The sequence below is a fragment of the Streptomyces sp. Z423-1 genome, from assembly GCF_013009255.1.
GTDB classification, from domain to species: domain Bacteria; phylum Actinomycetota; class Actinomycetes; order Streptomycetales; family Streptomycetaceae; genus Streptomyces; species Streptomyces gossypiisoli.
This window is the reverse complement of sequence record NZ_CP053109.1, coordinates 6,353,414-6,410,788: the sequence shown is the minus strand read 5'-3', so window position 1 is coordinate 6,410,788 and position 57,375 is coordinate 6,353,414. Positions and strand designations below refer to the sequence as shown.

Annotated in this window: 47 protein-coding genes and 5 pseudogenes (2 of these 52 only partly in view); 30 read left to right on the top strand and 22 right to left on the bottom strand. The window is 70.0% G+C overall.

What is annotated here, in order from left to right; genetic code table 11:
• The 3 genes from HJD23_RS28755 to HJD23_RS28745 form a co-directional block, all read left to right on the top strand.
• Positions 1-292, top strand: partial view of an alkaline phosphatase PhoX gene (locus HJD23_RS28755; protein ID WP_171112273.1) — the final stretch only. 869 nt of this gene lie to the left of the window's left edge; only the last 292 of its 1,161 coding nucleotides appear in the window; the start codon falls outside the window, past its left edge; the stop codon is at positions 290-292.
• Between the two features lie 184 nt (positions 293-476).
• On the top strand, positions 477-1,421 hold the full coding sequence (locus HJD23_RS28750; protein ID WP_171112274.1) for a superoxide dismutase: 945 nt from the start codon (positions 477-479) through the stop codon (positions 1,419-1,421).
• 47 nt (positions 1,422-1,468) lie between these two features.
• On the top strand, positions 1,469-1,885 hold the full coding sequence (locus HJD23_RS28745; protein ID WP_171112275.1) for a TIGR03668 family PPOX class F420-dependent oxidoreductase: 417 nt from the start codon (positions 1,469-1,471) through the stop codon (positions 1,883-1,885).
• 23 nt (positions 1,886-1,908) lie between these two features.
• Here HJD23_RS28745 and HJD23_RS28740 read toward each other — a convergent pair whose 3' ends face one another.
• Entirely contained in the window at positions 1,909-2,832 is a 924-nt protein-coding gene (locus HJD23_RS28740; RefSeq protein ID WP_171112276.1) for a hypothetical protein, read from the bottom strand.
• A gap of 172 nt (positions 2,833-3,004) precedes the next feature.
• On the opposite strand from HJD23_RS28740, the gene HJD23_RS28735 reads away from it, so the two are divergent.
• On the top strand, positions 3,005-3,472 hold the full coding sequence (locus HJD23_RS28735) for an excalibur calcium-binding domain-containing protein (RefSeq protein WP_171112277.1): 468 nt from the start codon (positions 3,005-3,007) through the stop codon (positions 3,470-3,472).
• A 16-nt stretch (positions 3,473-3,488) separates the two neighbouring features.
• Here the strand turns inward: HJD23_RS28735 and HJD23_RS28730 are convergent.
• Positions 3,489-3,683, bottom strand: a pseudogene (locus HJD23_RS28730) (GNAT family N-acetyltransferase); the annotation flags it as partial.
• Positions 3,684-3,983: 300 nt separating this feature from the next.
• Here HJD23_RS28730 and HJD23_RS28725 point away from each other — a divergent pair.
• From HJD23_RS28725 to HJD23_RS28715, 4 genes and pseudogenes are all read left to right on the top strand, one after another.
• Entirely contained in the window at positions 3,984-4,478 is a 495-nt protein-coding gene (locus HJD23_RS28725) for a hypothetical protein (protein ID WP_197973505.1), read from the top strand.
• A 96-nt stretch (positions 4,479-4,574) separates the two neighbouring features.
• Positions 4,575-4,861 (top strand): annotated as a pseudogene (locus HJD23_RS44170) (transposase); the annotation flags it as partial.
• Between the two features lie 222 nt (positions 4,862-5,083).
• A complete protein-coding gene (locus HJD23_RS28720; RefSeq protein ID WP_171112278.1) occupies positions 5,084-5,788 on the top strand; it encodes a hypothetical protein in 705 nt (234 codons plus the stop codon).
• A gap of 295 nt (positions 5,789-6,083) precedes the next feature.
• Entirely contained in the window at positions 6,084-6,986 is a 903-nt protein-coding gene (locus HJD23_RS28715; RefSeq protein WP_171112279.1) for a UTP--glucose-1-phosphate uridylyltransferase, read from the top strand.
• 119 nt (positions 6,987-7,105) lie between these two features.
• On the opposite strand, the gene ppdK is transcribed toward HJD23_RS28715, so the two are convergent.
• A complete protein-coding gene (gene ppdK / locus HJD23_RS28710) occupies positions 7,106-9,853 on the bottom strand; it encodes a pyruvate, phosphate dikinase (RefSeq protein WP_171112280.1) in 2,748 nt (915 codons plus the stop codon).
• 440 nt (positions 9,854-10,293) lie between these two features.
• Positions 10,294-11,502, bottom strand: coding sequence for an ROK family protein (locus HJD23_RS28705; protein WP_171112281.1), 1,209 nt, complete (start codon positions 11,500-11,502; stop codon positions 10,294-10,296).
• A 120-nt stretch (positions 11,503-11,622) separates the two neighbouring features.
• On the opposite strand from HJD23_RS28705, the gene HJD23_RS28700 reads away from it, so the two are divergent.
• Together HJD23_RS28700 and HJD23_RS28695 are read left to right on the top strand one after the other, a co-directional pair.
• A complete protein-coding gene (locus HJD23_RS28700; RefSeq protein ID WP_171112282.1) occupies positions 11,623-13,029 on the top strand; it encodes a trehalase family glycosidase in 1,407 nt (468 codons plus the stop codon).
• Positions 13,026-14,963 (top strand): glycogen debranching N-terminal domain-containing protein, encoded by a 1,938-nt coding sequence (locus HJD23_RS28695; RefSeq protein WP_171112283.1) that lies wholly within the window; start codon positions 13,026-13,028, stop codon positions 14,961-14,963. Before HJD23_RS28700 ends, HJD23_RS28695 begins: the two co-directional genes overlap by 4 nt.
• Before the next feature lie 14 nt (positions 14,964-14,977).
• On the opposite strand, the gene HJD23_RS28690 is transcribed toward HJD23_RS28695, so the two are convergent.
• On the bottom strand, positions 14,978-15,475 hold the full coding sequence (locus HJD23_RS28690; RefSeq protein WP_171112284.1) for a hypothetical protein: 498 nt from the start codon (positions 15,473-15,475) through the stop codon (positions 14,978-14,980).
• Positions 15,476-15,711: 236 nt separating this feature from the next.
• On the opposite strand from HJD23_RS28690, the gene HJD23_RS28685 reads away from it, so the two are divergent.
• A complete protein-coding gene (locus tag HJD23_RS28685; RefSeq protein ID WP_171112285.1) occupies positions 15,712-17,466 on the top strand; it encodes a CDP-alcohol phosphatidyltransferase in 1,755 nt (584 codons plus the stop codon).
• On the opposite strand, the gene dusB is transcribed toward HJD23_RS28685, so the two are convergent.
• Positions 17,467-18,600, bottom strand: coding sequence for a tRNA dihydrouridine synthase DusB (gene dusB / locus HJD23_RS28680; RefSeq protein ID WP_171112286.1), 1,134 nt, complete (start codon positions 18,598-18,600; stop codon positions 17,467-17,469).
• A gap of 78 nt (positions 18,601-18,678) precedes the next feature.
• Between dusB and HJD23_RS28675 the strand changes: the two genes are divergently transcribed.
• The 3 genes from HJD23_RS28675 (at position 18,679) to cyaB (ending at position 21,551) form a co-directional block, all read left to right on the top strand.
• Positions 18,679-20,130 carry an MFS transporter gene (locus tag HJD23_RS28675; RefSeq protein ID WP_171112287.1) on the top strand — a complete coding sequence of 484 codons (1,452 nt, stop codon included), beginning with the start codon at positions 18,679-18,681 and terminating at the stop codon, positions 20,128-20,130.
• A gap of 414 nt (positions 20,131-20,544) precedes the next feature.
• Positions 20,545-20,976 carry a hypothetical protein gene (locus tag HJD23_RS28670; protein ID WP_232108176.1) on the top strand — a complete coding sequence of 144 codons (432 nt, stop codon included), beginning with the start codon at positions 20,545-20,547 and terminating at the stop codon, positions 20,974-20,976.
• Between the two features lie 17 nt (positions 20,977-20,993).
• The gene (gene cyaB, locus HJD23_RS28665; RefSeq protein WP_171118560.1) at positions 20,994-21,551 is read left to right on the top strand and encodes a class IV adenylate cyclase; all 558 of its coding nucleotides are present in this window, start codon (positions 20,994-20,996) and stop codon (positions 21,549-21,551) included.
• A gap of 523 nt (positions 21,552-22,074) precedes the next feature.
• On the opposite strand, the gene HJD23_RS28660 is transcribed toward cyaB, so the two are convergent.
• Positions 22,075-23,226: a helix-turn-helix transcriptional regulator gene (locus tag HJD23_RS28660; RefSeq protein ID WP_171112288.1), complete on the bottom strand. Its 1,152-nt coding sequence runs from the start codon at positions 23,224-23,226 to the stop codon at positions 22,075-22,077.
• A gap of 614 nt (positions 23,227-23,840) precedes the next feature.
• On the opposite strand from HJD23_RS28660, the gene HJD23_RS28655 reads away from it, so the two are divergent.
• From HJD23_RS28655 to HJD23_RS28645, 3 genes are all read left to right on the top strand, one after another.
• Positions 23,841-24,080 (top strand): hypothetical protein, encoded by a 240-nt coding sequence (locus HJD23_RS28655; RefSeq protein WP_171112289.1) that lies wholly within the window; start codon positions 23,841-23,843, stop codon positions 24,078-24,080.
• Between the two features lie 339 nt (positions 24,081-24,419).
• Complete coding sequence (locus HJD23_RS28650; RefSeq protein ID WP_171112290.1) at positions 24,420-24,629, top strand: DUF397 domain-containing protein; 210 nt, start codon at positions 24,420-24,422, stop codon at positions 24,627-24,629.
• A gap of 9 nt (positions 24,630-24,638) precedes the next feature.
• Positions 24,639-24,821, top strand: a complete 183-nt coding sequence (locus tag HJD23_RS28645) for a hypothetical protein (protein WP_171112291.1) — start codon at positions 24,639-24,641, stop codon at positions 24,819-24,821.
• Between the two features lie 88 nt (positions 24,822-24,909).
• Here HJD23_RS28645 and HJD23_RS44165 read toward each other — a convergent pair.
• Positions 24,910-25,082: pseudogene (locus HJD23_RS44165) on the bottom strand (XRE family transcriptional regulator); the annotation flags it as partial.
• 33 nt (positions 25,083-25,115) lie between these two features.
• On the opposite strand from HJD23_RS44165, the pseudogene HJD23_RS28640 reads away from it, so the two are divergent.
• A pseudogene (locus HJD23_RS28640) lies at positions 25,116-25,265 on the top strand (MFS transporter); the annotation flags it as partial.
• A gap of 394 nt (positions 25,266-25,659) precedes the next feature.
• Here HJD23_RS28640 and HJD23_RS28635 read toward each other — a convergent pair.
• From HJD23_RS28635 to HJD23_RS28625, 3 genes are all read right to left on the bottom strand, one after another.
• Positions 25,660-32,109, bottom strand: coding sequence for an RHS repeat-associated core domain-containing protein (locus tag HJD23_RS28635; protein WP_240980838.1), 6,450 nt, complete (start codon positions 32,107-32,109; stop codon positions 25,660-25,662).
• Positions 32,110-32,257: 148 nt separating this feature from the next.
• Positions 32,258-35,932 carry a laminin G domain-containing protein gene (locus HJD23_RS28630; RefSeq protein WP_240980999.1) on the bottom strand — a complete coding sequence of 1,225 codons (3,675 nt, stop codon included), beginning with the start codon at positions 35,930-35,932 and terminating at the stop codon, positions 32,258-32,260.
• A gap of 689 nt (positions 35,933-36,621) precedes the next feature.
• Positions 36,622-37,506, bottom strand: coding sequence for a helix-turn-helix transcriptional regulator (locus HJD23_RS28625; protein ID WP_171112293.1), 885 nt, complete (start codon positions 37,504-37,506; stop codon positions 36,622-36,624).
• A 102-nt stretch (positions 37,507-37,608) separates the two neighbouring features.
• On the opposite strand from HJD23_RS28625, the gene HJD23_RS28620 reads away from it, so the two are divergent.
• Positions 37,609-39,042: an MFS transporter gene (locus tag HJD23_RS28620; RefSeq protein WP_171112294.1), complete on the top strand. Its 1,434-nt coding sequence runs from the start codon at positions 37,609-37,611 to the stop codon at positions 39,040-39,042.
• 150 nt (positions 39,043-39,192) lie between these two features.
• The gene (locus HJD23_RS28615) at positions 39,193-39,399 is read left to right on the top strand and encodes a hypothetical protein (protein WP_171112295.1); all 207 of its coding nucleotides are present in this window, start codon (positions 39,193-39,195) and stop codon (positions 39,397-39,399) included.
• Positions 39,400-39,419: 20 nt separating this feature from the next.
• Here HJD23_RS28615 and HJD23_RS28610 read toward each other — a convergent pair whose 3' ends face one another.
• The 4 genes from HJD23_RS28610 to HJD23_RS28595 form a co-directional block, all read right to left on the bottom strand.
• Entirely contained in the window at positions 39,420-40,007 is a 588-nt protein-coding gene (locus HJD23_RS28610) for a TetR family transcriptional regulator (protein WP_171112296.1), read from the bottom strand.
• A gap of 25 nt (positions 40,008-40,032) precedes the next feature.
• A complete protein-coding gene (locus HJD23_RS28605) occupies positions 40,033-41,055 on the bottom strand; it encodes an aldo/keto reductase (protein ID WP_171112297.1) in 1,023 nt (340 codons plus the stop codon).
• 91 nt (positions 41,056-41,146) lie between these two features.
• On the bottom strand, positions 41,147-41,761 hold the full coding sequence (locus HJD23_RS28600; RefSeq protein ID WP_171112298.1) for a LysE family translocator: 615 nt from the start codon (positions 41,759-41,761) through the stop codon (positions 41,147-41,149).
• 89 nt (positions 41,762-41,850) lie between these two features.
• A complete protein-coding gene (locus HJD23_RS28595; RefSeq protein ID WP_171112299.1) occupies positions 41,851-43,233 on the bottom strand; it encodes a glycine--tRNA ligase in 1,383 nt (460 codons plus the stop codon).
• A gap of 184 nt (positions 43,234-43,417) precedes the next feature.
• Between HJD23_RS28595 and HJD23_RS28590 the strand changes: the two genes are divergently transcribed.
• Genes HJD23_RS28590 through HJD23_RS28575 form a run of 4 tightly spaced genes read left to right on the top strand, consistent with a single transcriptional unit; the run spans position 43,418 to position 46,581 of the window.
• Positions 43,418-44,398, top strand: coding sequence for a zinc ABC transporter substrate-binding protein (locus HJD23_RS28590; RefSeq protein WP_171112300.1), 981 nt, complete (start codon positions 43,418-43,420; stop codon positions 44,396-44,398).
• A 53-nt stretch (positions 44,399-44,451) separates the two neighbouring features.
• Complete coding sequence (locus HJD23_RS28585; protein WP_171118562.1) at positions 44,452-45,198, top strand: metal ABC transporter ATP-binding protein; 747 nt, start codon at positions 44,452-44,454, stop codon at positions 45,196-45,198.
• Entirely contained in the window at positions 45,198-46,100 is a 903-nt protein-coding gene (locus HJD23_RS28580) for a metal ABC transporter permease (RefSeq protein ID WP_171112301.1), read from the top strand. Before HJD23_RS28585 ends, HJD23_RS28580 begins: the two co-directional genes overlap by 1 nt.
• A 58-nt stretch (positions 46,101-46,158) precedes the next feature.
• Entirely contained in the window at positions 46,159-46,581 is a 423-nt protein-coding gene (locus HJD23_RS28575; RefSeq protein ID WP_171112302.1) for a Fur family transcriptional regulator, read from the top strand.
• Positions 46,582-46,591: 10 nt separating this feature from the next.
• Here the strand turns inward: HJD23_RS28575 and HJD23_RS28570 are convergent, their stop codons facing one another.
• From HJD23_RS28570 to HJD23_RS28545, 6 genes are all read right to left on the bottom strand, one after another.
• Positions 46,592-47,122, bottom strand: a complete 531-nt coding sequence (locus tag HJD23_RS28570; protein WP_171112303.1) for a YcxB family protein — start codon at positions 47,120-47,122, stop codon at positions 46,592-46,594.
• Between the two features lie 30 nt (positions 47,123-47,152).
• Positions 47,153-47,992 (bottom strand): isoprenyl transferase, encoded by an 840-nt coding sequence (locus HJD23_RS28565; protein WP_171112306.1) that lies wholly within the window; start codon positions 47,990-47,992, stop codon positions 47,153-47,155.
• 21 nt (positions 47,993-48,013) lie between these two features.
• Entirely contained in the window at positions 48,014-48,760 is a 747-nt protein-coding gene (recO, locus tag HJD23_RS28560; protein WP_171112308.1) for a DNA repair protein RecO, read from the bottom strand.
• Between the two features lie 134 nt (positions 48,761-48,894).
• Positions 48,895-49,128: a hypothetical protein gene (locus HJD23_RS28555; RefSeq protein WP_141310573.1), complete on the bottom strand. Its 234-nt coding sequence runs from the start codon at positions 49,126-49,128 to the stop codon at positions 48,895-48,897.
• A 139-nt stretch (positions 49,129-49,267) separates the two neighbouring features.
• Positions 49,268-49,705, bottom strand: a complete 438-nt coding sequence (locus HJD23_RS28550) for a VOC family protein (RefSeq protein WP_171112309.1) — start codon at positions 49,703-49,705, stop codon at positions 49,268-49,270.
• 96 nt (positions 49,706-49,801) lie between these two features.
• Positions 49,802-50,245, bottom strand: coding sequence for a protein phosphatase (locus tag HJD23_RS28545; RefSeq protein ID WP_171112310.1), 444 nt, complete (start codon positions 50,243-50,245; stop codon positions 49,802-49,804).
• A gap of 79 nt (positions 50,246-50,324) precedes the next feature.
• On the opposite strand from HJD23_RS28545, the gene HJD23_RS28540 reads away from it, so the two are divergent.
• Positions 50,325-50,873, top strand: coding sequence for a SigE family RNA polymerase sigma factor (locus HJD23_RS28540; RefSeq protein WP_171112311.1), 549 nt, complete (start codon positions 50,325-50,327; stop codon positions 50,871-50,873).
• Entirely contained in the window at positions 50,870-51,790 is a 921-nt protein-coding gene (locus HJD23_RS28535; protein WP_171112312.1) for a hypothetical protein, read from the top strand. The genes HJD23_RS28540 and HJD23_RS28535 overlap by 4 nt, the downstream gene beginning before the upstream one ends.
• Before the next feature lie 18 nt (positions 51,791-51,808).
• Here the strand turns inward: HJD23_RS28535 and HJD23_RS44160 are convergent.
• Positions 51,809-51,953: pseudogene (locus tag HJD23_RS44160) on the bottom strand (GntR family transcriptional regulator); the annotation flags it as partial.
• Positions 51,954-52,188: 235 nt separating this feature from the next.
• Here HJD23_RS44160 and HJD23_RS28530 point away from each other — a divergent pair.
• The 4 genes in view from HJD23_RS28530 to HJD23_RS28515 are tightly spaced (at most 3 nt apart) and all read left to right on the top strand, a layout consistent with a single transcriptional unit that may run on beyond the window.
• Positions 52,189-53,820 carry an ABC transporter substrate-binding protein gene (locus tag HJD23_RS28530; RefSeq protein WP_171112313.1) on the top strand — a complete coding sequence of 544 codons (1,632 nt, stop codon included), beginning with the start codon at positions 52,189-52,191 and terminating at the stop codon, positions 53,818-53,820.
• Between the two features lie 3 nt (positions 53,821-53,823).
• Positions 53,824-54,783 (top strand): ABC transporter permease, encoded by a 960-nt coding sequence (locus tag HJD23_RS28525; RefSeq protein WP_171112315.1) that lies wholly within the window; start codon positions 53,824-53,826, stop codon positions 54,781-54,783.
• Positions 54,783-56,774 (top strand): dipeptide/oligopeptide/nickel ABC transporter permease/ATP-binding protein, encoded by a 1,992-nt coding sequence (locus HJD23_RS28520; protein ID WP_240980837.1) that lies wholly within the window; start codon positions 54,783-54,785, stop codon positions 56,772-56,774. The genes HJD23_RS28525 and HJD23_RS28520 overlap by 1 nt, the downstream gene beginning before the upstream one ends.
• Positions 56,771-57,375, top strand: partial view of an ABC transporter ATP-binding protein gene (locus HJD23_RS28515; protein ID WP_171112317.1) — the 5' portion only. It continues 421 nt past the right edge of the window; only the first 605 of its 1,026 coding nucleotides appear in the window; its start codon is at positions 56,771-56,773; the stop codon falls past the right edge of the window. The genes HJD23_RS28520 and HJD23_RS28515 overlap by 4 nt, the downstream gene beginning before the upstream one ends.

The following is a 57,375-nucleotide window of genomic DNA, read 5'->3' as shown; positions in this document are numbered from 1 at the left end:
CTCCCTCGTCACCTCCGGCACGGCCCCTCTCACCGGCGTCGACAACATCACCGGCTCCTCCTCCGGCGACCTGTTCGTCGCGGAGGACGGCGGCAACATGGAAATCTGCGTGATCACCCCGGACGACGTGATCGCTCCCTTCCTGCGCATCGACGGCCAGTCCGGCTCGGAGATCACGGGACCGGCGTTCTCCCCCGACGGCCGGCGCCTGTATTTCTCCAGCCAGCGCGGTACGAGCGGCAGCTCGTCCGGCGGCATCACCTACGAGGTGACGGGCCCCTTCCGCTCGTAGGACCCCCTAGGGGACTACTGGTTTGAGATGTCGGTGGGACACGAGGACGCTGGAAGGCAGCGGCCCCACCCGGTCGCTGTCGAGTTCCTGTCGAGTTCGCCGAGCCGGTCGAGCCCGCCCGGGAACGTGGAGTTTCATCGAGTCCCACCGACCTTTCATGCCCCACCCTCACGGAGGCGCGAACATGACTCGGAACCACCCCCAGCCGTCCCGGCGCGCCGTGCTCGGCGGTGCGGCCGTCGCCGCGCTCACGGTGGCCGCCGGAACCGGCACGGCACAGGCCGGCACGAAGACCACCTGGCCGACGGAGTTCCCGCTCCCCGACGGTTTCCTCCCCGAGGGCATCACGATCGGCAGCAGGCCGTACGCCTACATGGGCTCCCGTGCCAACGGCGCCATCCTCCGCACGGACCTGCGCACGGGCGAGTACGAGACCGTCCACCCCGGCGCGACCGGCACGGCGTCGATCGGCCTGAAGCTGGACCGCGACGGCCTGCTGTACGTGGCCGGGGGCGGCGGAGGCACGGCTCGCGTGATCAGTTCCCGCACGGGGCGCCTGATACGGACGTACCAACTGACCGCCGGCTCCGGTCAGTTCATCAACGACGTCATCCTGACGGGCGACCGCGCCTGGTTCACGGACTCCCGCGCGGCGATCCTCTACGGCGTTCCGCGCGACGGCGACGGCAAGGTGCGCTCCCTGCCCCTCACGGGCGACTGGACCCAGACGCCCGACGTCATCAACGCCAACGGCATCGTGGCGACCCCCGACGGCCGCGGCCTGATCGTCGTGAAGAGCACGCCGGGCGAGCTGTACCACGTATCCCTCAGGACCGGGTCCGCCACGAAGATCACCCTCAAGGGCGCGGACTCGGTCGTGAACGGTGACGGCCTGGTCCGCATCGGCCGCACGCTGTACGTCGTCCAGAACCGCCTCAACCTGATCAGCGTCTGGTCCCTTTCCCGCGACCTCCGCACGGCCACCCTGACCCGCACGATCACCGACCCCCGCTTCGACGTCCCCTCCACCGCGGCCCGCTACGGCAACCGCCTCTATCTGGTCAACGCCCGCTTCACCAGCCCGCAGACGCCGGAGACGACGTTCAACGGGGTGGCGGTTTCGCTCTGACGCGCGCACGCACGCTGGCGGGGGCGGCACCTGACTACGGTGGACGTATGAAGCTGTCGCCCCTCGACGCCAGGCAACGTTTCGTCACCTCGCCCGTCGCACGGCTGGCGACAGCCGACGCCCACGGGGTGCCCCACGCCGTACCGGTGACCTTCGCCGTCCTCGACGACGTCCTGTACTTCGCCGTGGACGACAAGCCCAAGAGCACCTGGGACCTGCGGCGGTTGCGGAACATCCGGGAGAACCCCTCCGTGGCGGTGCTGGTCGACCACTACGACGAGGACTGGTCGGCACTGTGGTGGGTCCGTGCCGACGGACGAGGGGAAGTCCTGGAGGACGGGGAGGAACGCCGTCACGCCGTCGAGCTGTTGTGCGGCAAGTATCAGCAGTACAAGGACTCCCCTCCCCAGGGCCCCGCGGTCGCGGTTCGGGTCGACCGGTGGACCGGCTGGGCGTACGCATGACCTGCGATGTGCTCGTTGGGTGCTCATCGCCGCATCGGCAGTTCCCGCAGCCCGTCGAGCTCGCCGTCGGTCGCCGGTCTGAGCGTCGCCAGGATGTGCCGGGCCGCGGTGAGGTCGTTGTCGGTGCCTTGCAGGGTCACGGTGTACGTCAGGCCGTCACGGCGCAGGCGCAGTTCCTGGTGCTCGTACCCGCCCTCGTAGGTGACGAGTTGGCGGCCTTCGCCGTCGTCCGTGCAGTGGATCGGTTCACCGGAGGGGACGGGGCAGCCGCGGGCGTCGGCGCGCCGGGTGTCGTGTCCCTGGCGTGCCACGGCGAGGTGGAGTCCGTCCGAGTGGGGCCGCTCGTAGTCGGCGCCGAAGCCGTCCTCGCTCGCGCCCAGGACGCGCAGGGTGTAACCCGGCGGCGGGTCGCCGATCCGTAGCAGGGCGCGGTCCACGTCGTTGGCGGTGAGCCATTCGTCGAGGGTGGGGGGCCGCGTGGCGTCCCAGGCGGCGTACGACCCGCCGACGGCGAGGACGGCCGCCGCGCCGAGAGCGCCCAGCCTGACGCGGGTGTCCGGGAGGAAGAGCGCGGCGGCGAGGGCGTAGCAAATGCCTCCGGCCGGGTAGAGCAGAAGGCCGTTCTCCAGGCGGTTGACCTGGAAGTTCACGACGGCGACCCCGAACGCGCCGATCGTGCCGAGTACGTAGACGCTCACGGCCCAGGCCCACAGGCCGCGCCTCCGGCGCGTGAGCGGCGCGATCGTGCGGGCGGCGGTCCCGAGACCGGCGAGCGCGGGCACCGCAAGGGCGGCAACGACGGCGACGGCGCCGACGAGCAGAACCGTCCCACCGGCGAAGAGGGCGACGAGCACCGCCTGCGACTGCACCCCGGTCAGGACGCACCCGAACAGCCAGACGACCGCCAGATGGGCGATCGCGGGCCCTGCTTCCTTCGTCTGCGTCATTCTCGTGATCACGCCAGGTCGGCGGGCCGCGGTTCCGTGACCGATGCACGGACCGGCACCACGACCCGCACCTTTCCCACACAGAAAGGTCACAGAATGGCCACATCGCCCATGTGCCATCCGGCCCGGGCAATACGTTCATCCCCTCACGCAACGCGTCTGGGGGGACGACATGACCAACCCGTACATCCCGCCGCCACCGCCACCGCCACCGCACACCGTTCGACCCGCCCCCAGGTGGGCTCGCAAACGGTACGTACTCCCCGCACTCGGCCTGGCCTTCCTCCTCGGCATAGGTGCCGGCGCGGGCAGCGGCGGCGGCGAGAAGCCGACCGACGCGAAACCGGCGTCCGCCCGACCCACCCCGACGGAGACGGTCACCGCGACGGCGACGGTGACGCAGACCCCGGAGGCGGAACCGGCCCCCACGGTGACCGTCACGAAGACGGTCACCGCGACCGAGACGGTCACCGCCCAACCCGAAGCCGGAACCGGCTCCGACGACTCGTCCGACGCCGACGTCTACTACGCCAACTGCAGCGAGGCCCGCGCAGCCGGCGCCGCCCCCCTCTTCCGCGGCGAACCCGGCTACGCCTCCCACCTGGACCGTGACAACGACGGCGTGGCTTGTGAGACCTGAGACGACCAGCAGTGGTTCACGCGCGCCGAGCGGTCCACTCCCGGTCAAGGATCGCGTGGACGACGGAGTCACGCCATGCGCCGCCCTTGCGGACGTGTTCCTCGAAGCCCAGCGCGAGCAGTAGCCGTCCGGTCTCGACTCCGTAGCCGTGCCCCCAGGAGACGGGTCGCGGTGCGAAACCCATCGTGGCTCCGCCGGGCTGGTGGGGGTCATGTTGCCGATGCCCTCCTGCTCGGCGTGGGTACCCACAAGGACGTCCACGCGGCAGCTGTGGTCACCGTGCGAAGCACCCGCCAAGGCTGGCTGACCGCTGCAGGCTCCAGCTTGACGGTCCTGCGCCCTGCCGTCGCCGACACTCTCACCGACCTCGCTCCTCTGCATCCCCCGTGCCCACGACCAGTGGGCCTGCTCCTTACCTTGGCGCTGAGCGGCTGGCCGCTGTTTGACGACTGTTTTGGCGGCGGCGGGCGGCTGTGCGGCCGTGTCAGTGGGTTCCTCTACGGTGCCCGGTATGACGAATTGGATACACGGCCCGCTTCCGCACCACGAGGAGACCAACGTCGTCTTCTTCCGGGGGTTGTCCCTGGACGCGCTTACGCGAGGACTCCTCGGCCTGCGGCGAATGCCACTCGCGTACGGCAAGGGAACCGAGTGGGGGTTGATGATGCACGACATGCTCAGCTGGGACAGCGGCGACTATGACCTTGCCAACTATCGGCGGCTGTGCCCGGACGGCGGCGAACTCGTTGTCTTTGTGACCGAGCCTTGCTGGGCGAAGGCCCACCGTCCCTGGTTCGAGTACTACCGCGATGGGAGCCTGATCACCGGCTTCAGCTTCGAGAACCTGAACGACCGGGTGGGTGAGGACCCTGATCTACTGCTCCCCGTCCTCACGGCGGCGAATCTGATCGGGCCGCAAGCGGATCTTGACAGAGATGACAACGAGGAGCGGACGGTGCAGGCGATCACTGGTTTCTTCTCCTTGCCCGAACTCGAAATGCCTTGACCGAGGGCACTGAGCGGTCTCGTTGACGTGGGGCTGCGATTCGGGCATGAGGCAAGTAGACCCGCGTTGCAGCGCAGGTCGGGAGTCACGGCGCCCGTGCTCAGCGGAGTCACGTCCGACGGTTCCACCGAGTCCGGCTCCCTGATCGACGAAATCGTCCGTGAGGGCGCCGGCCGGATGCTTGCCGCCTCGCTGGAGGCGGAAGTCAATCAGTACATAGCCGAGTTGGCTGCTGAGCGGGACGAGCGCGGGCACCGCATGGTGGTCCGCAACGGCCACCACCGACCCGGACCGTGGTCACTGCGGCGGGGTCGGTCGAAGTCACCGCGCCGCGTGTGGACGACCGCCGCGTCGACGAGGCAACCGGCGGACGCAAGCGCTTCTACTGTCGCTCACCTCCGCGATCGACTCGACGGGTGAAGGTACCGCGAGATCAGCAGCGAAATTCATAAAAGCTGCTCAGCGAGGTCGGCCACGCTGGACGCGGTACGCCGGAGAGCGATACGGCTCAGACCCGTGGCCTCGCAGATGCGGCCTCGTGGCGCAACCGTGAGCGGCGTTCGCGCGTCGTGATCATCGATCAGTGACCCATGAGGAGGGCATTCGTGCGCGCAGACAGACGCTGGGCCAGACACGCCGTGGCCACGGCAGGGGCGGTGGTCCTCTTCGCCACCGGCTGCGAGGGGCCGTCAGCCCTGGCGGACGGCGACAAGGGCGGGTCCTCGCCCGGTGCTTCGGCGCAGGCAAAGGGGACGGCAAGCGGCTCGGCCGCCGTGAAGAGCGCACCGAATCCCGGCCTCGCGGCCTTCCGAGCCAAGCCCTGCCCCAGGCCCAGCGAAGCCGACAAGACCAACGGCCACCTGATCACCACGGTCGCCGACCCACGCGAAGGCGTCACCGTCCACCCGGGTGGCGAACCACAGACCGTGCTCGTCAAACTCTGCAACACCGCCGACAAGCCACTCCGCGAGATCGCCCTCTCCGCCCAGGTCGAGCTGAACTACGCACGCGAGCAGCCGCCCAAGCTGACGGTGGAACGGCGCGAGGCACCCGACGGCGACTGGCAGACCGTCGAGCTGGTCGTGGCCAACGACTACCAGCCGTTGACCGGCGCCTCCGGCGCACAGGACCTGCCCGCCCACGGCACGCGCATCGTGGAGTACCGGATCAGCGCCGCCGAGGACGCCCCCGAGGGACAGGGATGGCTCGGTATCCATGCCGTACGGGCCGACGCGGACCCGTTCGACGCGCAGGGCATGCGAGGCGGCGGCAGCGGGGGATTCCCGCTCAGCACCGAGCCTCGCGCCTGAGAGGTCCGGCGACATCCCGGCCCTGGCCCGGGGCGCCTCGCCACCGGGAACGTTGTCGTCGGGCCGCCCGCTTCTCCCGTGGGCCTGCGATGAGCGGCCCGCCCGCGTGGTGAGGAGGGGAAGGAACGTGGGTGTTGTGTGCACGTCCGGGGGCTGCAAAAGGCCAAGCGAAAGACCCCGCCCCTCCACACCACCGGCATGCCCAGTCCCTCGCCGGTACACGTCCGGATGGGACACTCACCGTCACCACGTCGACATCCACGTCCGCGACACCGACCTCACCTCAGGGGGCTCCATGGCCACGACCATCCGCAGGGCAGTCATTCCCGCCGCCGGCCTCGGTTCCAGGCTTCTGCCGCTGACCAAGGCCACGCCGAAGGAAATGCTGCCCGTCGGTGACAAACCCGTCATCGAGCACACCGTCCGGGAACTCGTGGCCTCCGGCATCACCGACATCACCATCGTCGTCTCGGGCGGGAAGGGGCTCATCCAGGACCACTTCCGGCCCAACCCCGCGCTCGTCGAGCAACTGCGGGCCGACGGCAAGGCGGCGTACGCGGACGCCGTGGAGGAGGTCGGCGAGCTGTCCCGGCTCGGGCACATCACCTACCTCGACCAGCACGGCCCGTACGGCAACGGCACCCCCGTCCTCAACGCCGCCCGCAACTTCGGTGACGAGCCGATGCTCGTGCTGTGGCCGGACGACGTGTTCGTCGCCGAGGTGCCGCGTGCCCAGCAGCTGATCCGGGCCTACGAGGCCACCAGCTGCCCGGTCCTCGCGCTGATGCCGATGGACCCGGCCGACTCCCAGCGGTACGGCGTACCCGTCGTCAAGGAAGACCTCGGCGACGGCCTGCTGCGCATCACCGGCCTGGTGGAGAAGCCCAAGCCGCAGGACGCGCCCTCCGCGTACGCGGCCATCGGCGGGTACGTCATCACCCCGGGCATCGTCGACGAGCTGCGGGAACAGACCAAGCGCTGGTACGAGCACCAGACCGGCGAGATCTACCTGACCGACGCGATCAACGCCTACGCCGGCAACCGGGCCGTGTACGGGCAGGTCATCCAGGGGCGTTGGTACGACACCGGCAACCCGCTCGCCTACCTCACCGCCCAGTTCGCCGCCGCCCTGGCCGACCCGGAGTACGGCCCGCATCTGCGCCGGCTCGCGGCGGAACTCGATCAGCCCGCGGAGTAATACGAAGAGGGCGGCACCCCCGCACAGGGTGCCGCCCTCCCCTCGTGCGCCGGAACCGCCGCCGGATCGTGAGGGTCGGGGATCAACGGCGGTTCCGGGGTCCTGGGGTCAAGCCGCGGTCAGCGGTGGTCGCTTCCCGCCGACTGTGACGCCGCCCGGCCCGCCTCCAGTCGCGCCACCGGGATCCGGAACGGCGAGCAGGAGACGTAGTCCAGGCCCACCTCGTGGAAGAAGTGGACGGACTCCGGGTCACCGCCGTGCTCGCCGCAGACGCCGAGCTTCAGGTCGGGGCGGGTCTCCCGGCCCGCCTTCGCCGCCGCGGCGACCAGCGAGCCCACGCCGTCCTTGTCGATCGTCTCGAAGGGCGAGACGCCGAAGATGCCCTTCTCCAGGTACGCCGTGAAGAACGAGGCCTCCACGTCGTCCCGGCTGAAGCCCCACACCGTCTGCGTGAGGTCGTTCGTGCCGAAGCTGAAGAACTCCGCCGCCTCCGCGATCTGACCGGCGGTCAGTGCGGCCCGCGGGAGTTCGATCATCGTGCCGATCGCCAGCTTCAGCTCCGTACCGCTCGCCGCCTCGACCTCCGCGATGACCGTGTCGGCCTCGTCGCGGACGATCTCCAGCTCCTGGACCGTGCCGACCAGCGGGATCATGATCTCGGCGCGTGGGTCGCCCTTCGCCGCCTTGCGCTCGGCCGCGGCCTCGGCGATGGCCCGTACCTGCATCGTGAACAGGCCGGGGATGACCAGGCCCAGCCGGACGCCGCGCAGGCCCAGCATCGGGTTCTGCTCGTGCAGGCGGTGGACCGCCTGGAGCAGGCGCAGTTCGTTCTCGTGCGGCTCCTGGCGGGACTCCGCCAGCGCCACGCGGACCGACAGCTCCGTGATGTCGGGGAGGAACTCGTGCAGCGGGGGGTCCAGGAGACGGATGGTGACCGGGAGGCCGTCCATCGCCTCGAAGAGTTCTACGAAGTCCTGCTTCTGGAGCGGGAGCAGCTCCTTCAGGGACTCCTCGCGTTCCGCCTGCGTGTCCGCGAGGATCAGGCGTTCCACCAGCTCGCGGCGGTCGCCGAGGAACATGTGCTCCGTACGGCACAGGCCGATGCCCTGCGCGCCGAAGCGGCGGGCTCGCAGCGCGTCCTCGGCGTTGTCCGCGTTGGCGCGTACGCGCAGCCGGCGCTTGCGGTCGGCGAACGCCATGATGCGGTGGACGGCCTCGACCAGTTCGTCGGCGTCGTCCGCACCCGCGTGCATCCGGCCCTCGAAGTACTCGACGACCGGGGACGGGACCACCGGCACCTCACCGAGGTACACCTTGCCCGTCGAGCCGTCGATGGAGATGAGGTCGCCCTCCTCGACGACGTGGCCGCCCGGCACCGTCATCCGGCGGCGCTTGGTGTCGACCTCCAGCTCCTCCGCGCCGCAGACACAGGTCTTGCCCATGCCGCGCGCGACCACGGCGGCGTGGGAGGTCTTGCCGCCCCGCGAGGTGAGGATGCCCTCCGCCGCGATCATGCCGTCCAGGTCGTCGGGGTTGGTCTCCCGGCGGATGAGGATGACCTGCTCGCCGGAGCGCGACCACTTCACCGCGGTGTACGAGTCGAAGACCGCCTTGCCGACCGCCGCACCCGGCGACGCCGCGATGCCCCGGCCCACCTGCTCGACCTTGGCACTCTCGTCGAAGCGGGGGAACATCAGCTGGGCGAGCTGGGCGCCGGTGACGCGCTGCAGGGCCTCGGCCTCGTCGATCAGGCCCTGGTCGACGAGCTGCGTGGCGATACGGAAGGCCGCGCCCGCCGTGCGCTTGCCGACGCGCGTCTGGAGCATCCACAGCTGACCGCGCTCGATCGTGAACTCGATGTCGCACAGGTCCTTGTAGTGGTTCTCCAGCGTCTCCATGATCTGCATCAGCTGGTCGTACGACTTCTTGTCGATCCGTTCCAGCTCCGCGAGCGGGACCGTGTTGCGGATGCCCGCCACGACGTCCTCGCCCTGGGCGTTCTGCAGGTAGTCGCCGTAGACGCCCTGGTGGCCGGAGGCGGGGTCGCGGGTGAAGGCGACGCCCGTGCCCGAGTCGGGGCCGAGGTTGCCGAAGACCATCGAGCAGACGTTCACGGCCGTGCCGAGGTCGTGCGGGATGCGCTCCTGACGGCGGTACAGCTTGGCCCGGTCGCCGTTCCAGGAGTCGAAGACCGCCTTGATGGCGAGGTCCATCTGCTCGCGCGGGTCCTGCGGGAAGTCCCGGCCGGCCTCCTTCTTGACGATCTTCTTGAAGGAGGTGACGAGCTTCTTCAGGTCCGCGGCCTCCAGCTCGGTGTCGACCGCGACCTTCTTGGCCTCCTTGGCCTTCTCCAGCGCCTCCTCGAAGAGGTCGCCGTCGACGCCGAGGACGGTCTTGCCGAACATCTGGATGAGGCGGCGGTAGGAGTCCCAGGCGAACCGCTCGTCGCCGGCCTGCTTGGCCAGGCCCTGCACGGACTTGTCCGACAGGCCGATGTTGAGGACGGTGTCCATCATGCCGGGCATGGAGAACTTGGCACCCGAGCGGACCGACACGAGGAGGGGGTTGTCGGCCTGACCGAGCTTCTTGCCCATCTTCTGCTCCAGCGCGTCGAGGTGCGCACTCACCTCGTCACGCAGTGCCGCGGGCGCCTCGCCGCTGTCCAGGTAGACCTTGCAGGCCTCGGTGGTGATGGTGAAGCCCGGAGGGACGGGGAGGCCCAGGTTGGTCATCTCGGCGAGGTTCGCGCCCTTGCCGCCGAGGAGGTCCTTGAGGTCCTTGTTGCCCTCGGTGAAGTCGTAAACGAACTTCACGCCCTCAACGCTCTTGCCGGATCCGGCTACCTGGGGATCTTTGTTTTCCGACACGGGTCTCGACTCCTCGAGGACGCGGTGGCTGCCCTGACGGCGAGGAACATACCCAGATCAAAGGCGCCTGGGTACGTCCACTTGTGCGTCATGCGCCTGTAACCAGTCGTCCGCCACCGGATCGAAAGTCAAGGCTTGGTAAGCGGTGACGGGCGGATGTTTTCACTTCTTGAACGCAACCTCACCCCCAGGCCGGGCATTGTGCTCGTATGAGCGGGTTCCAGCACGTCTGATTTCGATCGATGAACGATCAAGGGGTGGCACTGAGTGCCACCCCTTGGAAAAGTGCAGTCGCCCAAGATCCGCTCATCTGAGCGCAACCCTTATCAAGGGTGGCGAGAATCACGCTGCCACAGGCGACGGGATTTCACCATGCGGACGTCATGCGGACGCCGTAGGGAGACGGAAACGCGCGCGTCACACGCCCCGCGCTCGCGCCGTCACACCCCCAGCGCCCGCAACCGCTCCTCCACCCGCTCCGGCGCGTACAGGTGCTCCACGACCAGCGCACCGGCCCCCACCAGCCCCGCCCGCTCCCCCAGCCACGAGGTCACGATGTCCAGCCGGGCCGTGGAGCGCGGCAGCGCCCGCTGGTACAGCAGTTCCCGCACGCCGGTCAGGAAGGGCGTTCCGGCCAGATCGCCCGCGATCATCAGCACACCGGGGTTCAGCAGGGTGACGACCGTCGCCAGTACGTCCCCGACCCGGCGCCCGGCCTCCCGTGCCAGGCCCACCGCCTCCGGATGCCCGGCCGCCAGCAGCTCCCGTACGTCCGAACCGGAGGCCGCCGGCACCCCGGCCTCGGCCAGCCGCCGGGCCACGGCGCCCCCGCTGGCGACGGCGGCCAGACAGCCGTACGAACCGCACCGGCACAGCGCGTCGGCGCCCTCCGGCACCCGGATGTGGCCGATGTCCCCGGCGCCGCCGTCGATGCCCCGGTAGACCGAGCCGTCGACCACGACGCCCGCGCCGATGCCGGTGGAGACCTTGACGAGGACGAACGCCGAGCAGTCGGGGTGGCCGGTGCGCTGTTCGCCGTACGCCATCAGGTTCGCGTCGTTGTCGACGAGGACGGGGACGGGCGCGGCGCCGGTGTGGTCGGTGAACGACCTGGCCAGCCGGCTGCGTATGTCGTAGCCGTCCCAGCCCGGCATGATCGGGGGCTGGACGACCCGGCCGGAGTCGGTGTCGACCGGGCCGGGGACGGCGAGTCCGATGCCGCAGACCTCGTCGGCGTCGTGGCCGCACTTCTGCAGCAACTCCGCGAACCACCGCCCGAGTTCGCCGAGCACCGGCTCCGGGCCGTCCTCGACGACCAGGGTGCCGCCGTGTTCGGCGAGGATCTCGCCGGTCAGGGTGAGGACGGCCGCGCGGGCGTGGCGGGTGTCGAGGTCGGCGGCGAGGACGACGGCGTGTTCGTCGTCGAACTCCAGGGTGATGGCGGGGCGGCCGCCGAGCGGGGAGTCCACCGGGCCGCCGGCGCCCTCGCGCAGCCAGCCCGCGCGGAAGAGGCGGTCGAGGCGCTGGCCGACGGTGGCCCGGGACAGGCCGGTGACCTGCTGGAGGGCGCCACGGGTGGTGGCGCGGCCACTGCGCACGAGTTCGAGCAGCTCGCCGGCGCTGGCCTGGGTCGTGTTCCGTCCGGGCATGCGCACCCCCTTGTGTTTCCCAACCCTGCATTACATAGTGGGTTTTGCGTGTTAAATAGACGTAACTCTACGGTAGCCGAGGCCGAACCGGCCGACCGGACGTCTTTCGGGGAGCCCCGAGTGGATCGCATCGCCCACGTCACCGACCGCCCGGCACAGCGCGCGATCGCATACGATCCCGGCGCCGAGGCGCGGTCAGCGCACCTCAGGGCCGAGCGGGTGCTGGCGGGCAACTGGACCGGAACGTCGACCGTGCCCTCGCGCGGGCTGTATCCGCACCAGTGGTCCTGGGACTCGGGGTTCATCGCGATCGGGCTGCGGCATGTGTCGCCGTTACGGGCGCAGACGGAGCTGGAGACGCTGCTGGCCGCGCAGTGGGGCGACGGGCGGATCCCGCACATCGTCTTCAACGCCTCCGTGCCGCTGGACGCCTATTTCCCGAGCCCCGACTTCTGGCGCTCCTCGACCGCGGGGCGCGCTGCGGGCGCCCCGCGCACCGTACAGACCTCCGGCATCGTGCAGCCACCGGTGCACGCGCTGGCGGCATGGCTGGTGCACTGCGCCGACCCGGGGCTGTCGCGGGCGCGCGGCTTTCTCGCCGGGGTGTATCCGCGGCTGGCGGCCTGGCACCGCTATCTGCTGCACCGGCGTGACCTGGGCGGCGCGGGGCTCGCGTCGGTGGTCCACCCCTGGGAGCAGGGCATGGACAACAGCCCCTGCTGGGACGCCCCGCTCGCTCGCATCACCCCGGCCCCGGCCCGCTCCTTCCGCCGCGCGGACCTCGACCACGGCGCACCCGAGGACCGGCCGACGGATCTGGACTACGGGCGGTACGTGCGGCTGGCGACGGACTACCGGGGGCGCGGATACAGGGACGGGCCGGGCGGGGGACGGTGCGCCGGAGTGAGCGACTTCGCGGTGGAGGACCCGGCGTTCAACGCACTGCTGATCGCCTCGGAGCACGCGCTGGCCCGGATCGCACGGGAGCTGGGCGCGACGGGCACGGCCCGGCACGCCCGGGCGGAGCGGCTGACGGGGGTGCTGATCGAGCGGCTGTGGGATGCGGGGGCGGGGATGTTCTTCTGCCGGGACCTGCGCAGCGGCGAACCGGTCGCCGAACGCAGCGTCTCCGGCCTCATCCCCCTCCTCCTCCCCACCCTCCCCCGGGACATCGCCGCCACCCTCGTGCGCACGCTCGACGGGCCGCACTTCGGGGCACGGCTGGTGCCCAGTTACGACCTGCTCGGCGAGGCCTTCGACCCGCACCGGTACTGGCGAGGGCCCGCGTGGTTCAACACGAACTGGCTGCTGGAGCGAGGGCTCAGGGTGCACGGCGACACCGAGCGGGCCGACGTCCTGCGCGACGCGATGATCGACACCGCCGACGCCTCCGGGTTCGCGGAGTACGTGGACCCGCACACCGGCGAGGCCTGCGGGGCGACCGGCTTCAGCTGGACCGCCGCGCTCACGCTCGACCTACTGGAAGCCAAGGGTGCCAACGGAGCCAAGGGAGGGGACCGGGGATGACGGACCGGCATCATCTGCTCGTGCACGGCGGGACGTTCGCCGCCGTCGGCAACGGCGGGAACATCAGCGGCGTACGGGGCGGCAGCTCACCGGACGGCCTGTTCGTCCGCGACGCCCGGCATCTGAGCCGCTGGCAGCTCACCGTCGACGGGGCCGTGCCCGAGGCCCTCAGTCCCGTCGCCGGAGGGGACACCGCCCGCTGTGTCCTCGTCCCGCGCGGCGGCCGGCAGGAGCCGTCGGCGTACGCGGTCTTCCGGGAACAGGCCGTCGGGGACAGCTCGTTCGTGGAGCTGCTGCGCGTCACCAGCAACCGCCCGGTACCGGTCACGGTCCGCCTCGCGCTCACCGTCGACGCCGACTTCACCGACCAGTTCGAGCTGCGCTCCGACCACCGTACGTACGCCAAGACCGGCGCCGTCCGCTCCCGCCGGGTCGTCGAGGACGGCGTGGAGTTCACCTACCAGCGGGGTGAGTGGCGATCCCGTACGACGGTGACCGCCGACCCCGCCCCGGACGCCGTGGAGGAGACCGGCACCGGCGCCCGGCGCCTCGTATGGACCCTCGATCTGGAACCGCACGGCACGGCCGGACTGACACTCCGTGTCATCGCCCGCCCGCACGGCGAGAAGCGCGCGCTGCGCGTACCCCTCTCCCCCGGCGCCGTCAACGAGCAACTCCTCGCGATGGAAGGCCGGTTCATCGAGGGCGTCGCCTTCCCCACCGGCTGGCCGGAGCTGGCGGCGGCCTGCGCGCGGGGCCTCGCCGACCTCGCCGCGCTCCAGGTCCCGGCCACCGGCCCGGACGGCGAGGAGCTGCGCGTCCCGGCCGCCGGAGCCCCCTGGTTCCTGACCCTGCTGGGCCGCGACGCCCTCCTGACCTCCCTCTTCGCCCTCCCCTACCGCCCGCAGCTGGCCGCCGCCACCCTGCCCGCCCTCGCCGCCACCCAGGCGACCGGGACGGACCCCGGTTCGGTCGCCCAGCCCGGCAAGATCGTGCACGAGGTGCGGCACGGCGAGCTGGCGCACTTCGGGCAGGTGCCGTACGGGCGTTACTACGGCTCGGTGGACGCCACCCCGCTGTTCCTGGTGCTGCTCGGGGCGTACGTCGAACAGACCGGGGACACCGTCCTCGCCCGCCGGCTGGAGCCGCACGCCCGCGCGGCCGTCGGCTGGATGCTGGACCACGGCGGGCTGACCTCGCGCGGCTACCTCGTCTACCGCGCCGACCAGGGCGGCCTGGCCAACCAGAACTGGAAGGACTCCCCCGGCGCCATCTGCTCCGCCGACGGCACCCGGCCCACCGGCCCGGTGATGGCGGCGGGCGCGCAGGGCTACGCGTACGACGCGCTGCGCCGCACGGCGTGGCTGGCCCGCACGGTGTGGGACGACCAGACGTACGCGGCGCTGCTGGAGCAGGCGGCCGGTGATCTGCGCGACCGTTTCCAGCGGGACTTCTGGATGCCGGACCGGTCCTTCCCCGCCCTCGCCCTGGACGGCGACGGCCGCCAGGTGGACGCGCTGGCCTCGGACGCCGGGCATCTGCTGTGGTCCGGGCTGCTCGACAAGGAGTACGGCGAGGTCGTCGGCCGGCGGCTCGTCGAACCGGACTTCTTCTCCGGCTGGGGGGTGCGCACGCTGGCCGCCGGGCAGGCGGCGTACCACCCGCTGTCGTACCACCGGGGCTCGGTCTGGCCGCACGACAACGCGCTGATCACCCTCGGTCTCGCCCGCTACGGCCTGCACGACGAGGCCCGCACGGTCGCCCACGCGCTGGTCGACGCGGCGACCGCGACCGGGCACCGGCTGCCGGAGGTGCTCGCCGGGTACGGCCGGGACACACACGCCGAGCCGGTGCCGTATCCGCACGCGTGCGTACGGGAGTCGCGGTCGGCGGCGGCGCCGCTCGCCTTGCTGACGGCGGTGGGCGGCGCCTAGGACGGAGGCCGGGATCACTTGACGATGGGGCCGGAGTCGGCGGGGGGCGTGTAGCCGCCGTAGTCGATGTTGTCGTTGGGACCGGGGCCGCCCGGGGCGGGCGGAGTGGTGTCGCCACCGGTCGCGGCAGACGAACCCCCGCCGGGAGGCTCGGTGTCACCACCGGTCGCGACCGAGGAGCCACCGGCAGGCGCCTCGGTGTCACCGCCGGTCACGACGGAGAGATCCTGGTCGGGCACCTCGCCAGGGTCGGTGTCACCGCCGGTCGCGCCGGAGGGATCCCCCTCGGACTCCTCGCCGAAGTCGGTGTCACCACCGCTCGCGCCAGAGGGGCCGGAGTAGGTGCAGACGTTGTAGCCGTCGTCGGCCAGGATCCATGCGCAAGTGCCGGGGTCCTTGGGGTCCTGGGTCGGCGTGGCGGCGAACGCGGGCGCGGAGAGGGAGGTGGCTCCGGCGGCCAGGACGGTGGCGGCCAGGAGGAGGACGAAGCGTCGGGGGCTCGCGAGGGTCATGGGAGAGGGTCCTTGCACACTCGGGGAGGGGACTCCTCCATTCAGCCCCGGGGCGGCGGCCCGGGTCACGGCACGGAAAGTCGGGGCTTGACGTGTGGGGGGGTCCGGATGCTTCCCGAAAAGTGACCGGGTGCGGTGAACACCGGGGCGGCGCGGACCGTACGACATGGCGGCGGACCCGTTCCCCCACGCCGGGTCCGCCGCCGCACCGCGCTTTCGTACGGAGGGACCTTCGGGTGGCTGTCTTCACGCGTCAACCACGGCACACGACCGATGACGCACCGGACGACACCGAGCCGCAAGCCCCCGAAGGCCGCCTCACCCGCTGGCGCACCGCCCACCCCACCGCCACCCGCGTCCTGCGCCGTACCGCCACCGGCCTCTGCGCGGCCCTGGTCCTGATCGCGCTGCTGCTGCCCAACACCCTGCAGACGATGACGGCGGGCACGTTCCTCCGCATCCCCGTGGAGGCGATCATCGGGGCGGCCGTGCTGCTGGTGCTGCCGCGCCGCCCCCGGCTGGTGGCGGCCGTCGTCGCCGGGCTCGGGCTCACCGCGCTGACCGCGCTGAACCTGCTCGACATGGGCTTCAACGAATACCTCGGCCGCGACTTCAACCTCGTCCTCGACTGGGGCCTGCTCGACGACGCCCAGGCGTACATGGAGGACACGATGGGCGCGGCCGGAGCCATCGCGCTCGCGGTCGGTGCCGTCGCCCTCGTCGTACTCCTCGGCGCCCTGATGACGCTGGCGACGGTCCGGACGAGCGGCGTGCTCGTCCGGCATCGCACGGTCGCCGTCCGGTCGACGCTCGCCGCCGCCGTCGTATGGACCCTGACGTACGCGCTGGGCCTGCAGTTCGCCGGGCTGCCGGTCGCGGCCGACAACGCGGCGGCGCTGACGCAGGCCCGGGCGGAGAAGGTGCAGGCGACGCTGCGGGACGAGGCGGCGTTCGCGCGGGAGGCGAGGACGGACATCTTCGCCGACACCCCCGGCGAGCAGCTCGTACCGGACCTGCGCGGCAAGGACGTCATCTTCACCTTCATCGAGTCCTACGGCCGCAAGGCGATCGAGGACCCACTGATCTCACCCGGCGTCCGGCAGACCCTCGACACCGGCACCGAGGCCCTCACCGAGGCGGGCTTCGCCGCGAAGAGCGGCTGGCTGACCTCCGCGACCTTCGGGGGCAGCAGCTGGCTCGGCCACTCCACGTTCCTGTCCGGGCTGTGGGTCGACAGCCAGCAGCGCTACGCGACCGTCACCTCCGGGGACCATCTCACCCTCACCAAGGCGTTCCGGAAGACCGGCGACTGGCGGACCGTCGGGATCATGCCGGGGGTGCAGAAGGGCTGGCCGGAGGCGAAGTTCTACGGGCTGGACACCGTGTATGACGCCTTCGAACTCGGCTACAAGGGCCCGAAGTTCAGCTGGTCGACGATGCCGGACCAGTACACGCTGGAGGCGTTCCAGCGGCTGGTGCACGGCAAGCCGCGCGACAAGCCGCTGATGGCGGAGGTCATCCTGACGTCCAGTCACCAGCCCTGGTCGCCACTGCCGAGGATGGTCGACTGGGAGGACCTCGGCGACGGCTCGCTCTTCGGCCCCATCCAGAAGGCGGGCACCGATCCGGCGGACATCATCGCCGACGGCACCCGGTCGAAGGAGGAGTACGGCAAGTCCATCGAGTACTCCGTGACCAGCCTCACCCAGTGGCTTCAGCGGTACGGCACCGAGGACACCGTCCTCGTCTTCCTCGGCGACCACCAGCCCATCGTCCGGGTCAGCGGCTACGACTCCGGCCGGGACGTGCCGGTGTCGATCGTCGCCAAGGACCCGAAGGTGCTGGACAAGATCGCGAGCTGGGGCTGGTCGGACGGGCTGCGGCCCGCGCAGGACGCGCCGGTGTGGAAGATGAGCGACTTCCGGGACCGCTTCCTGACGGCGTACGGCTCGATCCCTTCGGGGAAGAGCCCGTCGGGGAAGAAGGGCTGATCAGCCGCCGGAGGTGTCCAGCTCGGCGTCCTCGCTGATCCCCGCGCAGTCGTACGGGTCCTTCAGCCAGCCGTCCGGCAGGACGACGCGGTTGTTGCCGGAGGTACGGCCGCGTGGGCCGTCGGCGCCGGTCGGCCAGGGCTGGTCGAGGTCCAACTCGTCCAGGCCGGCGCGCAGTTCTTCGAGCGAGGACGTGATGGCGAGCCGCTTGCGCATCTCGGAGCCGACCGCGAAGCCCTTCAGGTACCAGGCGACGTGCTTGCGGAAGTCGATGACGCCGCGCGACTCGTCGCCGATCCACTCACCGAGCAGGGTGGCGTGCCGGACCATCACCTCGGCGACCTCGCGGAGCGTGGGCCGCGCGATGTCCTCGGCACGCCCCTCGAAGGCGGCCACCAGATCGGCGAACAGCCACGGCCGCCCCAGGCACCCGCGCCCGACCACCACTCCGTCGCAGCCGGTCTCCTTCACCATCCGCACCGCGTCCTCGGCCGACCAGATGTCGCCGTTGCCGAGCACGGGGATCTCCGGCACATGCTCCTTCAGCCGCGCGATGGCGTCCCAGTCGGCGGTGCCGCCGTAGTGCTGGGCGGCGGTACGGCCGTGCAGGGCGATGGCGGTGACGCCCTCCTCGACGGCGATCCGGCCGGCGTCGAGGTAGGTGATGTAATCGTCGTCGATGCCCTTGCGCATCTTCATGGTGACGGGCAGGTCACCGGCCCCGGAGACCGCCTCCCGGAGGATCGCGCGGAGCAGGTTCCGCTTGTAGGGCAGCGCGGAGCCGCCGCCCTTGCGGGTCACCTTCGGCACCGGGCAGCCGAAGTTCAGGTCGATGTGGTCGGCCAGGTCCTCCTCCGCGATCATGCGGACGGCCTTGCCGACGGTCGCCGGGTCCACGCCGTACAGCTGGATCGAACGCGGCTTCTCGGTCGCGTCGAAGTGGACCAGCTGCATGGTCTTCTCGTTGCGCTCGACCAGCGCCCGGGTCGTGATCATCTCGCTCACGAACAGGCCCTTGCCGCCGCTGAACTCCCTGCACAGGGTGCGGAAAGGCGCGTTGGTGATCCCGGCCATCGGGGCCAGGACGACGGGCGGCTGGACGGTGTGCGGACCGATCTGCAGGGGCGTGGACATTCCTCCATTGTGCCGTGCAATGAGTTCGTAAAATTCGTTAGTTAGCCACACTATCGAAATCGGCGTACGATGGACGCCATGCCCGAGCTCAGCCCCCGCCGACGCCTGCTGGTCCTCGCGATCTGCTGCATGAGTCTGCTGATCGTGAGCCTGGACAACACCGTCCTGAACGTCGCCCTGCCCTCCATGCAGCACGACCTGCGGGCCGGTACGTCCGGCCTCCAGTGGACGATCGACGCCTACACGCTCGTCCTGGCGTCCCTGCTGATGCTCGCGGGCTCCACGGCCGACCGGATCGGCCGCAAGCGGGTCTTCATGGCGGGCCTGATCGTCTTCGCCATCGGCTCGGCGCTGTGCTCGGTGGCGCCCGACCTGGACACCCTGGTGATCTTCCGCATGGTGCAGGCGGTGGGCGGTTCGATGCTCAACCCGGTCGCCATGTCGATCATCACCAACACCTTCACCGACCCGCGCGAGCGCGCCCGCGCGATCGGGGTGTGGGGCGCGGTCGTCGGTATCTCCATGGCCGCGGGACCGCTGGTGGGCGGCCTGCTGGTGGAGGCGGTGAACTGGCGGGCGATCTTCTGGATCAACCTTCCGGTGGGGGCCGCCGCACTGCTGCTGACGCTGCGGTACGTCCCCGAGTCCCGCGCCCCGAAGGCGCGGCGGGCCGATCCGGTGGGCCAGCTGCTGGTGATCGCGCTGTTCGGATCGCTGACGTACGCGATCATCGAGGCGCCGAACGCCGGGGGCGCGACGGTGGCGCCGTTCGCGGCGGTGGCGTTGGCGGCGTTGGTGGGCCTGCTGGCGTATGAGCCGCGTCGAGTGGAGCCGTTGATCGATCTGCGGTTCTTCCGGTCGGCGCCGTTCAGTGGGGCGACGGTGATCGCGATCAGCGCGTTCGCGGCGCTGGGCGGGTTCCTGTTCCTGTCGACGCTCTATCTGCAGAACGTGCGGGGGCTGGACGCGCTGCACGCCGGGCTGTGGATGCTGCCGATGGCTGTGCCGACATTCCTGTGCGCGCCGCTGGCCGGGCGGCTGGTGGGGAGCCGGGGGCCGCGCGTGCCGTTGCTGATCGCGGGGGCGGCGATGACGGCGAGTGCGGTGCTGTTCGCGGGGTTCGAGGGGGAGACGTCGGATGTCACGTTGTTCGTGGGGTACGTGCTGTTCGGTGTGGGCTTCGGGTTCGTGAACGCGCCGATCACGAACACGGCGGTGTCGGGGATGCCACGGGCCCAGGCGGGGGTGGCGGCGGCGGTCGCCTCGACGAGTCGGCAGCTCGGGCAGACGCTGGGGGTCGCGGTGGTCGGCGCGGTGCTGGCGTCGGGGATCGGGGCGTCGTCGTATCGGGAGGCGTTTGTGTCGGCTGCTCGGCCGGGGTGGTGGGTTCTCGTGGTGTGCGGGGTGGGGGTGCTGGTGTTCGGGGTGTTGAGCAGTGGGCGGTGGGCTCGGGGGACTGCTGAGCGGGCGGCTGAGCGGTTGGAGGGGGATGGGGTGCGGCAGGTGGTGGGGGCTGCTGAGGGTGCCTAGCTGGGGGTCTTCCGTGGCTGGGCGCGCAGTTCCCCGCGCCCCTGTGGGTCGGCCGCCTTGCGGTGATGCTAGAGGGAGTCAGCGGCGCCCGATGGTTCTGTGCTGAGCCCGCCCCAACCGCCCCGCCTGGGAGAGGACCAGCGGCCGGACCGGGGGCCTTGTGCGTCGGGGGCCGCGGACGCACATCATGCGGCCCTCGCGCCTCCAGCAACGCCCACTGACCGTGCCGGCAGGGGCCCGAGCTTCACTGAGTGGCCGCCCCGACGGGGGACGCAGGGGCGGCCACCCTCCCGCTACCAGCGCGGTCGGCGTCGCTGCCAGGAGCGGGGGGCAGTGGCGTACGGCACCTGCTCGGACTGGTGCGGGGCCCGCCGGCAGACTTCCTTGTGCAGGTGGACGATCGCACCTGGCCCGGTGGCGCCGACGTTGTCGGCCGTCATCGGCCTCAACGATTCGCTGCTGCGCGCCTGCCTGCCGCGCGAACAGGGCGGGATGGGTCTCCGCGTCCGGGTCGCTCTCCTCGATCCCGACAGCGACGCCCTGGCGCGCCGCGCGGCGGAGATCGGGGAGTCCGCCGAGTCCCTCGCGTCGGGGGTGCGGCTCGCTGAGGCGCGGCTGCGGGAACTCGCGGACGCGGGCGATGTCGGCGTGTGGCGGTACCGGATGCTCCCGACGTGGCGGCTCATCCGCACCGACGGGACCATGTTCGTCGGCGCGTTCGATGCCGGGCGGGAAGGCCACGAGTCGGCCCTGTACAAGGTCATGGAGACGCCACACGGTCCGCTGTACAGGGGGTTTCGGCGGATGTTCGACGCAGTCATCGACGGCGCGCAGCGCACAGTCTGACGAGAGGGGAAGTGCTGGTGATCGAGGCGGAGTTGAAGGCCCATGTGCACGCGCCCGAGCAGGTGATGCGGCAGTTGGAGGAGCGCGCCGAGGCCCGCGTCGAGGTATACCGAGACACGTACTACGACCGGCCGGACGGGTCGCTGGAGAAGGCGGGCGAAGAACTGCGGGTGCGCACCGTGCATGGCGCGGACGGCACACGCACGGTGCTCACGTGGAAGGGCGCGGCGGTCGACGAGGACTCGGGGTCGAAGCCCGAGCACGAGACCCGGGTCGAGGACGCCGACCAGGCGCACGCAATCCTGCGGGGGCTGGGGCATGTCGAGTTGATCGCGTTCGAGAAGCGATGCCGCAACTACGACTTCACCGCTCGCGGTCGGCGCATGCTCGCCACGCTCGTACGGGTGCCGGAGATCGATGGCACGTTCCTGGAGGTCGAGACGCTCGTCGACGAGGACCAGGTGTCCGCAGCCCTGGACGACATCCGCGCGGTGCTCGCCGAACTGGGCATCCAGGCGGAGGACCTGACACGGGAGACGTACACGGGCGCGGTGGCGGCCCAGCGGGCGGCCTGACCGGTGCAACACACCATTCCAGCCAGGTGCACCAGGTGACGCCGACCGCGGAGAGCTGTGGGATGACCTCCGGCGGGAAACGGAACCCCGTACGACACCGTGCCCACGAGCAGCTCTCCAGCGATCCGACCAGACGGATGATCACGCCACCGGAGAAGCCTCCCACTCACCTCACAATGCGCGCCGAGCCCCTCCCCAGGGTGCACGTCCCGCCTACCGGAAGATCCCCGTCACGGACGCCGCAAATTCCACAAGTACGGCCACTCCGAGAATTCCTCCCAAAATCCTCACGACTGTCGGCCCGAAACCGGGTCCGGGGCCGAAGGGTCCATGATTCATGGTGAATTGATGGATACGAAATGCAACATCATGCACATTGAAAGCAATCCCGAGACAGGTCACCACAAATATCCCTGACCATACCACGCCTACGTAATCTCCTACACCACCGGAAGCCGTAATGAATTCACTAGCCGACAACATTCACATTTCCAATCGGCAATGCAGCATGGACGGGCTGGCTCTACTGGTCAACAGCTTTGAGACCCTGGTAAGCCTCTCGCAGGTCTGCACTCTCCGGCAATTTACGAGCCTCTACAGCCTTGACGATTTCCAGGGCTCGCCAATGGTTGGACGGAACCACTCGGCCGGACAGGATCGCTTTTTGAGCGGAGTCACACGCTTCATCAAGTCGATTCTGCTTGAGAAGCACCAAGGCGAGATCAATATTGGCGGAAGCCACCCGACGTGGCCAACGTGAAGGGTCTCCACTCGGGCTCAGTCGCTTGATGACTTCCCTTGCGTACGGCTCTGCTTCGGTATCCCCGAGCCAAGCAAGGGTTGTAGCCGTATAGGACAGTGACTTAGCAGGGTCATAGCGATAGTGGTGCTCTGGGGTGTCGGGGGTGCCGATAGCCGCAGACAGGTTCTGTACTCGCTCAATAGCCGAGTAGGTCTCTGTCGCGTTACCTAGTCGCGCATTCGCTCTGCCCTCTTGGGCCGTCGCCTGGATCATGGCAGATGTACCATGCGGAGCGATTTGCTGAGCCGCGAGAGAGAGATCGACAGCCTGGACGTAGTTCCCGTCGGTCAGTACACGCCAAGCCTCGGTTTCGTAGCACCAGGCTTCAATCTCAGGATGTCCGGCCTCCCTTGCGAGAGTTGCGGCTGTCTCCAGCCTCGCGGTAGCTGCGTCGTCCTGCATCAGGTCGATATGAACGGTGGCCCCAAGCAGAGAAAGCCAACCGCCGAGGACCAACAAGCGTCGGTGCTCGGACAGGGTCTTCTTACCGTCGAGGAGCTTGACCACATAGCCAGTGTGCTTACGCGTTTGCCGCAATAGGTCTTCAGGCTGAGCTTTCGGATAAGCCATGGCCAGCCGGTCAAAGGTCAGCTCAAGTCGTTCAAGGGTGGCGTTGCCTACGTCGCTCGCCTGTACGCGCCGCGCAAGCTCCCATGCGCCCATCTCGTCATCGTTGGAGCCGCTGTCTTCTACGGTCAGAGATAGGCCGAGGTATTCGTTGAGGGCTTGGGTCAACTCGGGAGAGGCAGCCTGTTTCCCATTGAGTACGCGGCTCAGATAAGCCACGTCGTAATGCAACTCCTTGGCTGTACCTCTGAGGCTCTTCCCTTGTGCCTTGAGTGCCATCCGTACCTCAGACCCGAAGTCGATCATGGCGCGCTCCCGTTGACTGTTGACTCTCAGGGTAGTCAACGCTGGTCAACTGCCCTACGGGTACACGAAACCGGTTGAGTTCGACAGACGCAACGCAAAGCCCCCGAACCACATGCACGGTGATCCGGGGGCGTGGCCACCAACCGGTAAGGGGTTGACGACAATGCCCAAAGCTACAGCGAGGCCTCCCCAAAGTCGCCAGCGTGTGGGGACGGACACCGACGCGCAACAGGGCGAGTACACGACGTACGCGCCCCGGGGTGAGAAGTGCCGCAGGTGTCACGCGCCGTTCGGAAGTCTTGAGGTGGTGCGGCGGGTCAAGCCGCTCGGAATCGCCACCAGCCGCCCGTACGTGCACCTTGAGTGCCCCACGTCGGAGGGTGCGGAGTGACGGCCCCGGCAAGGCGACTGCGCATCCGTCAGACTGCCTTACCCGCCCCGGCGTTGGTCAGGCTGTTGGACCCGTCCGAGAGGCCGCCGGAGGGCCCTTGGTGGACACAGTACGGCGGAACGCTCGATCCAGCGTCCGGCGTGATCACATTCCCGCCCGGTGCGCTCCCTCCACGCGCTGTGCCCGGCTGCCGGCGCTGCGCCGACCGGCGAGAGGGGGCGGCATGACGCGCGCAACGTACAGGTTTCGTGAGCACACGCTGACCCCGGACACGGGCTCCGAAGCCGGCCCCGTTCTGTTCGCCATGGAGTGCAAGGGCTGTGGCGACAGCAGCGACGGCAGTAACGACCAGGGCGACGGGTCCGCGTGGGCTGCCGGTCACCTCAGGGCCAACCCCGGCCATCTCACCTACCGAGAGGTCATCACCCGTTCCTACCGATTCGAGCCGGGAGAGTGGCTGTGACAGACGCGGAGCTGTTGGCCCCTACCGGCGAGATCACCGGGACGGTTGGTGAAGACGTGCTGACCGTTCACCGGCTCAGTGAGGGACGGCCGGTGTGCGGTGCCACCGGCGAACTGACCGAGTGGCGGTGCGCCGTGACATGCGCTGACTGCCTGCCCAGCGAGTACAGGCCGCTGAGAACGGGTCCCGACTGTGCGTTCATCCCCCGTGGCGCATGGTTGGCCCAACGCGGCCCCTTGGATTCCCGCCCTTCCGCGCCGATTCCGAACGCGCGACGGGACGGGTTGCAAGACGGCGCGGGGACCGATTCCCCGCCACGCACGCCGAAGGTATAGGCAGATGACAGCAGACCCCGCATTCGAATTCCGCACGTCCACCGCGTGCAAGTACAACAACAACGACCCGCGCTGTGTCGAGGTGGCCACGAACGTTCCCGGCAAGGTCGCAGTCCGCAACTCCGCCACCGGTCAGACGGTCGAGTTCACGGCCGTCGAGTGGACCGACTTCCTGAGCGGTGCCAAGGTGGGGGAGTTCGACGTCACGGCGTAGGGAGTCGTCATGGGGCAGTGCCCGCAGTGCGGTGGCAGCGCGGAACCCGACCCGGAACACTCCGGGGTGCTGTGGTGCCTGTCGTGCTGGCACGTCTGGACGCTGCCCCGTGAGCGGATCTGTCCCGGCTACCGGCCGACACTGAACAGCGCGCTGCGCAAGCTGGACGAGTACCGGGACCTACGCGGCTGAACCCACCAATCGGGCCCCGTCGTGACACACGACGGGGGCTTTCCGCTGTTCAGATGGCCGTCTCTCAGCACGTATCGCAAGGTGTGTACCGTTCCAGCCAGGTGCCCCAGGTGACGCCGACCGCGGAGAGCTGTGCGACCTCCTCGCGGCGCAGGTCGGGGTGCGGCGTCGGCGGCCACGGGGCAGGCCGACCTGCTCGTGGGTGCTCCGCTCGCGGCGGCTGTGCAGAAACGCGGCAAGTTCGTGCCCTCGGATGTCGGCTTCCCGGGGTCGTACCGCTGCCGGTTCTCTGCCCTCGTTTTCCGCGTCGTGCTCTCCGAGGTGCCCACCGCCCGGGCCGGCGTCGGCAGCGGTGTGGTGATCACCACCCAGCAGTCCTCACTGGCGTTGGGCGTGGCCACCCTCGGCACCCTGTTCCTCGCCCTGGTCCCGGCGCTGGACATGACGACGTCGTAGATGCCGTAGGGCACCGCTCCGCCCAGCTCGCGTACGGGGAAGTCGTGGGTGTTTCCCGGTACGACACTCGGCTCTATCTCGGTATGGCCCGGGCATAACGCAGGGTGCCGAAGGCCGAAAGCCTTCGGCACCCAGGTTTCCCGCAGGTTTTTTTTCCTATCTCACGGAGAAGGAGGCGGCCACCCAGAGAGACCCCACTAGCACTCCGCCGATCCCCACGTACCGAAAGATGCTGGGAGTCGCCCGTCCCGTATTCATGAACGATGCGTAGAAATCGAAGAGGCGGTGGGCAACACCTCCGACATTGCCGATCAGGCATACACCGAAGCCGATCAAGGCCATCCCGACAATCAGGAGGAACATCTTTCTCTCTCCCCGTCTCCTAGCGGCTGAACCATGTACCGCTCCAAGTTCGGTTCAATCCGGCGTATCCCTCGTACTCAAGGCCCAAACCGATGCCCATTTCGAGGCTGCGTACCTGTTCACCACGCGTGTTGTAGGTGCCGATGGCGGTCTCGTGGTTGATCGTACCGCCGACTCCGCTGAACACCGACCCGCCGACATCCCGGCCATATCCGGCGAACTGCCCGATGTCATCGGCGTTGCTCCGGAGAATCGACACGTCGGTGCTGCCACCGAATCCGAATCCGCCGGCACCCAGCGAGGCTGTCCAGCCGAAGTCCTTCGTGCCGTCGGGCTTCTTCGTGATGACGAGGCATCCGGACGCCTCAGCGGTGACGAAGAATCCACCGCCGAAGCTTGCACACGCTCCATGAGAATTGTCCATTCCCAGTGCCCCGAAGGCCGCCCCCATCAGCTTCTGCTTCAGGCCGCCCGGCGTCGAGACGAAGGAGTCGGTCGCTCGCTGGTACCAGTTCTTGTTGGCCTCGGGCTTGGGCGCGGGGCCAGGGTTGGCCGGCGGGGTGGTGCTCAGCCAGCCCTTGGGCGCCGGCGTCGACGGCAGGTCGAGGTTGCGGCGGCCGGGGATGCCTCCGAGGCCCGTGGGCTTCATGCCCTTGACGAGCGGGGGACGCTTGCCGCAGCGGCAGGCGCGGACCGGGCCCTCGGAGCTGCTGGTGCTCTTGCCGCTGCTGACCGGGACGCCGTTGCGACACTTGATCTCCCCCGTGTGGCACTCGGGGATACCGAGCCCGGACGGGTCAGCGACTGTTGCCGGGTTCTGGACTGCGTAGCTGTAGCCGTTGAGGGTCTGGCCCACGCCCGTCTGCAGAAGCGGATCGACACTGATGAACTGCCCGAGCTCGGGGTCGTACTGGCGGGCGCCGACGTGAGTGAGCCCCGTACCGGTGTCGGTGGTCTTGCCGAGGAAGCCCTTGTCGTCGGGCCACGCCGTCCCGGTCACACTGCCCCTGGGCGCACCGAAGGGAGTCGTGTAACGCCGCGAGAATGCCTGGTCCGTGGCGTCGATGGCCAGGGTGGCCGTGCCGTGCTGGTCCGTGACCAGGTAGCTCAGCTCGTTGCTGCCGCTCTCGTTGGAGCGGACGGCGACGGCCATGCCGTTCGAGCCGTAGTGGCGCTGGGCCCAGGTACTGCCGTCGGCCCGCAGGTGCAGTTCGGTCGCCCCGACGTACAGGACACGTTCACCGCCTTCGGTGCTGCGGATGAGGAGGTTGCCGTCGGCGCCGTACAGGTAGTCCGTCGTCTTGCCGCTCTCGGTGAGGGTCGTCAGCCTGCCCTCGTCTGACCAGAGGAGGTCTTGGGTTGCGGTGCCGTCCGGACGGCTGGTGGTGTTGCCGGTGGTGTCGAAGTCGTAGGCGCGGTCGGGGGCGGCACAGTCGGCCTTGGTGCTGGTGCCGGTCAGGGCGTGGGGCTGGTCCTCCCTTTCGTAGCAGTAGGTCGTAGTGGTGTTACCGGCTGCAGTGTGCTTGGTCTCCGTTGTGCGCTGACCGGCGTCGTTGTAGGTGTAGCTGGTCCAGTACGGGGCCCGGCCACCCAGACTGCTGGCGCTGCGGGTGTCGGAGCACTGCTGCGAGGCGGGCGTCCACGCCTCGGTCAGGCGCCGATGGCCGTCGTAGACGAAGCACTGGGTCTCCGCCGACGCGGTGCCGCCGAGGGTGCTGGTGTCCGCAATGGAGGTGACGCTGCCCGCCTGGTCGTACGCGTAGACGAGGTTCTGCAGCTTGTACGGGTGGGTCTGGTCCGTGACGTGGCGGCCGAGGAGCCTTCCGGTGCCTTCCTCCCAGGTGTTGGTGACGTACGCCTTCTTGTGCTCCTCGGTGTTGGCGGTGCCGAGGACGAGCTGCCCCGCTTGGCCGAGGGCGGTGTAGTCGACGTCGAGGAGGTAGCCGGTGCTGCCGCCGATGGAGGTGAGCTGGCCGAGGCCGGTGTAGCCGTAGTCGACGATCTCCGAGGGCAGGCCGCCGAGCGCGGGCTCCTTGGTGCTTTGGACGGTGCCGTCGATGTTGTAGTGGCTCTCGAACTGCAGGGTGGCCGCGCCCGCTGCGGCTAGGGGATCCGTGGCTGGCAGAGTCAGTTCGGTAGTGGTGGGGCGGGACAGGCTGTCGTAGGCGGTGGCGGTCTTGGTGTACGCCTCGCCGGTCTTACCGCCGACGTAGCGGGTGCTCGCGTCCGGCTGTCCCTTGAGGACGCCATCGTAGGAGAAGGCGGTGAGCTGGTTGGCGTCGGTCTTCGAGCCGGTCCAGGTACCGGTGATACGGCCGAGTTCGTCGTAGCCGGTGATGATGCTCTTGCCGCGGGAGTCAGTGGTCTTGGTGAGCCGGTCGAGGTTGTCGTAGTCCAGCCGGGTCAGACCCTTGTCCGGGTCGTCGGCGCTGGTCTTGCGGCCGAACAGGTCGTAGCCGTACGTCCATGATGCGCCGTCGGGACCGGTGATCCGGGACTGCTTGTCGTCCAGGGTGAGCTGGAACTTGGTGGACGTGTACGAGGCCGTGCCCGCGCCGCCGCCGAACTGGGGGTCGGCCGGGCTGGTGGCCGTGTACTGGCGGGTCTCGACGGTGCGGCCGCGGGCGTCGGTGATGGTGCGGGTTGCGGAGCCGCCCTGGAGGGCGGTGGTGGCTGTGGAGTCACCGGTGTAGCTGGTGGTGGTCGACCACTTTTTCACCCCGTACACGTACAGGGTGCTGGTGGTCGCCCGCTCCGCGCCGTCGTACACCGTCTCGGTCTGCCGGGGCGCCTCACCGTACTCCTCGCGTGTGTAGGTGCCGTTCGGTGTGGAGCCGCTGTCGAAGATGTCCTCGTACGTCTCGTAGGGAAGGCCGCGTGTGTCGTAGCGGGTGTCGGTGAGCACCCGGCCGCCGAGAGGGGTGGGGGACTGGGTCTGCAGCGGGCGCATCATCGAGTCGTACAGCTCGTAGGTGGTGTTGTACGTCTCGCCGTCCTTCTTGAGGGTCGAGGTGGAGAGCCAGGACGGCGCGCTGCTGCTGATGTGGTACGCAAAGGTGGTGTTGGCGCTGTACCCGGCGGCCTTGTTGCGGTTGGGAAGCCAGACCGCGGTGAGCCGGCCGAGGGCGTCGTAGGTGGACTCGGTTTTCTTCAGGTTGGCGTCATACACACGCAAGGCCTGGCCGTGCCTGGGGTCCAAGAAGCTGGTCGTCCTGTGGCCCTTGGGGTTGGTGACGACCGTCTTGGTCAGCGGGCCCGCGGCGGCGGGGGTGTAGGCGGTGTTGGTGGTCCTGCCGTCGGCGTCGGCGACAACGACGGGGCGGCCGAGAGTGTCGTACGTGATGGTGCTCGTCGTCTGCCAGCCCGAGGGCGGGCGCAGCCCGTCCGGCCCGGCCGCGGCGCCATAGCCGGTGGCTCGGCCGGTCCAGGTGACCGCCCCCTTGGCAGGCGTCTGAGACGCCGACCATGTGGTGGCGGACGGGTTGTCGTAGACGGTGGCGGTGTCGGCCAGGACGTCTCCGCGGGTCGCCGAGGTCGCCGGCAGGCTCAGACTCGTGTCGACCACTGAGCAGGACCGGCCGACCGTGCGAATACGCGAGACGAGATCGGTGATGCCTGCCGCGTCATTGCGTGCGTACCAGGTGCGGGTACACGTCTCGTCGCCGCCCTTGCCGACCTCGCCGGAGTCGTCGACCGTGACGGGCATGCCGTAGTCGTCGTACGTCGTGGCGATCGAACGGGCACGCCATGTCTGCGCGGCAGTCAGGTGAGTGTGGGTGGTGGACTTGGCCGTGCGGACGTAGCGGGCCACGTGGTCGGCGGCGTCGGGTGCGCTCTGGCGTCCGGTCTCCTTCGACCACGGGTCGGTGACTTCTACGGTGATGGGGGTCGAGCCGTTGTAGGTGACGTGTTCTCGCCGTATGCCCGCGTACTGGTCGCTGTCGGTGATGCTCGCGACGCCGATGGACGGGGACGACAGCGGGGCGACGGTGACGGAACGGGTGGTGCCGTCCTTCTTCTTGTCGCCGTGCATGCCCTGCATGTAGAGGGACACCGTCTTGGAGCGGGTGGTGTCCTTGGCGCCGGTGTGGACGGTGACCTGGCGGTAGCCGCGCCAGTCGGACCAGGTCCGTTCGTCCTTCGGGGTGAAGGGGTCGTCGCTGTGGTGCCAGGCGGCGCCGCTGTAGTCGTAGGCGTACTCGACCGCGTCGTTGTGGCCGGCCGGGTCGGAGACGACGACGGCCTCGACCCGGTACTTGTGGAACCAGTCCACCGACGCCTCACTGGCGCCGTTGATGTTCCAGTACTTCGGGTAGCAGGAGCGGGTGTTGGTGTCCTCGGCCGCGCCCGTCACCTCACTGCGCACGCACTCGGGTGAGGACAGGGTCACCGTGGTGATCGAGCCGGTCTCCGAGGTGACCGTGGAGATACGTGGCCGGGTCAGGGGGAGGATGTCGTCGGTGCCGTCGACACGGTTCTCGCGCCACTGGTAGGTGAACGAGACCGGGTTGAGGGCGATGGCGGTGCCGCTGGCCTTGCCGGTCCGCTTGATCGACTTCAGGGTCAGGACGTGGTCGGAGGTGTCGCCGATGTCCCCGCCGTCCAGGTACTCCTGAGTGAAGTCCCAGGAGTCCACGGGATCGTGGGCGCTGGTGGTGGCGTTCCAGGAGAAGGTGTCGATGCCGGTCAGGCGCTTGCGGGAGAAGAACGAGGGGCCGGTTGCCAGGCAGTCGTCGTCGCCGTCGGTGCAGATGGCGTCGAAGGGCACGTCGGGCCAGTTCTTGGCGGTGTCCTTGGTCAGTGACGAGCAGTCCGAGGCGGTGCACCGCTCGGCGTGGCTGAAGGTGACCTTGGCGTCCGCGTCGTCGGTGAACAGCGCGCCCTTGCGCAGCCCGTACTTGATCTCCTTCAGGTAGCCGCCGCGCGTGTAGGAGGCGTTGGCGGTGGTGGCCTTGTTCTTCTTGTAGTGGTTGGTCTCCTTGGCGTACCAGTAGGTGGAGGCGTTGCCGTGGGTGTCCTCGACGTAGTCGAGGTTCCACCGCCACGCCTGGGTCACCGCCCGGTCGCCGAAGGCGCCGCCGTTGCTGTAGCCGGGTTCGCCGGAGTCGTCGCCGAAGACGGGCACGGTCCATGTGGAGTTGGTGCGCTGGTCGGTGGCGCCGTCGAGCTTGTTCAGGCCGAAGACGTACTTGGTCCCGTCGCCGGTGATGACGGTCCAGTACTCGCCGTTGTCGTCGCCGTTGTCGGCGCCCGTGGAGCGGGTGACGGTGGAGGCGTCGTCGTTCTCCAGCCGCCAGGTGCTCCCGTCTCCGGACTTCTTCACCAGGCGGGTCGCCTTGCCGTTCAGGACCAGCTGGGCGTTGTCGTACTTCCAGCACCGGTCGTGGACGTCGTCGTGGCCGTCGTCGTCGCAGGAGCCGTAGGAGCGTTCGATGTAGGACTCGGTCAGGCTGAAGCCCTCGCCGACCGCGCTGCCCTGGTTGTTGGTGGTGGCGGTGCGGCCGTCGACGCTTCCCGAGTCGTACGACAGGGACAGCTCCGGCGTCGGCCCGGCCGCCGCGGGCGGCATATTGAAGTCGTAACTCCAGTTGAACGAACCGGAGTTGTCTCCCGCCTCCCAGGAGGAGGATTCGGAGAGTTCGGTGGCCGAGTAGTCACCGGCGCCCGAGGGGGACTCACCGGAGCCAGGGGCGGCGGCGGTCACGGCGAACACCGCCGTGTGCGCGCTGGCCGCCCTGGTCAGCTGGGTCGAGGGGCCGTCGCTGGTCTCGGCCAGCGGTATGGAGGCGCTGACCGTCCGGTCCGCGACCTCGTTGTGGGACTTGACCGGTGTGGCGGTGCGGCATGCGGCCTTGTCGGGCGTGTCCAGCGCGCAGGAGGGCAGACGTATCAGGCGCAGCCGGGAGGCCCAGCCGCCGCCGACCGCCGAGGCGAAGCCGCTGTAGTCGATGGCGATGTCGGCCCGTCCCGCCCGGTCCGCCTCGGCGGTCAGCAGGACACCGGTGATCCCGGCCTTCCGCGCGGCCTCCTGGCCGAGCACAGTGATCCGCGCCGTGGTGCCGTCCACGGCGCCGCCCTTGCCGTCGGCGGGGCTCATGCTCAGAGGAAGACCGCCGGGCTTCGCCTGGACGCGTTTGTCGGCGTCCAGCTCGATGACCGCGTCACCCTGCTTGGGCCAAGCGGCCTTCTGCTCGGTGCGGGCACGTCGGGCGCGCTCGGCGTCGGCCTTCTTGTCCTTGGCGACCTTCGCGCGGGCCTTCTCGGCGCCGGGGCCGTCGATCTCCCTGACCTTACTCACCCGCTGATCGGGAACGTCCGGTCGGCCGAGTCCCTTGTCGGCGGCCTGTGCGACGGGGGCCAGCAGTCCGGTCGGGACCACTAGGGAGAGGGCCAGTACCGTGACGGCCGTCCCGGTACGCCGTCTGGAGCGACCCCGAGGTCTTCCTGATGTGCCTATGCCAAAAGCCATGTTTGTTGGTCTCCACCCGTTGTGTGGCATCGTGGCGGCCGGCAGGGATGTGTCGGCCGAGCCGACAGGTGATGTGTCGGCGCCCAAGTGATGTGCCGGGCGGGTGCGGCGCCACTTCTGTGGCGCCGCACCGTGCCTCCCGTCGATGTCAGTCGCCCACGCGGACCTCGACCTGCTCGGGGCTGGCCATCGCGCCCGCCCACAGGCGCACTTCGGCGATACGGGCGGGCAGGTGGTGCTGCCATGACCCGCCGGTGTAGCCCTTGCCGAGGGCGAAGTCGCCGTTGCCGACCTCGGCGGTGTAGGCCTTGGCCTCACCGTTGCGGCCGTAGCCCAGGTACAGGCTGATGGTCCCGTCGACCGAGTCGTGGACGCCGGTCAGCCGCACCCGGCTGTCCACGGCAGCGGCCTCCTCGGAGACGACGGAGGAGAAGGTGCCGTCGGAGTTCAGTCGGCCGAAGTGCCAGACGCCCACCGGCACCGTGGTCTCCTCCAGCGTCTCCTCGTCCAGGACCGTGTCCTTACCGGTCAGCTCGTACCACAGCCCCCAGGCCGAGCCGTCGGCGGTGCGCTGGCCGACGACCTGCCCTGTGTAGCCGACGCTCTTGGTGACAAGCTTTGCCGCGTCCAGTTCCACCAGGGTGGTGGCGGTGAACGAGGCGCTGTCGTCGACGAGTGGCCCGCCGACCGTGGCCGCATCGTCGACGCCGTCCAGGACGATGCTCTCGCCGTCGACCGTGGCGCCGCCGCTCAGCGTGAGTGCCTGGCCGTAGCCGGAGGTGGTGTCCTCGATGGTGGTGGCGCTTCCCCCGGCCGCCGAGAAGTCCGCGACGAGTTCGGCGCCCGCGTACTTCTCCGAGATGAGCAGTCGGGCCTCGTCGTGGACCTCCTGCGCCGTCAGGGCGCGCTGCCACACCGCGGGTTCGTCGATCGAGCCGTGCATGAAGTCCTTGTAGACATCGGCGTGCATCACCCGGCCGATCTGCAGCGGACCGTCCGCGTTCCACGCAGGCCCGGCGTCGGTGCTGCCCTGCAGGACACCGTTCACGTAGAGACTGATCGTCTGACTCGCGGCGTCGTGCACACCGGCCACGTGGGTCCACACACCGCGCGGCGAGGGCTGCTTGGACTTGACCTCGTGGTAGGCGGGCTCGGTGGACAGCACCCGCAAACTCCAGGTGTTGCTGCTGTTCGCGCCGTAGGACAGGTAGAAGGGGCTGAACTTCTGTGTCCACGGGCTGTTCGTCGGGTTCTGGCTGAGCACGGTGAGCGTGTGGTTCGCCTGCGGGTCGATCCGTACCCAGGCCGCGACGGTATACGACGAGCGGGTCTCCAGGACCTGCCCGCTGGTCGCCGCATGACCGCTGGTGCCGTTCAGGACCAGGCCCTTGTCCGTGACCGCGGTCTCCAGCGGCCGACCCTCGGCGTCATGAGTGATCAGCCCGCGCCGACCCCGGTCGTCCCGGGCCGCCTCGCCCCCCAGGGTGGCGTCGTCGCTGCCGTCACCAGTCGCGGAGTCCAGTGCGGCGCCCCCGGCCTCGTCGAAGTGCCAGCGCCCCACCGGTCCCTCGCCCGCGGCAACCAGGAAGTCAATGACCTGCTGGGCGCCCCACCGACCGACCTCGTCCTTGGCACGGGCGTACACCCGGTAGGTGCCGGAGTGATCGGGCGTGACGGTGCCTTGCCAGCCGAGAAAACCGGGCGACCCCTCCCGCAATGTGTCGCAGGTCGCAGTAGGGATCCATGGCGCGCATGTCCGCTTGGCGTCGACCCAGGCGCCAGTAGAGGTGAGCCGGTACTGGTACGACACGTTCTTGCTGTCCCCATCGGCTGGTGCGAACGTGAACGTGGCCTTCTGGCCGGGACCGCCGCCTGGCGCGCAATCCGTGTCGGTGCACGCGGTGTACGGGCTGCCCACGGTGATCTTCGGCGCCTTCGGGGCGGTTGAGTCGACCTTGAAGTAGCACCAGCCGGTCGTCGATGCGTTCGACGGCCCCGCCAGATGGCTGCCGCCGCTGTTGTAGTACGAGCGAACCCACGCGGCGTAGCGGTACAGCTTGCCCTCAGTCAGGGCCGACCAGGACATGGTCAGCTTCACCCCGTCACCGACATAGCCGCTGGAGGGCCGCAGATCCCCGTTGCCGGCCGTGGTGTCCGACCAGGTGCCGTCGCTGTTCTTGTGGTCGACGTCGAAGTAGACCCGCAGCTGGGCATCCTTCTCACCACCCGCCTTGGTCTGCGTCGTCGCAGTCAGAGCCGGGGTCGGGTCGGAGACGATTGCAGGGGCCGCCGAGTTGGTTTCGCACACCGTGCCCGAGCCGGTCACCAGGCCGATTCCGGTGGGCTTGTCCGGCAGGCCCACGAAGTCGACCGCCAGCACCGCGTCGTTCTTGAACCGCTTCCACGCCGAGGTGTCCGTCTCGTCTTTCGCCTTGAGCATCAACGTCAGCCGCGAGAACTTGCCCGCCGCGAAGTCCCGTACCGTCGGCGTGAGATTCTCGTTCGACTCGGCCGGGTTGTCGTTGAACTCGATCGGCGCGTCCGGCGAGTTCGGATCACACAGCGAACCACGCCCTGCCGACACATGCCGGTCGCCCATGACGTCCAGGTGCTTGGGACGTGAGGACCATGTGGTGGACGAGGAGATGTTGTTCGTGCGCACCAGGTCCACCCAGCGCGGATCGCACTGGAAAGCCCACGGCTCGGTCACCCGGAACGTGGCGTCCAGGACATGCTTGCCCTTCAGGCTGGCCGGCGAGAACTCGAAGTACAGCCGCTGCACATAGCCCGGGCCGCAGTAGTAGCCGTTCCAGGTACCGCACTTGCCGACGCCTTTGCCCAGACCGTCGTCGCCGTTGCTCCAGCCGTACGACTCGTAGCCGTCGCTACGCAGCAGCGTGCGCTCCGACTCACCCCAGGTCACCGTCGGATCGATGTAGAGCGGAAACGCCGCCGGCTCCGTCTTGGTGAGCATCTCCGCATCCGGGACCACCGTCAGCGCGGTGTCGGAGACCCGTACGTCCATGGTGGTGACGGTGTCCCCCGCACCGGGCTCGACCCCAACCGTCGAAGACACACCCGCCTCGGCCGGATCCGAGCCCTCACTGTCCGCGGCCGTGGTGCTCGCCAGGGACATCGGTCGGGCATCAGACGCCGCACCGGCGGAGTTCCACATCTGTGCGGGCGGAGCGCGGAAGACGCGGTTGCCGTCGTCGTCGACCGCGGTCAGATTGCCCGCCTTGCCCTTTACGATCTCCAGGCCGGCGGTCTTCAGGGAGTAGTCGATCTGCTGAAGTTCCTCCGAAGCTGCGGCCTCGGGTGTCTTGACCACCAGCACATGCCGGAAGCCCTCCACCGACGCGGTGACCTTCAGGTCGACGCCCGGCAGCACCTCCCCGTACAACGCGCTGGTCCCGTCGAGCTCGGGCTTGGGCAGCTTGCCCGGCCAGCCCAGTTGCAGAGACCGACCCTGCTCAGAGATCTTCGCCAGCGGCCCGGTCTCCCCGCCCCCGGAGAACTCCATCTCCACCGCCGCCGCCTTCGGCGCCACCGTCCCGTCGCTGCGGACCTTCAGTGTGGCGTCCGGGGCCTGCCAACCCCCACTCGACGTGGGCACCCGCACGGGAACCGCGGACTCCTCCAGCGTGAACGTGAACCCGTCCGGGTTGGCGTACACCGTCGTACGCTCCGTCCGCTCCCCGGTGACCTCGACCCGCTTGCCCGACTCCTGGGCTGCGGCGAGTGCCTTCTGCCCTTCCGACAGCGGAGGCTGCGCCTCATCAGCCGTCGCCGGTGACGCCGGCCACGACCCCAGCGCGGACACAACCGCCAACACCAATGCCCCCGTCACACCGGACAGTCTTCGCACCGGTCTTCTGCCCACGCCATCGGCGCGGTGCCCCCGTCTCACACTCACAACCCCCACCCAGAAATTGAACAAGACATGACCTTTGCCTGGTACAACATCTGCTCTATACATGAGATGGAAAACATCTAGTGATGAAACTGTGATTATTGAGGTGAAGTCGAGCCCGGCACCCCGGGTGCTCGTCCGTTCGCCGTCCGCTCCCGGCCCGAGACGCCGCAGGCTGGGACACGTCCACGATCGTCGGCTGCGCTGAGGCGGCGAATTCGGACGAGGGCTGGACGGCGCGGTCTCCCGCAGCGGCTCGGCCGCCACCATGGTCTCCAGCTCCGCGACGGCCTGCTTGCTGATCGGGCTCAGGCATCCTCCCCCGCCCATATGCCCCGGGCGGGCCGAGGTGGCCGACTGCTTCCTGCTGCCTCCGGCGCCAAGCTGATCCAGCGGCGGGCAGGATCAGCCGTCACTGACCAGGACGGCGCATGCGCACACGGACAGGCTCAGCCACCACGCCTCCAGCGGTCGGATCGGACGTCATCGCACATCCAACCGCGCCACGACGTCCCGACGTCCGACCCGGCGAACCTAATGCGGTCACAGCACTGGCTGCGGGTTGTGTGTGGTCGCGCCCACACGGCGGAGCCGCACATTCACGCAGCCCCGCGCCCCTTGACGGCGATGTCCCGCAGCTTCTCCAAACGCTCCCTCGACTCCTCGTCCGCCGGGACGTACGTCACCATCCTCGGGCCGGTGTCCGGGCTCAGCCACAGGTCCGTGTGGTCGAGCACCACCCGGCCCACGTACCGGTTGAGGAACTCCTTGCGCTTGGTGCGGTGGGCCCTGACCTCGTGGCGGTCCCAGGCTTCGCAGAACTCGGGGGACTCCGTACGCAGGCGGCTCAGCAGCATCTTCCAGGCGGGCTCGGCGAGATGGCCGGCCATCGCGGCGCGGAAGCGGGCGGCCATCAGGCGCTGGGTCTCCTCCAGGTGCACGATCGAGGACCGCCACTCGGGGTGGGTGTAGGAGAGGACCAGGCAGTTGCGGTCCTCGGGCGGGACCGCGTCCAGGTCGCACAGGAGCAGCCCGTAGGTGCGGTTGTAGGCGAGGATGTCGTACCGGCCGTTCTGCAGGCACGCCGGGTACGGCTCCAGTTGTTCGAGGACGGCCCGCAGCGCCGGGGTCACCGACGGGCACGTCGTCGCCGGCGTCGGGTCCGTGGTGCCGGCCAGGGTGAAGAGGTGGGCGCGTTCGCCGGCGTCCAGCAGGAGGGGGCGGGCGAGGGCGTCCAGGACCTGGACGGAGACCTGGATGTCCCGGGCCTGTTCGAGCCATGTGTACCAGGTGACGCCGACCGCGGAGAGCTGGGCGACCTCCTCGCGGCGCAGGCCGGGCGTGCGGCGCCGGCGGCCGCGGGGCAGGCCGACCTGCTCCGGGGTGATCCGCTCGCGGCGGCTGCGCAGGAACGCGGCGAGTTCGTGCCGCCGGATCTCGGCTTCCCGGGGGCGCACCGCCGGTTCCTGAGCCATCGTCGTCATGTCCCCCAGCCTGCCGCCGCCCGGATCCTGTTTCCAGGTGGTCCCAGTACCAGGATAAGAACACTCTGGTACCAGCCTGAGCGGCCCCGCAGGCTCGACGGTGTGACCGAAACCACCACTTCCGCACGCCCGGTCAGTTCCGCCGCCCAGGCGCCACCCGTGCTCGACGGGCTCGGGCTGTTCACCGTGCTGCTCGGCGCGGCCCTGCCGCTCGTCGACTTCTTCATCGTCAATGTCGCCCTGCGCAGCATCGGCGCCGACCTCGCCGCGGGCGAGGCGGTGCTGGAACTCGTCGTCGCCGGGTACGGCCTGGCGTACGCCGTCCTACTCGTCCTCGGCGGCCGGCTCGGCGACCTGTTCGGCCGACGGCGGCTGTTCCTGGGCGGCATGGCGGCCTTCGGCCTCACCTCGCTGGCCTGCGGGCTCGCGCCCGACGCGTGGACGCTGGTGGCGGCGCGGGTCGCGCAGGGCGCGGCGGCCGCCGCGATGCTGCCGCAGGTGCTCGCCACCATCCAGTCGGCCACCGCCGGAGCACGCCGCGCCCGGGCGATGGGCATGTACGGCGCGACGGCCGGGCTCGCGATGGTCGCCGGGCAGATCCTCGGCGGGGTGCTGGTCGCCGCCGACGTCGCGGGCACCGGCTGGCGCTCGGTGTTCCTGGTGAACGTGCCGGTCGTCGTCGTGGGCCTGGTCCTCGCCGCCCGCGCCGTACCGGAGACGCGCTCCCCGCGTCCGGAGCCGGTGGACGGGCCCGGGACCGTGCTGCTCGCCGCCGCCCTGCTCGCCCTGCTGGCGCCGCTGACCGAGGGCCGGGCGGCGGGCTGGCCGCTGTGGACGTGGCTGTCGCTGGCCGCGTTTCCGCTGCTGGCGGCCGCGTTCTACGCCGTCGAGCGGCGGGCGGACCGGCTGGGGCGTACGCCGCTGGTGCCACCGAGCCTGTTCGCGCTGACCTCGTTGCGGCGGGGGCTGGTGCTGATCGTGCCGTTTTCGATCGGGTTCAGCGGGTTCATGTTCGTGATCGCGGTGGCGTTGCAGCAGGGGGCGGGGCTGGGGCCGGTCGCGGCGGGGGGCGCGCTCGTGCCGATGGCGGTGACCTTCTTCGGTGTCTCCCTCGCCGGTCCGCGCCTGGTGGCCCGCTACGGCACGCGTGTGGTGACCGCCGGTGCGCTGGTCCAGGCGGTGGGCGTGGGGCTGATGGCGCTGGCGGCCTGGCGTTCCTGGCCAGAGCTGGGGTGGGTGCAGTTGCTGCCGGGCGCGGCGATCGCCGGCGTCGGCCAGGCGCTGCAACTCCCCGTCGTCTTCCGCGTCGTGCTCTCCGAGGTGCCCGGCGCCCGGGCCGGCGTCGGCAGCGGCGTGATGATCACCACCCAGCAGTCCTCACTGGCGTTGGGCGTGGCCACGCTCGGCACCCTGTTCCTTTCCCTGGTCCCGGCGCTGGGCATGCGGAACGCCCTGGTCAGCACGCTTGTCGTGCAGCTCGCCGGTATCGCCCTCACCGGTCTGCTGAGCCTGCGCCTGCCCCGCACGGTCGGCTGAGCCCCGACGCGAGGGCACAGCTTGGCCAACTCGGCGTGAAGCGATCCCTGTTGATATTGATCCTGCTGCACACTCCTTGCTGCACGACCTCACGACCTCACGACCGCACGACCGCACTAACGGATCGCCGGACCGGACGCTGGAGGCGTCATGTCGCAGATCGACACGAGCAAGGTCAGCCGGTGGGACCAGCACGGACGCGAACACGTGGTCCGGGTCCAGCGCACCGGTGTGCAGCGCACGATCCGATGCGACACGTGCGGCTGGCGGCGGGGTGCGCAGTTCCTGCCCTGGCTGAAGGCGCAGGAGCACCTCGCGGAGGCGCATCAGGCGACGGTGGACCCGGCCGGGGGCTGACGGGTCGCCGGTCGCCGGGGTCAGGCCCGCAGCCCCCGCACCACCAGCTCCACGACCGCCGCGAAGTCCGCCTCCGCCTCCGGCTGTGCCCACTCGGGTGCGTAACAGGGGTCGTGGAAGCGCCCCGTGGCATGGAACACCGCGCGGGCCGTGGTCCGGGGGTCGTCGGACGCGAAGGTGCCCGCCGCCACCCCCGCCTCGACGATCCGGGTCAACTGGGCGGTGAGATCGGCGATGTGCTCCGGGACCGCCTCATTGCTCTCGCCGGTCAGCACCATGTACGTCGCGAACAGCTCCGGATCGTCGCCCGCCTTGCGGCGTTTGGCGTCGAACAGCCCCCGCAGCCAGTCCCGCAGCCGCGCCTCCGGGTCACGGTCCTCGGCGACGATCCCGGCCAGCGCCTCGGACGTACGGTCCAGCCACCGCTTCGTGACCGCCTCCCGCAGGGCCGCCTTGGTGCGGAAGTGCCGGTACACGCTGCCGTGGCTGACGCCGAGCGCGCGGGCCACGTCGACCACGGTGGCCTTGGCCGGGCCGTGGCGGCGCAGCACCTCCTCGGTTGTTTCGAGGATGCGCTCGGCGGTCAGGGTCTCGCTGGTCGGGGGCATGAGGTGACCGTACCTCGTGCCCGGATCAGCGTTCGCTGTCGAGGTGCGACATCTGCTGCGTCGGGTAGCGGTCGCCGGCCGCCGCGTCCGCCGGGACGGCCTCCTCGATCGCCCGCAGGTCGGCCTCGTCCAGCGTGACGTCCAGCGCGCCCAGCGCCTCCGTCAGCCGGTCCCGGCGGCGGGCGCCGACCAGCGGCACGATGTCGTTGTTGTGCTGCGAGCCCCGCGAGAGCACCCAGGCGATGGCGATCTGCGCGACGCTCACGCCCTTCTGTTCGGCGATCTTCCGCAGCGCCTCCACCAGGTTCAGGTTGTGCTGGAGGTTCTCGCCCTGGAAGCGGGGCGACAGCGCCCGGAAGTCGTTCGCGGCGAGCTGTCGGTCGGCGGTGAAGTGGCCGGAGATCAGCCCGCGCGAGAGCACGCCGTACGCCGTGACGGCGATGCCCAGTTCACGGGTGGTCGGCAGGATCTCGGTCTCGATGCCGCGTGAGATCAGCGAGTACTCGATCTGCAGGTCCGCGATCGGGGCCGTGGCGGCGGCCCGGCGGATCGTCTCGGCGCCGACCTCACTGAGGCCGATGTGCCGGACGTACCCCTTCTCGACCAGTTCCGCGATCGCGCCGACCGTCTCCTCGATCGGCACGTCGGGGTCGAGGCGGGCGATCCGGTAGACGTCGATGTGGTCGACGCCGAGGCGCTGGAGCGAGTAGGCGGCGAAGTTCTTCACGGCGGCCGGGCGGCCGTCGTAGCCCGTCCAGCCGCCGTCCGGGTCGCGCAGGGCGCCGAACTTCACGCTGAGCAGCGCCTGTTCCCGCCGGGCGGCGGGCGCGGCGCGCAGGGCCTCGCCGATCAGCAGCTCGTTGTGGCCCATGCCGTAGAAGTCGCCGGTGTCGAGCAGGGTGACGCCTGCCTCCAGGGCGGCGTGGATGGTGGCGATGGATTCGGCCCGGTCCGCCTCGCCGTACAGCGCGGACATGCCCATGCAGCCGAGGCCGAGGGCGGAGACCTGGGGGCCGGTGGTTCCGAGAGTGCGCGTTTGCATCGTCATGTCCTCCACCTTGCCCTAACAGCTGACAGATTTCAATATCTGTCAGCTGTAATTTGTTAGCCGCAATCTGTCAGCCCCTGCGAGGGCCTGCTCAGCGCGCCGTGAACGCCAGCTTCGCCCCCAGGGCCACGAACGATCCCGCGAACGTCCGGCGCAGCCAGGTCATCACGCGCGGCCGGGACACCACATGGCTGCGCACGGACGCCGCGAGCAGGCCGAAGGCGACGAACACGACGAAGGTCACCAGCATGAACACACCGCCCAGCGCCAGCATCCGGGGCACCGCGTGCGGCTCGGCGGGGCTCACGAACTGGGGCAGGAACGCCAGGAAGAAGATCGTCACCTTGGGGTTGAGCAGGTTGATCAGCACGGCCCGCACGATCACCCGCCCCGCGGTGACGGGCGGGGCGCCCTCCTGGCCGACGTCGATCGCGCCCTTCTCCCGCACCGTCGCCCAGGCCATGTAGAGGAGGTAGGCGACACCGGCGTACTTCAGCGCCTGGAAAGCGGTCGCGCTGGCGTGCAGCAGCGCGGCGACGCCGGTGACGGTGGCCAGCACATGCGGCACGATCGCGAGCGTGCACCCGAAGGCGGCGGCGACACTCGCCCGCCGCCCCCGGGAGAGCCCGGCGGCGAGGGTGTAGACGAGGCCGGTGCCGGGGGTGACGACGACAACGAGGGTGGTCGGCAGGAAGGCGATGCTCATGGAGCCACCCTGGTCAACACGATGGCCCCCGATACAGGTCCAAAGAGGAACCCGTATCGAGGGCCAATCAGTCGTGAGTCGCGGAGCGCCTAGCAGCCGATGAGACGCGACGCCAGGTACCCCTCGATCTGGTCGAGAGACACCCGCTCCTGCTTCATCGAGTCCCGCTCGCGCACCGTCACCGCGTTGTCCTCCAGGGTGTCGAAGTCGACCGTCACGCAGTACGGCGTACCGATCTCGTCCTGGCGGCGGTAACGGCGGCCGATCGCGCCGGCGTCGTCGAACTCGATGTTCCAGTTCTGGCGCAGCGTCTGGGCGAGGCCCTTGGCCTTCGGGGACAGCTCCGGGTTACGGGACAGCGGCAGCACCGCGACCTTCACCGGCGCCAGCCGGTGGTCGAGGCGCAGCACCGTGCGCTTCTCCATCTTGCCCTTGGCGTTCGGCGCCTCGTCCTCGACGTAGGCGTCGAGCAGGAAGGCGAGCATCGCGCGGCCGACACCGGCCGCGGGCTCGATGACGTACGGCGTCCAGCGCTCGCCGGCCTCCTGGTCGAAGTAGGAGAGGTCCTGGCCGGAGGCCTTGGAGTGCGAGCCGAGGTCGTAGTCGGTGCGGTTGGCGACACCCTCCAGCTCGCCCCACTCGCTGCCGCCGAACTGGAAGCGGTACTCGATGTCGGCGGTGCGCTTGGAGTAGTGGGAGAGCTTCTCCTTGGGGTGCTCGTACCAGCGCATGTTCTCCTCACGGAGACCCAGGCCGGTGTACCAGTTCCAGCGCTGCTCCATCCAGTACTCGTGCCACTTCTCGTCCTCGCCCGGCTTGACGAAGAACTCCATCTCCATCTGCTCGAACTCGCGGGTGCGGAAGATGAAGTTGCCCGGCGTGATCTCGTTGCGGAACGACTTGCCCATCTGGGCGATGCCGAACGGCGGCTTGCGCCGCGAGGTGGTCTGCACCTGGGCGAAGTTGGTGAAGATGCCCTGCGCGGTCTCGGGCCGCAGGTAGGCGATGGAGCCGGAGTCCTGGGTCGGGCCGAGGTGCGTCGACAGCAGGCCGGAGAACTGCTTGGGCTCGGTGAACTGGCCCTTGGTGCCGCAGTTGGGGCAGTTGATGTCGGCGAGGCCGTTCTCGGGGGCGCGGCCCTTCTTCTCCTCGTACGCCTCCTCCAGGTGGTCCGCGCGGAACCGCTTGTGGCAGGAGGTGCACTCGGTCAGCGGGTCCGTGAAGGTGGCGACGTGACCGGAGGCGACCCAGACCTCGGGGGCCAGGATGACGGACGAGTCGATACCGACGACGTCCTCGCGCGACGTCACCATGTAGCGCCACCACTGGCGCTTGAGGTTCTCCTTGAGCTCGACACCCAGGGGCCCGTAGTCCCAGGCGGCACGCTGACCGCCGTAGATCTCACTGCAGGGGAAAACGAAGCCACGGCGCTTGCTCAGGCTGACGATGGTGTCGATCTTGTCGGCGGCCACGGTGCTCTCTTCATTACGACGACGGGCGACGAAGCGAGATGCTTCCAGCGAATGATTCAGGTTACCGGCGCGGACTCCCCCTGAACCAAATCGGGGCTCCCCCTGAACGGAATCGGGGCTCCCCCCGTGCACCGAATCGGCCCTTTGTTGACAACCGTTTCCAATTTTGTTGAAAATGACTCTCATGAACATACGACGACGCCTGATCCCCACGGCAGCACTGGCCGCCCTCAGCCTCACTGCGGTCTCCGCCTGCTCCAGCGACCCCGCGAGCGCGGGCAACGCTGGTAACGCTGGTAACGCAAGCAACACGGACAAGTTCGACGTCGTCGCCTCGTTCTACCCGATGCAGTTCCTCGCCGAGCAGATCGGCGGGGACCATGTGAACGTCACCACCCTGACCGAGCCCGGTCAGGAGCCGCACGACCTGGAGCTCAGCACCAAGCAGACCGCCGAGCTCGGCGAGGCGGACGCGATCCTCTTCCTCAAGACCCTCCAGCCCGCCGTCGACGAGGCGGTCGCCCAGACCGACGTCAAGACGAAGATCGACGCGGCCACGCTCACCAAGCTGGAGGACCACGGCAACGTCGAGCACGAGCACGCCGGTGAGGAGGAGCACGCGGAGTCCGAGGAGGAGGAGCACGCCCTCGACCCGCACGTCTGGCTGGACCCGGTGAAGTACGCCGAGGTCGCGAGCGGCGTCGGCGCGGCCTTCGAGAAGGCCGACCCGGACCACGCGGCCGACTACAAGAAGAACACCGAGGCCCTGGTCAAGAAGCTGGACGCGCTCAACACCGAGTACGCGGACGGCCTGAAGGACACCAAGTCCAAGGTCTTCTTCACCAACCACGCCGCCTTCGGCTACCTCGCCGAGCGCTACGGCCTGACCCAGGAGGCCATCTCCGGCCTCGACCCGGAGAGCGAGCCCAGCCCCGCCCGGATCAAGGAACTCCAGGACGAGGCCAAGGCCGACGGCGTGACCACCGTCTTCTACGAGACACTGGTCAGCGACAAGACCGCGAAGACCCTCGCCAAGGACGCGGGCCTGAAGACGGACGTCCTCGACCCGCTGGAAGGCATCACCGACAAGTCCAAGGGCGACGACTACTTCCAGGTCATGGAGTCCAACCTCAAGGCGCTGCAGACGGCCCTCGGCGCCCAGTGATCGCTACGGAGGCCCCTGTGAGCGAGCCCGTCATATCGGAGCCCGTCATATCGATGCGCGGCATCCGCGCCGAGTTGGGCTCGCGCCCCGTCCTGCGCGGCATCGACCTCACCGTGCGCCACGGTGAGGTCGTCGCGCTGCTCGGCGCGAACGGCTCGGGCAAGTCGACGGCGGTGCGCAGCGTCATCGGGCAGGTGCCGGTCAGCGCCGGGCAGATCGAGCTGTTCGGGACGCCCCGGCACCGGTTCCGGGACTGGGCACGGGTGGGGTACGTCCCGCAGCGCACGACGGCCGCGGGCGGGGTGCCCGCCACGGTGACGGAGGTCGTCTCCTCCGGGCGGCTGTCGCGGGCCCGCTTCGGCATGCTGCGCAAGGCGGACCACGCGGCCGTACGCCGGGCCCTGGAGGTGGTCGGCATGGCGGACCGCGCCAAGGACTCGGTCAACGCCCTCTCCGGTGGCCAGCACCAGCGCGTGCTGATCGCCCGCGCCCTCGCCTCCGAACCCGACCTGCTGATCATGGACGAGCCGATGGCGGGCGTCGACCTGGCCAGCCAGGAGGTGCTCGCGGGCACCCTGCGGGACCAGGTCGCCTCCGGTACGACCGTGCTGCTCGTCCTGCACGAACTGGGCCCCCTGGAGCCGCTGATCGACCGGGCGGTCGTCCTGCGCGACGGCTGCGTGACCCACGACGGCCCGCCCCCGAAGGCGGTCGGCCAGCATGCCCTTCCCGGCCACGACCACGTACACCCGCACGCGGCGCACGACGCCGAACCGATCCGCACGGGACTGCTCAGCTGATGGACTTCCTCGACTACGCCTTCATGCAGCGGGCCCTGCTCGCCGCGGTCCTGGTCGGCATCACGGCCCCCGCGATCGGCATCTACCTCGTGCAGCGCCGCCAGGCCCTGATGGGCGACGGCATCGGCCATGTCGCCATGACCGGCGTCGGCCTGGGCTTCCTGCTGTCCTGGTCCCCGGTGTGGATGGCGACCCTCGTCTCCGTCCTCGGCGCGGTGCTCATGGAGCTGATCCGCTGGTTCGGCCGCACCCGCGGCGACATCGCCCTCGCCATGCTCTTCTACGGCGGCATGGCCGGCGGCGTGATGTTCATCAACCTCGCGCCCACCGGTTCCAACGCGAACCTCACGTCGTACCTCTTCGGCTCCCTGTCGACGGTGAGCGAGTCCGACGTCACGGCGATCTGCGCGCTCGCCGCGTTCGTGGTCCTGGTCACCCTCGGGCTGCGCAGGCAGCTGTTCGCGGTCAGCCAGGACGAGGAGTTCGCGCGGGTGACGGGCCTGCCGGTCCGGGCGCTGAACCTGCTGACGGCGATCACCGCGGCGGTGACGGTCACCGTGGCGATGCGAGTGGTCGGCCTGCTGCTGGTGTCGGCGCTGATGGTGGTGCCGGTGGCCGCCGCCCAGCAACTCACCCGCAGCTTCGCGGCGACCTTCGCGGTCGCGGTCGCCATCGGCGTGGCCGTCACGCTCGGCGGCACGGTCACCTCGTACTACCAGGACGTTCCGCCCGGTGCGACGATCGTGCTGCTGACCATCGGCGCGTTCGTCGTGCTGACCGCGCTGGCGGCTCCGCTGGCCCGGCGGCGCGCGCGGGCGCTGGCCACCGCGCACCCGGCCGGGGACCCGGCGGAGTGTGCGATTCCGGCCACCCGGGCAGCCGGGGACGAGGTCGGCGTCTGACTGCGCCCAGTCCGGGCTGGCACAATGGCCCGGCAGACGCAGAGCAAGGAGGCAACCGGTGACCACCGCTGGACCGCCCGTGAAGGGCCGCGCCACTCGGCAGCGTGCCGCCGTGGCGGCAGCCCTGGAAGAGGTCGACGAGTTCCGCAGCGCGCAGGAACTGCACGACATGCTCAAGCACAAGGGCGACGCCGTCGGGCTCACCACGGTCTACCGCACCCTGCAGTCGCTCGCCGACGCCGGCGAGGTCGACGTCCTGCGCACCGCCGACGGCGAGTCCGTCTACCGCCGCTGCTCCACCGGCGAACACCACCACCACCTGGTCTGCCGCGGCTGCGGAAAGGCCGTCGAGGTGGAGGGCCCCGCGGTGGAGACGTGGGCGGAGGCCATCGCCGCCGAGCACGGCTACGTCAACGTCGCGCACACGGTGGAGATCTTCGGCACCTGCGCGGACTGCGCGGCGGCGGCCGAACGGGGCTGAGCCGGCTCTCTCAGACCTGGGGCAGGTGCGCGGCCAGCAGGGCCCGCAGACGGTCCAGGTCGTCCCCGGTGCGCAGGCCGCGCTTGGGCGCGACCTCCAGGATCAGGATGTTCGGGTCGCGGCTGAGCAGCACCAGATGATCGCGCGTCTCGCGATAACCGCGGAACAGCGACCAGCGCTGCGTCAGCGTGGTGTGCTCGGTCTCGACCGTGATCCCGGCATCGGACACCGTGGCCCGATACTCGCCCTGCCACGAGACGGTCCGGAACACATGGTTGGCCTGAATGCGGGGCGTGCCCCAGATCAGGACCGCGGTCAGCAGCGAAAGCGCGACCCCCGGCGCCGCATTCGCCCCACCGAAGGCGAGGAACACGCCGAACGCAGCGAACAGCACCGCGAACGCCCACCGCACGGGCGCCAGCCGCCGGATGCGGTCACGGACCTGTATGCCCCGGAGAATGTCGGCCCGTGTCGGCCGGAAGGCCAGCTCGACGGTGTCGGTGCCACTGTCCTGAATGATGTCCCGCCCCTGGTGAACCATGGGCGGAACTCTAGCGACCAGCGGCCGGACTCAGCCGCGCGGCTGCTTGCCCTCCATGGCCAGCAGCTCCTCGTTCGGGATCGCACCGCCGAAGCGGCGGTCGCGGGACGCGTACTCCACGCACGCCCGCCACAGGTCACGGCGGTCGAAATCCGGCCACAGCACGTCCTGGAAGACCATCTCGGCGTAGGCGCTCTGCCAGAGCAGGTAGTTGGAGGTGCGCTGCTCGCCGCTGGGGCGCAGGAACAGGTCGACGTCCGGCATGTCGGGGTAGTAGAGGTACTTCGCGAAGGTCTTCTCGGTGACCTTGGACGGGTCCAGACGCCCGGCCTTCACGTCTTCCGCCAGCGCCTGCGCAGCGTCGGCGATCTCGGCGCGGCCGCCGTAGTTCATGCAGAAGTACAGCGTGAGACGGTCGTTGCCCTTGGTCTGCTCCTGGGCGATCTGGAGCTCCGTGGCGACCGACTTCCACAGCTTGGGCATCCGGCCCACCCAGCGCACCCGGACGCCGAGTTCGTCGAGCTGGTCGCGGGTCTTGCGGATGAAGTCGCGGTTGAAGTTCATCAGGAAGCGCACCTCGTCCGGCGACCGCTTCCAGTTCTCGGTGGAGAAGGCGTACAGCGAGATCGCGCCGACGCCCATCTCGATCGCGCCCTGGAGCACGTCCAGCACCCGCTCGGCGCCCACCTTGTGCCCCTCGGTGCGCGGCAGACCGCGCTCCTTGGCCCAGCGTCCGTTGCCGTCCATGACGATCGCCACGTGGCCGGGCACCAGCTCACCGGGCAGCTTCGGCGCGCGGGCACCGGACGGGTGCGGCTCCGGCGTCTTGTACTCGCGCCGCTGGCGCCCCAGGAACCCGCGTACGGCCATGTGCTTCTCGTCTCCTCAGGTCTACTTTTCCACGTACCGAAGGGAGCGCAGCCCGCGCTCCAGATGCCAGTGCAGATACGCGGACACCAGCCCGCTGCCCTCCCGCACATACCGCGGCTCGCACGCGTCCGCGGTCTCCCAGTCTCCCGTAAGCAGCGCCCCGAGGAGTTCCAGGGTCCGCGGTGAGGGTACGACGCTCCCGGGCACCCGGCAGTCCGCGCAGACCGAGCCGCCGGACGCCACCGAGAAGAACCGGTTCGGGCCGGGCAGGCCGCACTTCGCGCAGTCGCTGAAGCTGGGGGCGTAGCCGTTGACGGCGAGGGAGCGCAGCAGGAAGGCGTCGAGGACGAGGTGCGGGGCGTGCTCGCCGCGGGCGAGCGTGCGCAGGGCGCCGACCAGCAGCAGATACTGCTGCACGGCGGGCTCGCCCTCGTGGTCGGTGAACCGCTCCGCCGTCTCCAGCATCGCCGTCCCGGCGGTGTACCGCGCGTAGTCGGTCACGATCCCGCCGCCGTACGGAGCGATGGTCTCGCTCTGCGTGCAGAGCGGCAGCCCGCGCCCGACCAGTTCACTGCCCCGCGCGAAGAACTGCACGTCGACATGCGAGAAGGGTTCGAGACGCGCCCCGAACTTGGACTTCGTCCGCCGCACCCCGCGCGCCACCGCCCGCACCCGCCCGTGCCCCCGGGTGAGCAACGTGATGATCCGGTCGGCCTCACCCAGCTTCTGGGTGCGCAGCACAATGCCGTCGTCCCGGAACAGGCTCATCGCGCACCGCCGTGGCACTGCTGGGGGTGCGGCATGATCCGGTCCGCCGCGCCCGGCTTGCGGGTGTGCAGCGCGATGGCGTCGGCGCGGGACAGGCTCATGCGGCCATTGTCTCCTACGCGGGTGGCCCTCCTTCAGGGAACCTCGCCCCGGCTGCGGGCGTTGGCGTAGGCGGTCGCCGCGCTCAGCCGCTCCGCCGCGGTGGCGTTGCGCAGGGCCTCCGGGTCGCAGTCCCACTCCTTCCCGCCGCCGACGGCTCTCAGCTGCACGTACGGCCCCTCGTGCCCCATGACGATCCCCACCTTCCCGCTGCGGGTGTCCACGACGTACGAGCCGATCGGCGGCTTCGGCGGCTTCTTCGACTTCATCGGCTTCCGGCCTTTTCCAGTGCGGGCGGCGATTGCTTCACGGGGTGGTTCCCCGCCTCTTCCGGGTTTCACTCTTTGCGACTCCCGGACTACGCACTGCCTCTACACTCGGGCCGAGGCCCGGCGCACCAGGTGGAAGTCAGCGTTCGGCGAGGGGTACCGGGGCCTCCTGGACCGCCCAGCCGTTGCCGTCGGGGTCCTGGAAGAAGAGGAAGGCGTTCCACCGCTCCTGGCCCCGGCCCTCCGCCCAGCCGGACGCGTCCACGTGCAGCACCGGGGTCACCTCGACCCCGCGGCCCACCAGCTCCGCCCTGGCCGCCTCGATGTCCGTGACGCAGAGCTGGAGACCCTGGAGCGAGCCGGGGATCATCCGGGACCGGCCCGGCGAGTCGGGCATGCCGGACTCCAGCACGATGGAGCAGCGGGAGCCGGGCGGGGTGAGCTGGACGAAGCGCCCGGTGTCACCGAAGAACGACGCGTCGACATCGGCGCGGAAACCGCACTGGTCCTGGTAGAAGGCCTTGGCCCGGTCCAGGTCGGTGACCGGTACGGCGATCACCTCGAGGGTCCATTCCATACGCCCACCTCCTCGGCCATGGTCCTCCCACGGCACGGGCCGCGCCCGTCGGCCGTACCGGCGGTTGGGTGGCCGCCCGGCCGCTCGACGTCGACCTCAACGCCCGGCGAACCGGCGCACGTACGCCCGCTGCCACGGCGTCTCCACCGCCCGCCGGTCGTAGCCCGCCCGGACGTACGCCACGGCCTCCTCGGGCGGTACGCCGTCCAGGACCGCCAGGCAGGCCAGCGCCGTCCCCGTCCGTCCGCGCCCGCCGCCGCAGGCGATCTCGACGCGCTCGGCGGCGGCCCGCTCCCAGGCCTCGGTCAGGGCCGTCCGGGCGTCGGCCCGGTCCTTCGGGAGGCGGAAGTCGGGCCAGTGGATCCAGCGGGACTCCCAGGGGTGGGCCTGGGGCGGCTTGCCGAGCAGGTAGACGCCGTACGACGGGCCGGGCGCCGCCGGGTCGAGGGGGTGCCGCAGGCCCCGGCCTCGGATCAGGCGGCCCGAGGGCAGCCGGAGTACGCCTGGCAACTGGTCGTCCCACCCGTCGATCGTCGTCATGGAGTCATTCGAACTTGTTCGGCGTACCCGGGCAACCGATTGCGGACAACCGGTGGTCTGGAGGGCGAGGGGGTGCTTGATGCAGGCCGAACCAGAGGCCCAGTTCCAGGAATTCGTCAGGGCGAGATGGTCCCATCTCGTCCGGACCGCCTATCTGCTCACCGGCGACGCGCACCACGCCGAGGACCTGACACAGACCGCGCTGGCGAAGGCGTACCGCTCCTGGCGGCGCGTGGCGCGCAGTGACAGTCCGGAGGCGTATGTGCGGCGGATGCTCGTCACCTGCAACAGCGACCGGTTCCGCAAGCGGCGGGTGCGCGAGGCGCTGACCGCGTCGCCGCCCGAGCGGGCGGGCCGTGACGACGCCGTGTCGCGGGCGGACGAGCGGAGCGCGCTGATGGGCGCGCTCGCCGGGCTGCCGCCCCGGCAGCGGGCGGTGGTGGTGATGCGGTACTGGGAGGACCTGTCGGAGGCGGAGGTCGCCGAGGTGCTCGGCTGCTCCACCGGCACGGTCAAGAGCCAGGCGGCCAAGGGGCTGGCGAAGTTGCGTACGTATCCGGGGCTCGCGCAGGTCATGGACGCACCTGCCGGCAGCCGCGCGTCGGGGGGACAGGGAGGCACCAGGTGAGCCACGACGAGGACGAGCGGGAGGGCGAGCAGGAGTTCGAGGAACAGGTGCGTGAGCTGCTCGCCGAGGACGCCTACGCCGTCCAGCCGTCGCCGGTGCCGTATCCGACGATCCGGCAGCGCGGCACGGTCGAGCGGCGCCGGCGGGTGGCGGCGGTCGGGGCGGCGCTGGTGACGCTGGTGGCGGTGCCCGTGGGGGCGTACGCGCTGACGGGCGGGACGAACGGGGCGGACACCGCGACGCCGAGCCCGCCCGTCACCGCTCCGCCGTCGCCGACGTCCACTCCGTCCCCGACGCCGTCCGGGCCCTCGGGTCCGGCCACGGAGGGGCAGTTGCTGGACGGGATCGACCGGGCCACGGCCGTGTCCGGGGTGGCGGACTGTCTGGCGTACGACATGGGCGGTGCCCCGGGTGACATCTCCCTCGGTGAGCCCTCCGACTACCGGATCCTGCTCGCCATGCGCAGCACCGGCGACAGCAACGCCCCCGGCGACGGCCACTTCGTCGTCGCGGTGCGGGAGAAGGGCCCGAAGACCCGGCTGATCTGCAACATCAAGGACGGCGAGGTCTCCGGACGGAGCGTCAGCAGCGGCGACGACGCGATCCCGGACGCCCCGGTCGTGATGCCCGACATCAACGCGCACAAGCTCTACATGCAGTCGGTCATCGACAAGGGCAACTGGAGGCTGCCCTTCCGCTGGGCGAGCATCGGCACGGTCGAGCCGTCCGTGGACCGGGTGACCGTATCCTACGGGGACGAGACGAGCGAGGCGGTCCTGGACGGCGGCTGGTTCGTCTCCGCCGGGGAGCTGAACCAGCAGGTCACCAGGTCGCCGCACGTCAAGGGGTACGACTCCGGCGGCAAGCTGGTCTACGACTCCGACCGGGACAAGTACTACATGCCGACGCTGCCGTAACGGCGTGTCCGCCCCCGGCCGGCCCTCTGCGCCACGGAAGTGAACCGCCGTCACCGCGCTGCGCGCCCTCCACGTCACGGGCGCGCGGCGCGGTGATGATGGCGCGATGACGGTGAACGGTGAGCTCGGGGGACGCGTCGTCCGGGCGGTCACGGGCGCCGGTCCTCAGCTCCGCCCCGGTGGCCGTCCCACGTCCCGTCTCCGGCCTCCACCTGCGGCAACTCCCGCCATTTCCCGCCGTCAACGGTGTGGCCTCGGGCGGATACACCATTCGTGTGTGATCTCTTGACCGCCCTCCGGGCCGCTTCTATGGTCGCGCTGACCGCAGGACGTAGGACGTCGTATCTCCTGATCGTCTCCATCATCCGACCGCCTCCCCCACGACTCCCGGAGGACCTGTGCGCGACGTGACCCACGACGTTCCGGCGCTGCACCGCCGCTCGTTTCTGCAGCACACCGGCGCCCTCGGCGCCGCCGCCGCGGTCTCCGCGTCGCTGGGGGCCTGTTCGGTGGGCCCCGAGTCCACGAACGACACCGGCGACGGGGGCTCGGGCCCGAACCGGACGCTGACGGCGGTCATCGGCTACGGGAACGACGGGACCTGGGACCCGACACAGACGGCGTCGGCGTTCTGCATGGCCGCCAACAACCACATCTACGAGGGGCTGCTCGACACCGACCCGATCTCCCGGGAGCCGTATCCCGCGCTGGCGACCGCCGTGCCCGCGGACCTCACCGCCACGTCCTGGACGTTCACCCTGCGCCCGGGCGCCACGTTCCACGACGGCAGGCCGGTCACCGCCGACGACGTGGTCTTCGTCTTCGACCGGATCCTCGACCCCGGCACCCAGACCCTGGCCAAGGGGTTCTTCGAGCCCTGGCTGAAGGACGTGCGCACGGTCGACGAGCGGAACGTCGAGCTGGTGCTGAAGTTCCCCTTCCCGGAAGGGGTCTCCCGGCTCACCCTGGCGAAGATCATGCCGAAGCACGTGTTCTCCCGGCCCGGCGCCTGGAACGACGCGATCAGGGGGCTGGCGGTGGGGTCGGGGCCGTACCGGCAGACGGCGCACCACCCGAAGTCCAACACCACCTTCGAGGCGTTCGCCGGTTACAACGGCCCACGCCCGCCCGCCTTCAGGAAGATGAACTGGCTGACGATCGTCGACGCCGCGCCGCGCGTCGCCAAGATCTCCGGCGGCAGCGCGGGCGCGCAGATCGCGGACAACATCCCGTACGCCAACATCGGCCGGCTGGAGAGCAGCGGGCTGACGGTGGCGGGCGGGGCCGGGATGAACAACCTGTTCCTGATGTTCAACACCCGGCACAAGCCGTTCGACGACGTGCGGGTGAGGCAGGCGCTGCACTACGCCATCGACCGCGAGAAGATCGTGGAGGTCGCCCTCAAGGGGCACGGCAAGCCGTCGTCGTCGTTCCTCGACGAGGCCAATCCGGCGTACCGGCGGGCGAGGACGGTCTACGACCACGACCCGGACAGGGCGAGGGCGCTGCTGAGGGAGGCCGGGGTCAGCGGGCTGCGGATCGACGTCCTCGCCGTGAACGTCAGCTGGATCGTGGACTGTCTGCCGACCATCAAGTCGTCCTGGGACGCGATCGGGGTGCGTACGACGCTGTCGCCGCAGGAGACCACGGCCGTGTTCACCAAGATGGACCAGAAGCAGGACTACCAGGTGGTGGCCGCGGCCTCGAACCCCAACCAGTTCGGCCTCGACGCCGACCTGATCATGCGTTACAACTACGGCCCCGAGAACCTGTGGATGCAGTACGCCCGCTGGGCCGGCGACCCGGTCGCGAGGCAGCTCTTCACGGACATGGACCGGGCCACCCGGGAGCCGGACACGGCCCGCAAGAAGACGATGATCCAGGACTACATCGACGTCGTCGCCGAGCAGGCCGTGCTCTACCCGGTCGTGCACAACGAGCTGATGACGGCCTGGGACCCGAGGGATCTCGCCGGGATGAGGGCCCAGCCGTACCCCGGGATCAACGTCCTGCAAGCCAGGTGGGCCTAGCCGGTGATCGCCGTCCTCAGGATCCTCGCCCGTCGTGTCCTGCTGCTGGTGCCGCTGATGCTCGGCATCGTGCTGTTCGTGTTCCTGGTGATGCGGTTCTCCGACGTCGACCCGGCGTCCGCGTTCTTCCAGGGCGCCAACCCGACGCCCCAGCAGCTGCACGACTTCCGCGAGGAGCACGGCCTGCTCGATCCGCTGCCGGTGCGCTACGTCGCCTTCGTCGGCGATCTGCTGCACGGCGACATGGGCACCAGCGCGCTCACCCGGGGCGAGGTGGTCGACCAGGTGATGACCGCGCTGCCGCTCACCCTGCAGCTCACCTTCCTGGGCCTGGGCATCGCGGTGGTGCTGTCGCTGATCGGCGGGGTGACCGCCGCGATCCACCGGGACCGGCTGCCGGACCAGATCATCCGGGTGGTGTCCCTGACCGGCGTGGCCGCGCCCGGCTTCTGGCTGGCGCTGCTGATGATCCAGTACTTGGCGGTCGACCGGGGCTGGTTCCCGACCGGCGGCTACATCAACCCGGCGGACTCCTTCACCGGCTGGCTGAACACCATGACCCTGCCCGCCCTGGCCCTGTCCCTTCCGGTCGCCGCGCAGCTCACCCGGATCGTGCGCACGGCGGTCGTCGAGGAGCTGGACAAGGACTACGTGCGCACCGCGATCGGCAGCGGACTGCCGCCCAGCGTGGTGGTCGGCCGGAACGTGCTGCGCAACGCCCTGATCAACCCGCTGACGGTGCTCGGGCTGCGCGTCGGTTATCTGCTCGGCGGCGCGGTCGTCATCGAGACGATCTTCTCGCTGCCCGGCATGGGCAAGCTCATGATCGACGCCGTGAAGAACGGCGACCCGGCCGTCGTCCAGGGCGTCGTCCTGACCACGGCGACCGGGTTCGTGGTCGTCAATTTCGTCATCGACGTCCTCTACCTGCTGGTCAACCCGCGACTGAGGGATGCGGCCTGATGTTCCCCGGCCCGATGTTCTCCCGCAAGCGTCTCACCGAGGCCCTGACCCGGCCCGGCGTCCGGCTGCGCGGCCGGCACCGGCTGCCGCTGCTGTCGAAGGCCGCCGTCTGCTTCCTGGCCCTGGTGGTGCTGGTCGCGGTGTGCGCGCCGCTGCTCGCGCCCTACGACCCGCTGGAGCAGCTGCCGCCCGTCGACGGCACCGGCCATCCGTCCGCCGAGCACTGGATGGGCCAGGACAGCCTCGGCCGGGACCTCCTCAGCCGGCTGATGTACGGCGCCCGCTGGTCCCTCGCCATCGGGCTCGGCGCGACCGCGCTCGCGCTGCTGGTGGGCTCGCTGATCGGCGCGGTCGCGGCGACCTCCCGCAAGGCGGTGGACGAGACGCTGATGCGCTGCCTGGACGTGGTGATGGCGTTCCCGGGGATCGCGCTGGCCGCCGTCCTGGTCGCCGTGTTCGGCGGCGGCATCACCGTGCTGATCTGCGCGATCGCGTTCCTGTTCACACCGCCGGTCGCCCGGGTCGTACGGGCGAACATCCTCGACCAGTACGGCGAGGACTACGTGACGGCCGAGCGGGTCATCGGCGCCCGCACCCCGCACATCGTCGTCAAGCACGTGGCCATCAACTGCGCCGCGCCCGTGCTGGTGTTCTGCACGGTGCAGGTCGCCGAGGCCATCGTCTTCGAGGCGTCGCTGTCCTTCATCGGCGCGGGCGTACGGCCGCCCGACCCGTCGTGGGGCAGTGTCATCGCGGACGGCAAGAACATGGTGCTGACCGGCGGCTGGTGGGCGACCGTGTTCCCCGGGCTGCTGATGCTGGTGACCGTGCTGTCGCTGAACATCCTCTCGGAGGGCGTGTCCGACGCCTGGGCGGCACCGGCGCCCCGGGACGTAGAAGCACCCAAGGACCGCCTGGAGGCCCCCGAGCCCGGCAGCGGCAAGGTCACCGCGCTCCCCGGCCTCACCGAGGCCGCCCACCGGCTCCGCTCCCGCGCCCGCCCCCTGCCCGGCGGGCAGCCGGTGCTCGCCGTCGAGCACCTCGCCATCGGCTTCCCGGACCGGCACCACGGCGTGGACATCGTCGACGGCATCAGCTTCGAGGTGCACCCCGGTGAAGTGCTCGGCCTGGTCGGCGAGTCGGGCTGCGGCAAGTCGCTGACCGCGCTCACCGTCATGGGCCTGCAACCGAAGGGCGCCCGCGTGCGCGGCCAGGTCCGCTTCCACCAGCGCGACCTGCTCGCCGAGCCGATGCGGGTGCGCCGCAGACTGCTCGGCCACGAGATGGCGATGGTCTACCAGGACGCCCTGTCCTCCCTGAACCCGGCGATGACCATCCGCGCCCAGCTCAAGCAGGTGGTACGACGCGGCGGGCGCCGCACCCCCGCCGAACTGCTCACCATGGTCGGCCTCGACCCCGACCGCACCCTGCGCAGCTACCCGCACGAACTCTCCGGCGGCCAGCGCCAGCGCGTCCTGATCGCCATGGCCCTGTCCCGCGACCCGAAGCTGATCGTCGCCGACGAGCCGACCACCGCCCTCGACGTGACCGTGCAGGCGCAGATCATGGAACTGCTGCTGAAGCTGCGCGAGCAGCTGGGCTTCGCGCTGATCCTGGTCTCGCACGACCTCGCGCTGGTCGCGGCCGTCACCGACCGGGTGGTGGTGATGTACGGCGGGCAGATCGTGGAGACGGGCGTGACCGCCGACCTGGTCGAGGCGCCCGCCCACCACTACACGCGCGGGCTGCTCGGCAGCGTGCTGTCGCTGGAGTCGTCCCAGGAGCGGATGACGCAGATCAAGGGCGTCGTGCCGTCCCCGGCCGACTTCCCGGCGGGCTGCCGGTTCGCGGACCGCTGCCCGATGGCGAGCGAGGTCTGCCGGACCACACCCCCCGACCTGCTGGGCACCCCGACGCACACGGCGGCCTGCCACCACCCGGCGGTCCTGCTGGTGAACACCGGCGAGGCGGAGAGCGAGGTCGTCTCATGACCGCGCTGGTGGAACTCGCCGACGTGCATGTGGTGCACAAGGCCCGCACCGGCGGGCTGTTCACGCGGGACAAGGTGTACGCCCTGACCGGCGCCGACCTCACCATCGCACCCGGCGAGACGGTCGGCGTGGTCGGCGAGTCCGGCTGCGGCAAGTCGACGCTGGCGAAGGTGCTGGTGGGCGTGCAGCCGCCGACGTCCGGGACGGTGTCCTTCCGGGGCCGCGACCTGTGGGGCATGCCGCCCGCCGAGCGCAGGAAGGCCATCGGCAGCCACACCGGCATGATCTTCCAGGACCCGTCGACCGCGCTGAACCGGCGGCTGACGGTACGGCAGATCCTGCGCGACCCCCTGGACGTGCACGGGCGCGGCACGGCGGCCGGGCGCGAGGAGCGGGTCCGGGAGCTGATGGCGCTGGTCGGCCTGCCGAAGGCCCTGGCCGACGGGCTGCCCGGCCAGCTCTCCGGCGGACAGCGCCAGCGCGTCGCCATCGCCCGCGCCCTCGCCCTCGACCCCGACCTGGTGGTGGCCGACGAGCCGACCAGCGCGCTGGACGTGTCGGTGCGCGCCCAGATCCTCAACCTGCTGCTGGAGCTGAAGGA

What these genes read in the sequence shown, in the direction of transcription:
- HJD23_RS28750 (WP_171112274.1), top strand. Translation starts at nt 477, where the DNA reads ATGACTCGGAACCACCCCCAGCCGTCCCGGCGCGCCGTGCTCGGCGGT.
- HJD23_RS28745 (WP_171112275.1), top strand. Translation starts at nt 1,469, where the DNA reads ATGAAGCTGTCGCCCCTCGACGCCAGGCAACGTTTCGTCACCTCGCCC.
- HJD23_RS28740 (WP_171112276.1), bottom strand. Translation starts at nt 2,832, where the DNA reads ATGACGCAGACGAAGGAAGCAGGGCCCGCGATCGCCCATCTGGCGGTC.
- HJD23_RS28735 (WP_171112277.1), top strand. Translation starts at nt 3,005, where the DNA reads ATGACCAACCCGTACATCCCGCCGCCACCGCCACCGCCACCGCACACC.
- HJD23_RS28725 (WP_197973505.1), top strand. Translation starts at nt 3,984, where the DNA reads ATGACGAATTGGATACACGGCCCGCTTCCGCACCACGAGGAGACCAAC.
- HJD23_RS28715 (WP_171112279.1), top strand. Translation starts at nt 6,084, where the DNA reads ATGGCCACGACCATCCGCAGGGCAGTCATTCCCGCCGCCGGCCTCGGT.
- HJD23_RS28705 (WP_171112281.1), bottom strand. Translation starts at nt 11,502, where the DNA reads ATGCCCGGACGGAACACGACCCAGGCCAGCGCCGGCGAGCTGCTCGAA.
- HJD23_RS28695 (WP_171112283.1), top strand. Translation starts at nt 13,026, where the DNA reads ATGACGGACCGGCATCATCTGCTCGTGCACGGCGGGACGTTCGCCGCC.
- HJD23_RS28690 (WP_171112284.1), bottom strand. Translation starts at nt 15,475, where the DNA reads ATGACCCTCGCGAGCCCCCGACGCTTCGTCCTCCTCCTGGCCGCCACC.
- dusB (WP_171112286.1), bottom strand. Translation starts at nt 18,600, where the DNA reads ATGTCCACGCCCCTGCAGATCGGTCCGCACACCGTCCAGCCGCCCGTC.
- HJD23_RS28675 (WP_171112287.1), top strand. Translation starts at nt 18,679, where the DNA reads ATGCCCGAGCTCAGCCCCCGCCGACGCCTGCTGGTCCTCGCGATCTGC.
- HJD23_RS28660 (WP_171112288.1), bottom strand. Translation starts at nt 23,226, where the DNA reads ATGATCGACTTCGGGTCTGAGGTACGGATGGCACTCAAGGCACAAGGG.
- HJD23_RS28655 (WP_171112289.1), top strand. Translation starts at nt 23,841, where the DNA reads ATGACGCGCGCAACGTACAGGTTTCGTGAGCACACGCTGACCCCGGAC.
- HJD23_RS28650 (WP_171112290.1), top strand. Translation starts at nt 24,420, where the DNA reads ATGACAGCAGACCCCGCATTCGAATTCCGCACGTCCACCGCGTGCAAG.
- HJD23_RS28645 (WP_171112291.1), top strand. Translation starts at nt 24,639, where the DNA reads ATGGGGCAGTGCCCGCAGTGCGGTGGCAGCGCGGAACCCGACCCGGAA.
- HJD23_RS28635 (WP_240980838.1), bottom strand. Translation starts at nt 32,109, where the DNA reads ATGGCTTTTGGCATAGGCACATCAGGAAGACCTCGGGGTCGCTCCAGA.
- HJD23_RS28625 (WP_171112293.1), bottom strand. Translation starts at nt 37,506, where the DNA reads ATGACGACGATGGCTCAGGAACCGGCGGTGCGCCCCCGGGAAGCCGAG.
- HJD23_RS28615 (WP_171112295.1), top strand. Translation starts at nt 39,193, where the DNA reads ATGTCGCAGATCGACACGAGCAAGGTCAGCCGGTGGGACCAGCACGGA.
- HJD23_RS28610 (WP_171112296.1), bottom strand. Translation starts at nt 40,007, where the DNA reads ATGCCCCCGACCAGCGAGACCCTGACCGCCGAGCGCATCCTCGAAACA.
- HJD23_RS28605 (WP_171112297.1), bottom strand. Translation starts at nt 41,055, where the DNA reads ATGACGATGCAAACGCGCACTCTCGGAACCACCGGCCCCCAGGTCTCC.
- HJD23_RS28600 (WP_171112298.1), bottom strand. Translation starts at nt 41,761, where the DNA reads ATGAGCATCGCCTTCCTGCCGACCACCCTCGTTGTCGTCGTCACCCCC.
- HJD23_RS28590 (WP_171112300.1), top strand. Translation starts at nt 43,418, where the DNA reads ATGAACATACGACGACGCCTGATCCCCACGGCAGCACTGGCCGCCCTC.
- HJD23_RS28585 (WP_171118562.1), top strand. Translation starts at nt 44,452, where the DNA reads ATGCGCGGCATCCGCGCCGAGTTGGGCTCGCGCCCCGTCCTGCGCGGC.
- HJD23_RS28580 (WP_171112301.1), top strand. Translation starts at nt 45,198, where the DNA reads ATGGACTTCCTCGACTACGCCTTCATGCAGCGGGCCCTGCTCGCCGCG.
- HJD23_RS28570 (WP_171112303.1), bottom strand. Translation starts at nt 47,122, where the DNA reads ATGGTTCACCAGGGGCGGGACATCATTCAGGACAGTGGCACCGACACC.
- HJD23_RS28565 (WP_171112306.1), bottom strand. Translation starts at nt 47,992, where the DNA reads ATGGCCGTACGCGGGTTCCTGGGGCGCCAGCGGCGCGAGTACAAGACG.
- recO (WP_171112308.1), bottom strand. Translation starts at nt 48,760, where the DNA reads ATGAGCCTGTTCCGGGACGACGGCATTGTGCTGCGCACCCAGAAGCTG.
- HJD23_RS28555 (WP_141310573.1), bottom strand. Translation starts at nt 49,128, where the DNA reads ATGAAGTCGAAGAAGCCGCCGAAGCCGCCGATCGGCTCGTACGTCGTG.
- HJD23_RS28550 (WP_171112309.1), bottom strand. Translation starts at nt 49,705, where the DNA reads ATGGAATGGACCCTCGAGGTGATCGCCGTACCGGTCACCGACCTGGAC.
- HJD23_RS28545 (WP_171112310.1), bottom strand. Translation starts at nt 50,245, where the DNA reads ATGACGACGATCGACGGGTGGGACGACCAGTTGCCAGGCGTACTCCGG.
- HJD23_RS28540 (WP_171112311.1), top strand. Translation starts at nt 50,325, where the DNA reads ATGCAGGCCGAACCAGAGGCCCAGTTCCAGGAATTCGTCAGGGCGAGA.
- HJD23_RS28520 (WP_240980837.1), top strand. Translation starts at nt 54,783, where the DNA reads ATGTTCCCCGGCCCGATGTTCTCCCGCAAGCGTCTCACCGAGGCCCTG.